At 63.1% G+C, this 54,854-nt stretch carries 62 protein-coding genes, 1 tRNA gene and 1 pseudogene (2 of these 64 only partly in view); 37 read left to right on the top strand and 27 right to left on the bottom strand.

Annotation, left to right across the window (positions count from 1 at the left end; all coding sequences use genetic code 11):
- A protein-coding gene (locus tag HBA99_RS00845) for a DUF6670 family protein (RefSeq protein WP_131822814.1) crosses the window boundary here: on the top strand, nt 1–564 show its 3' portion. The gene continues 471 nt to the left of window position 1, outside the view; only the last 564 of its 1,035 coding nucleotides appear in the window; the start codon falls outside the window, past its left edge; it ends in the stop codon at nt 562–564.
- 120 nt (nt 565–684) lie between these two features.
- Here the strand turns inward: HBA99_RS00845 and HBA99_RS00840 are convergent, their stop codons facing one another.
- Nucleotides 685–1,551, bottom strand: coding sequence for a helix-turn-helix transcriptional regulator (locus HBA99_RS00840; RefSeq protein WP_070951700.1), 867 nt, complete (start codon nt 1,549–1,551; stop codon nt 685–687).
- A gap of 153 nt (nt 1,552–1,704) precedes the next feature.
- Between HBA99_RS00840 and HBA99_RS00835 the strand changes: the two genes are divergently transcribed.
- The 4 genes from HBA99_RS00835 to HBA99_RS00820 all read left to right on the top strand — a co-directional run bounded on the left by HBA99_RS00835 (nt 1,705) and on the right by HBA99_RS00820 (nt 5,707).
- Nucleotides 1,705–2,661, top strand: a complete 957-nt coding sequence (locus HBA99_RS00835) for an oxidoreductase (RefSeq protein WP_081347645.1) — start codon at nt 1,705–1,707, stop codon at nt 2,659–2,661.
- A 96-nt stretch (nt 2,662–2,757) separates the two neighbouring features.
- Complete coding sequence (locus tag HBA99_RS00830; protein ID WP_081347646.1) at nt 2,758–3,555, top strand: class I SAM-dependent methyltransferase; 798 nt, start codon at nt 2,758–2,760, stop codon at nt 3,553–3,555.
- A gap of 9 nt (nt 3,556–3,564) precedes the next feature.
- Nucleotides 3,565–4,221, top strand: a complete 657-nt coding sequence (locus HBA99_RS00825) for a nitroreductase family protein (RefSeq protein ID WP_070951702.1) — start codon at nt 3,565–3,567, stop codon at nt 4,219–4,221.
- 193 nt (nt 4,222–4,414) lie between these two features.
- Nucleotides 4,415–5,707 (top strand): phthiocerol/phthiodiolone dimycocerosyl transferase family protein, encoded by a 1,293-nt coding sequence (locus HBA99_RS00820; RefSeq protein ID WP_070951703.1) that lies wholly within the window; start codon nt 4,415–4,417, stop codon nt 5,705–5,707.
- 137 nt (nt 5,708–5,844) lie between these two features.
- Here the strand turns inward: HBA99_RS00820 and HBA99_RS00815 are convergent, their stop codons facing one another.
- Nucleotides 5,845–6,711, bottom strand: coding sequence for a TIGR03621 family F420-dependent LLM class oxidoreductase (locus HBA99_RS00815; protein ID WP_070951704.1), 867 nt, complete (start codon nt 6,709–6,711; stop codon nt 5,845–5,847).
- A 785-nt stretch (nt 6,712–7,496) separates the two neighbouring features.
- On the opposite strand from HBA99_RS00815, the gene HBA99_RS00810 reads away from it, so the two are divergent.
- Both HBA99_RS00810 and HBA99_RS00805 read left to right on the top strand, forming a co-directional pair.
- Complete coding sequence (locus HBA99_RS00810) at nt 7,497–8,399, top strand: TauD/TfdA dioxygenase family protein (protein WP_070952367.1); 903 nt, start codon at nt 7,497–7,499, stop codon at nt 8,397–8,399.
- 223 nt (nt 8,400–8,622) lie between these two features.
- Entirely contained in the window at nt 8,623–10,578 is a 1,956-nt protein-coding gene (locus HBA99_RS00805; protein ID WP_070951705.1) for a GMC family oxidoreductase N-terminal domain-containing protein, read from the top strand.
- A gap of 334 nt (nt 10,579–10,912) precedes the next feature.
- On the opposite strand, the gene HBA99_RS00800 is transcribed toward HBA99_RS00805, so the two are convergent.
- Complete coding sequence (locus HBA99_RS00800; RefSeq protein WP_070951706.1) at nt 10,913–11,329, bottom strand: nuclear transport factor 2 family protein; 417 nt, start codon at nt 11,327–11,329, stop codon at nt 10,913–10,915.
- Nucleotides 11,330–11,475: 146 nt separating this feature from the next.
- Between HBA99_RS00800 and HBA99_RS00795 the strand changes: the two genes are divergently transcribed.
- The 3 genes from HBA99_RS00795 to HBA99_RS24725 all read left to right on the top strand — a co-directional run bounded on the left by HBA99_RS00795 (nt 11,476) and on the right by HBA99_RS24725 (nt 15,429).
- A complete protein-coding gene (locus tag HBA99_RS00795; RefSeq protein ID WP_070951707.1) occupies nt 11,476–12,351 on the top strand; it encodes a TIGR03620 family F420-dependent LLM class oxidoreductase in 876 nt (291 codons plus the stop codon).
- A gap of 504 nt (nt 12,352–12,855) precedes the next feature.
- Nucleotides 12,856–13,893, top strand: a complete 1,038-nt coding sequence (locus HBA99_RS00790) for an AurF N-oxygenase family protein (RefSeq protein WP_070951708.1) — start codon at nt 12,856–12,858, stop codon at nt 13,891–13,893.
- 810 nt (nt 13,894–14,703) lie between these two features.
- A complete protein-coding gene (locus HBA99_RS24725) occupies nt 14,704–15,429 on the top strand; it encodes a DUF6262 family protein (RefSeq protein WP_234798061.1) in 726 nt (241 codons plus the stop codon).
- 138 nt (nt 15,430–15,567) lie between these two features.
- Here the strand turns inward: HBA99_RS24725 and HBA99_RS00785 are convergent, their stop codons facing one another.
- Nucleotides 15,568–17,103, bottom strand: coding sequence for a PIN domain-containing protein (locus HBA99_RS00785; RefSeq protein ID WP_131822816.1), 1,536 nt, complete (start codon nt 17,101–17,103; stop codon nt 15,568–15,570).
- 309 nt (nt 17,104–17,412) lie between these two features.
- Here HBA99_RS00785 and HBA99_RS00780 point away from each other — a divergent pair, with 309 nt between their 5' ends.
- A complete protein-coding gene (locus HBA99_RS00780) occupies nt 17,413–17,592 on the top strand; it encodes a hypothetical protein (RefSeq protein WP_070951710.1) in 180 nt (59 codons plus the stop codon).
- A gap of 35 nt (nt 17,593–17,627) precedes the next feature.
- On the opposite strand, the gene HBA99_RS00775 is transcribed toward HBA99_RS00780, so the two are convergent.
- Nucleotides 17,628–17,697: transfer RNA gene (locus tag HBA99_RS00775), tRNA-Ala, on the bottom strand.
- A 387-nt stretch (nt 17,698–18,084) separates the two neighbouring features.
- Here HBA99_RS00775 and HBA99_RS00770 point away from each other — a divergent pair.
- Nucleotides 18,085–18,228, top strand: a pseudogene (locus tag HBA99_RS00770) (CHAP domain-containing protein); the annotation flags it as partial.
- Here the strand turns inward: HBA99_RS00770 and HBA99_RS00765 are convergent.
- From HBA99_RS00765 to HBA99_RS00755, 3 genes are read right to left on the bottom strand one after another with little or no spacing between them, the layout of a single operon-like run.
- The gene (locus HBA99_RS00765; RefSeq protein WP_030096125.1) at nt 18,229–19,122 is read right to left on the bottom strand and encodes a LysR family transcriptional regulator; all 894 of its coding nucleotides are present in this window, start codon (nt 19,120–19,122) and stop codon (nt 18,229–18,231) included.
- 12 nt (nt 19,123–19,134) lie between these two features.
- Nucleotides 19,135–19,548 (bottom strand): tautomerase family protein, encoded by a 414-nt coding sequence (locus tag HBA99_RS00760; RefSeq protein ID WP_030096126.1) that lies wholly within the window; start codon nt 19,546–19,548, stop codon nt 19,135–19,137.
- Nucleotides 19,539–20,519, bottom strand: a complete 981-nt coding sequence (locus HBA99_RS00755; RefSeq protein ID WP_070951711.1) for an NAD(P)H-dependent flavin oxidoreductase — start codon at nt 20,517–20,519, stop codon at nt 19,539–19,541. The genes HBA99_RS00760 and HBA99_RS00755 overlap by 10 nt, the downstream gene beginning before the upstream one ends.
- A 130-nt stretch (nt 20,520–20,649) precedes the next feature.
- Here HBA99_RS00755 and HBA99_RS00750 point away from each other — a divergent pair, with 130 nt between their 5' ends.
- Together HBA99_RS00750 and HBA99_RS00745 are read left to right on the top strand one after the other, a co-directional pair.
- Complete coding sequence (locus tag HBA99_RS00750) at nt 20,650–21,363, top strand: AAA family ATPase (protein WP_030096128.1); 714 nt, start codon at nt 20,650–20,652, stop codon at nt 21,361–21,363.
- Between the two features lie 11 nt (nt 21,364–21,374).
- Nucleotides 21,375–21,704: a hypothetical protein gene (locus tag HBA99_RS00745; RefSeq protein ID WP_131822817.1), complete on the top strand. Its 330-nt coding sequence runs from the start codon at nt 21,375–21,377 to the stop codon at nt 21,702–21,704.
- Here HBA99_RS00745 and HBA99_RS00740 read toward each other — a convergent pair.
- Nucleotides 21,669–22,142, bottom strand: coding sequence for a MarR family winged helix-turn-helix transcriptional regulator (locus tag HBA99_RS00740; protein ID WP_057967365.1), 474 nt, complete (start codon nt 22,140–22,142; stop codon nt 21,669–21,671). The genes HBA99_RS00745 and HBA99_RS00740 overlap by 36 nt on opposite strands.
- Before the next feature lie 115 nt (nt 22,143–22,257).
- Here HBA99_RS00740 and HBA99_RS00735 point away from each other — a divergent pair, with 115 nt between their 5' ends.
- Nucleotides 22,258–23,811, top strand: a complete 1,554-nt coding sequence (locus HBA99_RS00735; RefSeq protein ID WP_070951713.1) for an MBL fold metallo-hydrolase — start codon at nt 22,258–22,260, stop codon at nt 23,809–23,811.
- On the opposite strand, the gene HBA99_RS00730 is transcribed toward HBA99_RS00735, so the two are convergent.
- From HBA99_RS00730 to HBA99_RS00710, 5 genes are all read right to left on the bottom strand, one after another.
- Nucleotides 23,808–24,266, bottom strand: a complete 459-nt coding sequence (locus tag HBA99_RS00730) for a nitroreductase family deazaflavin-dependent oxidoreductase (RefSeq protein WP_057967314.1) — start codon at nt 24,264–24,266, stop codon at nt 23,808–23,810. The genes HBA99_RS00735 and HBA99_RS00730 overlap by 4 nt on opposite strands.
- A gap of 47 nt (nt 24,267–24,313) precedes the next feature.
- Nucleotides 24,314–25,123 (bottom strand): DUF5718 family protein, encoded by an 810-nt coding sequence (locus HBA99_RS00725; protein WP_070952369.1) that lies wholly within the window; start codon nt 25,121–25,123, stop codon nt 24,314–24,316.
- Between the two features lie 5 nt (nt 25,124–25,128).
- A complete protein-coding gene (serS, locus tag HBA99_RS00720) occupies nt 25,129–26,385 on the bottom strand; it encodes a serine--tRNA ligase (protein WP_070950329.1) in 1,257 nt (418 codons plus the stop codon).
- Nucleotides 26,386–26,424: 39 nt separating this feature from the next.
- Entirely contained in the window at nt 26,425–26,907 is a 483-nt protein-coding gene (locus HBA99_RS00715; RefSeq protein WP_070952370.1) for a GAF domain-containing protein, read from the bottom strand.
- A 66-nt stretch (nt 26,908–26,973) separates the two neighbouring features.
- A complete protein-coding gene (locus tag HBA99_RS00710) occupies nt 26,974–27,423 on the bottom strand; it encodes an ankyrin repeat domain-containing protein (protein WP_030096136.1) in 450 nt (149 codons plus the stop codon).
- An 85-nt stretch (nt 27,424–27,508) separates the two neighbouring features.
- On the opposite strand from HBA99_RS00710, the gene HBA99_RS00705 reads away from it, so the two are divergent.
- The 5 genes from HBA99_RS00705 (at nt 27,509) to HBA99_RS00685 (ending at nt 31,867) form a co-directional block, all read left to right on the top strand.
- Nucleotides 27,509–29,191, top strand: a complete 1,683-nt coding sequence (locus HBA99_RS00705) for a septum formation family protein (protein ID WP_070951714.1) — start codon at nt 27,509–27,511, stop codon at nt 29,189–29,191.
- A 24-nt stretch (nt 29,192–29,215) separates the two neighbouring features.
- Entirely contained in the window at nt 29,216–29,566 is a 351-nt protein-coding gene (locus HBA99_RS00700; protein ID WP_030096138.1) for a metallopeptidase family protein, read from the top strand.
- Nucleotides 29,567–29,711: 145 nt separating this feature from the next.
- Nucleotides 29,712–30,083 (top strand): PE family protein, encoded by a 372-nt coding sequence (locus tag HBA99_RS00695; RefSeq protein WP_030096139.1) that lies wholly within the window; start codon nt 29,712–29,714, stop codon nt 30,081–30,083.
- Nucleotides 30,084–30,086: 3 nt separating this feature from the next.
- Complete coding sequence (locus HBA99_RS00690; RefSeq protein WP_070951715.1) at nt 30,087–31,127, top strand: PPE domain-containing protein; 1,041 nt, start codon at nt 30,087–30,089, stop codon at nt 31,125–31,127.
- Nucleotides 31,124–31,867 (top strand): ESX secretion-associated protein EspG, encoded by a 744-nt coding sequence (locus HBA99_RS00685; RefSeq protein ID WP_030096141.1) that lies wholly within the window; start codon nt 31,124–31,126, stop codon nt 31,865–31,867. Before HBA99_RS00690 ends, HBA99_RS00685 begins: the two co-directional genes overlap by 4 nt.
- A 13-nt stretch (nt 31,868–31,880) precedes the next feature.
- Here HBA99_RS00685 and HBA99_RS24915 read toward each other — a convergent pair whose 3' ends face one another.
- A complete protein-coding gene (locus HBA99_RS24915) occupies nt 31,881–32,039 on the bottom strand; it encodes an MspA family porin (RefSeq protein ID WP_081347650.1) in 159 nt (52 codons plus the stop codon).
- 19 nt (nt 32,040–32,058) lie between these two features.
- Here HBA99_RS24915 and HBA99_RS00675 point away from each other — a divergent pair, with 19 nt between their 5' ends.
- Nucleotides 32,059–32,286 carry a hypothetical protein gene (locus tag HBA99_RS00675; protein WP_075908321.1) on the top strand — a complete coding sequence of 76 codons (228 nt, stop codon included), beginning with the start codon at nt 32,059–32,061 and terminating at the stop codon, nt 32,284–32,286.
- Here the strand turns inward: HBA99_RS00675 and HBA99_RS00670 are convergent.
- Together HBA99_RS00670 and pheA are read right to left on the bottom strand one after the other, a co-directional pair.
- Nucleotides 32,283–32,969, bottom strand: coding sequence for a histidine phosphatase family protein (locus HBA99_RS00670; protein WP_070951716.1), 687 nt, complete (start codon nt 32,967–32,969; stop codon nt 32,283–32,285). The two genes, HBA99_RS00675 and HBA99_RS00670, sit on opposite strands and share 4 nt — an antisense overlap.
- Nucleotides 32,966–33,892, bottom strand: coding sequence for a prephenate dehydratase (gene pheA / locus HBA99_RS00665; protein ID WP_070951717.1), 927 nt, complete (start codon nt 33,890–33,892; stop codon nt 32,966–32,968). Before pheA ends, HBA99_RS00670 begins: the two co-directional genes overlap by 4 nt.
- Nucleotides 33,893–34,036: 144 nt before the next feature.
- Between pheA and HBA99_RS00660 the strand changes: the two genes are divergently transcribed.
- Complete coding sequence (locus tag HBA99_RS00660; protein ID WP_030096155.1) at nt 34,037–34,822, top strand: DUF2470 domain-containing protein; 786 nt, start codon at nt 34,037–34,039, stop codon at nt 34,820–34,822.
- Here HBA99_RS00660 and HBA99_RS00655 read toward each other — a convergent pair.
- Nucleotides 34,819–35,508, bottom strand: coding sequence for an alpha/beta fold hydrolase (locus HBA99_RS00655; RefSeq protein ID WP_070950923.1), 690 nt, complete (start codon nt 35,506–35,508; stop codon nt 34,819–34,821). The genes HBA99_RS00660 and HBA99_RS00655 overlap by 4 nt on opposite strands.
- A 22-nt stretch (nt 35,509–35,530) precedes the next feature.
- On the opposite strand from HBA99_RS00655, the gene HBA99_RS00650 reads away from it, so the two are divergent.
- The 5 genes from HBA99_RS00650 to HBA99_RS00630 all read left to right on the top strand — a co-directional run bounded on the left by HBA99_RS00650 (nt 35,531) and on the right by HBA99_RS00630 (nt 39,927).
- Nucleotides 35,531–36,292, top strand: coding sequence for a CPBP family intramembrane glutamic endopeptidase (locus HBA99_RS00650; protein WP_044104928.1), 762 nt, complete (start codon nt 35,531–35,533; stop codon nt 36,290–36,292).
- Between the two features lie 326 nt (nt 36,293–36,618).
- Nucleotides 36,619–37,560 carry an LCP family protein gene (locus tag HBA99_RS00645; RefSeq protein WP_030096158.1) on the top strand — a complete coding sequence of 314 codons (942 nt, stop codon included), beginning with the start codon at nt 36,619–36,621 and terminating at the stop codon, nt 37,558–37,560.
- An 18-nt stretch (nt 37,561–37,578) separates the two neighbouring features.
- Nucleotides 37,579–38,136, top strand: a complete 558-nt coding sequence (locus HBA99_RS00640; protein ID WP_030096159.1) for a ferritin — start codon at nt 37,579–37,581, stop codon at nt 38,134–38,136.
- A 172-nt stretch (nt 38,137–38,308) separates the two neighbouring features.
- Complete coding sequence (locus HBA99_RS00635) at nt 38,309–38,854, top strand: ferritin (protein ID WP_030096160.1); 546 nt, start codon at nt 38,309–38,311, stop codon at nt 38,852–38,854.
- A gap of 179 nt (nt 38,855–39,033) precedes the next feature.
- On the top strand, nt 39,034–39,927 hold the full coding sequence (locus tag HBA99_RS00630; RefSeq protein WP_030096161.1) for an SAM-dependent methyltransferase: 894 nt from the start codon (nt 39,034–39,036) through the stop codon (nt 39,925–39,927).
- A gap of 9 nt (nt 39,928–39,936) precedes the next feature.
- On the opposite strand, the gene HBA99_RS00625 is transcribed toward HBA99_RS00630, so the two are convergent.
- The 5 genes from HBA99_RS00625 to msrA form a co-directional block, all read right to left on the bottom strand.
- The gene (locus HBA99_RS00625; protein WP_070952371.1) at nt 39,937–40,992 is read right to left on the bottom strand and encodes a GGDEF domain-containing protein; all 1,056 of its coding nucleotides are present in this window, start codon (nt 40,990–40,992) and stop codon (nt 39,937–39,939) included.
- 75 nt (nt 40,993–41,067) lie between these two features.
- Nucleotides 41,068–41,937, bottom strand: coding sequence for a glycerophosphodiester phosphodiesterase (locus tag HBA99_RS00620; RefSeq protein WP_096498345.1), 870 nt, complete (start codon nt 41,935–41,937; stop codon nt 41,068–41,070).
- Nucleotides 41,912–42,976 (bottom strand): DUF4328 domain-containing protein, encoded by a 1,065-nt coding sequence (locus tag HBA99_RS00615; RefSeq protein ID WP_234798062.1) that lies wholly within the window; start codon nt 42,974–42,976, stop codon nt 41,912–41,914. Before HBA99_RS00615 ends, HBA99_RS00620 begins: the two co-directional genes overlap by 26 nt.
- Before the next feature lie 180 nt (nt 42,977–43,156).
- Nucleotides 43,157–43,483 carry a rhodanese-like domain-containing protein gene (locus HBA99_RS00610; RefSeq protein ID WP_030096165.1) on the bottom strand — a complete coding sequence of 109 codons (327 nt, stop codon included), beginning with the start codon at nt 43,481–43,483 and terminating at the stop codon, nt 43,157–43,159.
- 244 nt (nt 43,484–43,727) lie between these two features.
- Nucleotides 43,728–44,483 (bottom strand): peptide-methionine (S)-S-oxide reductase MsrA, encoded by a 756-nt coding sequence (gene msrA, locus HBA99_RS00605; RefSeq protein ID WP_081343009.1) that lies wholly within the window; start codon nt 44,481–44,483, stop codon nt 43,728–43,730.
- Nucleotides 44,484–44,658: 175 nt separating this feature from the next.
- On the opposite strand from msrA, the gene HBA99_RS00600 reads away from it, so the two are divergent.
- The 3 genes from HBA99_RS00600 to HBA99_RS00590 all read left to right on the top strand — a co-directional run bounded on the left by HBA99_RS00600 (nt 44,659) and on the right by HBA99_RS00590 (nt 46,336).
- Complete coding sequence (locus HBA99_RS00600; protein ID WP_101312434.1) at nt 44,659–44,814, top strand: hypothetical protein; 156 nt, start codon at nt 44,659–44,661, stop codon at nt 44,812–44,814.
- A gap of 197 nt (nt 44,815–45,011) precedes the next feature.
- Nucleotides 45,012–45,635, top strand: coding sequence for a superoxide dismutase (locus HBA99_RS00595; RefSeq protein ID WP_030096167.1), 624 nt, complete (start codon nt 45,012–45,014; stop codon nt 45,633–45,635).
- Nucleotides 45,636–45,802: 167 nt separating this feature from the next.
- Nucleotides 45,803–46,336 (top strand): hypothetical protein, encoded by a 534-nt coding sequence (locus tag HBA99_RS00590; RefSeq protein WP_030096168.1) that lies wholly within the window; start codon nt 45,803–45,805, stop codon nt 46,334–46,336.
- 333 nt (nt 46,337–46,669) lie between these two features.
- Here the strand turns inward: HBA99_RS00590 and HBA99_RS00585 are convergent, their stop codons facing one another.
- Nucleotides 46,670–46,903 (bottom strand): hypothetical protein, encoded by a 234-nt coding sequence (locus HBA99_RS00585; RefSeq protein ID WP_199252993.1) that lies wholly within the window; start codon nt 46,901–46,903, stop codon nt 46,670–46,672.
- A 685-nt stretch (nt 46,904–47,588) separates the two neighbouring features.
- On the opposite strand from HBA99_RS00585, the gene HBA99_RS00580 reads away from it, so the two are divergent.
- Complete coding sequence (locus tag HBA99_RS00580; protein ID WP_030096169.1) at nt 47,589–47,987, top strand: secretion protein EspR; 399 nt, start codon at nt 47,589–47,591, stop codon at nt 47,985–47,987.
- A 105-nt stretch (nt 47,988–48,092) separates the two neighbouring features.
- On the opposite strand, the gene HBA99_RS00575 is transcribed toward HBA99_RS00580, so the two are convergent.
- From HBA99_RS00575 to HBA99_RS00565, 3 genes are all read right to left on the bottom strand, one after another.
- Complete coding sequence (locus HBA99_RS00575; RefSeq protein WP_070951718.1) at nt 48,093–49,208, bottom strand: hypothetical protein; 1,116 nt, start codon at nt 49,206–49,208, stop codon at nt 48,093–48,095.
- On the bottom strand, nt 49,205–49,696 hold the full coding sequence (locus HBA99_RS00570; RefSeq protein ID WP_030096171.1) for a M48 family metalloprotease: 492 nt from the start codon (nt 49,694–49,696) through the stop codon (nt 49,205–49,207). The genes HBA99_RS00575 and HBA99_RS00570 overlap by 4 nt, the downstream gene beginning before the upstream one ends.
- 66 nt (nt 49,697–49,762) lie before the next feature.
- On the bottom strand, nt 49,763–51,238 hold the full coding sequence (locus HBA99_RS00565; protein ID WP_070952372.1) for a hypothetical protein: 1,476 nt from the start codon (nt 51,236–51,238) through the stop codon (nt 49,763–49,765).
- A gap of 316 nt (nt 51,239–51,554) precedes the next feature.
- On the opposite strand from HBA99_RS00565, the gene HBA99_RS00560 reads away from it, so the two are divergent.
- The 6 genes from HBA99_RS00560 to HBA99_RS00535 form a co-directional block, all read left to right on the top strand.
- Nucleotides 51,555–52,211, top strand: coding sequence for a DUF6474 family protein (locus tag HBA99_RS00560; RefSeq protein WP_046252090.1), 657 nt, complete (start codon nt 51,555–51,557; stop codon nt 52,209–52,211).
- 3 nt (nt 52,212–52,214) lie between these two features.
- Nucleotides 52,215–52,880: a YcnI family copper-binding membrane protein gene (locus HBA99_RS00555; RefSeq protein WP_070931818.1), complete on the top strand. Its 666-nt coding sequence runs from the start codon at nt 52,215–52,217 to the stop codon at nt 52,878–52,880.
- Nucleotides 52,880–53,446: a copper resistance CopC family protein gene (locus HBA99_RS00550; protein ID WP_030096175.1), complete on the top strand. Its 567-nt coding sequence runs from the start codon at nt 52,880–52,882 to the stop codon at nt 53,444–53,446. Before HBA99_RS00555 ends, HBA99_RS00550 begins: the two co-directional genes overlap by 1 nt.
- 148 nt (nt 53,447–53,594) lie before the next feature.
- Nucleotides 53,595–54,200, top strand: a complete 606-nt coding sequence (locus HBA99_RS00545; protein WP_070951719.1) for a hypothetical protein — start codon at nt 53,595–53,597, stop codon at nt 54,198–54,200.
- Nucleotides 54,201–54,354: 154 nt separating this feature from the next.
- The gene (gene rraA / locus HBA99_RS00540) at nt 54,355–54,843 is read left to right on the top strand and encodes a ribonuclease E activity regulator RraA (RefSeq protein WP_070951720.1); all 489 of its coding nucleotides are present in this window, start codon (nt 54,355–54,357) and stop codon (nt 54,841–54,843) included.
- Nucleotides 54,843–54,854, top strand: the 5' end (the start) of a protein-coding gene (locus HBA99_RS00535; protein ID WP_070951721.1) for an amino acid deaminase/aldolase. The gene runs 1,176 nt beyond the window's last position; 12 of the gene's 1,188 nt are visible here — the first part of the coding sequence; the start codon lies at nt 54,843–54,845; its stop codon lies off the right edge, out of view. Before rraA ends, HBA99_RS00535 begins: the two co-directional genes overlap by 1 nt.

Below are 54,854 nucleotides of genomic sequence, written 5' to 3'. Positions count from 1 at the left end.
CATCTGTCCGTGATGCTGCAGGTCGAAGGTGTCGTTCGTCAGGGCGGCATCGAGTCGGCGGTGTCGACGCTGGGCGGTTTCGAGCATGCAGCGTGGCCTGCATTTTTGTCCTATGCGCCCGTCCTGCCCGGTTGGCTACGTAACCGGCTGCCTTCGTTCTTCACCTACCACATGCTCAACCTGGACGAGCGCAAGCAGATCTTGCTTTGTGTCCTTGGCGGCATGACCAAACGTAACCCCATTTGCGTGATGGCGTTCACCCGCGAAGCCGGCGGCCCGTTGCGCAGCTTTGTGCACAATAATCGCTTCGAGGTATTGAGTCTTCAGGATGACGAGGTCCTCAACTCAGACGGTATCCCGGTGAGAGTGCCCGATCGTTTTCGATGGACAATCCGCGACGGCGCAAAGGAATTCGCCGTCATCGATGGCACCGTGAGCACGCATATGATCGCCGCGGTCTCGTCAGGACATATCGGCGCATACGACTACCGTGCCGACATTGACGGCACGGTCTATCGGGGTACGGGATACATGGAGTACTTCGACCACGGTCGTTGGCGGTAACTTCAGGCGCCCCTGCGCATTTCCTGGCGGGGCTTTGGTTGGGGCCTCCACAAACACGATGTGATGCCCGCGACGTGTGCACTGCTTCGCGGCGCTGTTGTTCGTTGCAGCCCGCGGCGGCTACACCGTCGGTGGGTGTTCGCTTGGGGTGGTGTAGCGGACGGGGGTGTCGATTGAGCTGGTTAGGGTGGCCAGCAGTGCCAGTTTCTCGGCGCTGCTGCTGGCGGGTTCGGCGTGGTAAATCCCGAGAAGCTGGCCTTCTGTGCCTGCGATGGCGAGTTTTTCGAGGCTCAGCGTGAGATCTCCGACTTGTGGGTGGTGCAGATGGATATCGAAGCTTCGTGGCTGAGCGACGTCGCGGCGGGCCCAGAGTTGGCAGAAGCGTTCACTGGATAGCGATAGTTCGCCAACGAGTTCGACGACACGTGGATCGTCGATGTCTGTTCCTACCGATTGCCGGAACACGGCTACCAGCAGCTCGGTGTTGCGTTCCCAGTCCGCGCTGAGCGCCTTTTCGGCCGGGTCCAGAAACAGGGTGCGCAAGTTGTTCTTGCCGACTTGCAGGTTGGGTGAGAGCGCCTGGGCCAATCTGTTGGAGGCCAGGACGTCGGTGTAGCGGCCAAACACGTAGGCCGGCAGGGGCAGCGTCTCGATCAGTTGCAGGGTTCCTGCTGGGACGATCTCACGACGGCGCCGGCGACGAGGTTGACTCTTAGACGTGACGAGGCTGAGCAGGTAATCAGCACTGGCCTGGTCGAGCTGTAACACACGTGCCAGCGAGTCGAGAACCTGCGATGACGGGTTGCGGTCGCGCCCCTGTTCGAGCCGTAGGTAGTAGTCGGAGCTGATGCCTGCCAGCATGGCTACCTCTTCGCGCCGCAACCCGGTCACCCGCCGCGTCCCGTGAGTGCTTAGACCCACACTGGCCGGCTGCACCAGTTCGCGGCGCGCACGTAGGTACTCCCCGAGTAGGTTGCTCTCGCCCATGGTCTCAACGGTAGCCGCTATATCTGAGCGTGTAACTGGTCCTGCTACTCCCAGGATCGTCAGGGCACTTCCCGCGGACGATCACCTCCCCGACAGTAGACACAGCGCACATCAACTACGACGCGCGCACCGGATCGCGAGGACGAGGGAACAATGACGACGACGAAAGCGCCTGCCGGTGGCACGTTCACCATGGCCCAGGATCTGACGGTTACCCGCATGGGCTACGGCGCGATGCAACTGGCCGGCCCCGGCGTATTTGGCCCTCCCGCCGATCGTGCGGCCGCGATCACCGTGCTGCGCAACGCCATCGAGTGCGGGGTGACCCATATAGATACCGCCGACTACTACGGACCCTACGTCACCAACGAGATCATCAAGGAAGCCCTGCATCCCTACCCCGAGAGCCTGCATATCGCGACCAAGGTCGGGGCATTGCGAGATGCAGCCGGAAACTGGCCTGCCGCACTGGCGCCCGAACAGGTGCGCCAAGCGGTTTACGACAATCTTGACCGGCTCGGACTTGATGTGCTTGATGTCGTCAATCTGCGCATCGGAAGCACCACCGGCACCAACGCCGATTCGATCGCCGAACCCTTCGCGGCCCTGGCAGAACTGCAGCGCAAAGGACTGATCAAACACCTGGGCCTAAGCAATGTGAGTCCGTCGCAGATCCGCGAAGCGCAGTCAATCGCCCCGATCGTGTGCGTGCAGAACCTCTACAACCTGACCCACCGACACGACGACGGCCTAATCGATTCGCTAGCGGCGCACGGCATCGCGTATGTACCGTACTTTCCGCTCGGCGGCTTCACACCGCTGCATTCGCAAATACTGGAATCCGTTGCCGCCCAATGCAAATCAACGCCATTCGCCGTCGCACTGGCTTGGCTGTTGCAACGTTCACCGAACATCCTGCTCATTCCCGGCACCTCGTCAACGGCGCATCTGCAGGAAAACCTCGCTGCCGCCGAACTTGCTCTGCCCGAAAATGCCATCGCCGAACTCGATCGGATCGGCAGTCGAGCGGATGCGGCATCCACACAGCAAGGCCACCCGCCCGCGCGCCGACTTGGCTCACTTACAAGCCGCCTATCCCAAGGCCGCTAGGAGCTTTCAACGTGCTTGTCCGTCGGCGTGCGCCCTGCCAGCGATTATGGCGACTAGTTCTGTGGCACAACCAGTTTCAGGAGGAAGGAACCTTTCATGGGGACAACTGGCAAGATCTCGAAAATTGAGGAGATGGCCCGCGGCGGTCCGGATGCATCGTGGCTGGACACGCGCCTGCAAACAGATCGGCTGGAATTCCTGGACCGAGACGACGTACCGGACCGGATCAAACAGCAGGTAGTTCGCGCCTTAGATGAGTTGGGGCGACGTACGCGACTCAATGAGAAGTTCGCCCACCTGGCACTTCAGCAGGTCGAGGCAGTCAGCAACCCGAAGATCTTGGAGCTGGGCTCTGCACACGGTGGACTTTCCCGGGCGATACTGGCGACCCATCCGACCGCACGCGTGACGGTGACAGACCTGGATCCGGTGTCTGTAGCGAACATCGCTGACAGCGATCTGGGATCTCATCCCCGCGCCACAGTGCGCGTGGAGGACGCTACCGCCATCAGCGCCAACGACAACAGCTACGACCTCGTGGTGTTTGCGCAGGCATTTCACCACTTGCCTCCGGCGATCGCCTCAGCCGCCATCGGTGAGGCGACCAGGGTCGGTGCCAAGTTTTTCATCATCGACCTTCCCCGGCTCTCACCGCTGCAGTTGCTGCTGCATATTCTTACCCTCTCAACAGTTCAGCTGCCGCGTATCGGATATCCCGCCGTTCATGACGGGGTCATCAGCTTTCTGCGCGCCTACAGCCCTGCGGCCTTTAGTGCACTTGCCGACCACGCCGGGTACGAAATTACTGCGCAATTCGGGCGGCGTCGCCTCACTCGCGCGATGCCGCCCTACCAGCTGGTCACGCTGACACGCGCCCCTATTGTCAACAGTTAAGGAAGCGACATGACCTCTACAGAACGACTTGATGTGGCCGCCGTTGATTACGTGTTGTCGACGACACGGAGCGTGCGCCGGCGGCTCGATTTCGACAGGCCTCTGCCTCGAGCGGTAATTGAAGAGGCGATCAAAGTAGCGGTGCAGGCCCCCACTGGCGGTGGCGTCCCGCGATGGCATTGGTATGTCATCGACGATCCTGGGCTCAAGCAGCAGCTTGCCGACCTGCTCCAAGCCCAGTTCTCAAATGGTAAGGGAGACGGGTATTTCGAGATGATCGCATCGGTGTCTGGTGCCGAGCATGCCGAGAAGTTGCGCGTGTCCACGATGCACTTGGTCGACAACTACCACCGCCTGCCCTACATCGTGATTCCGACGATGTGGAACCCAGTACCGCTGGGCGAACTCGACTCATACGCCTCCAACCTGGTCTACGGCTCGATCATGCCGGCGGCCTGGAGCTTCCTACTCGCATTGCGAGCCCGCGGAGTGGGCAGCGCATGGACGGCGGGGTCGCTCCAACAGGAAGACAAGGTCCGCGAGATCGTAGGGATCGACCCCGATCATCGACCGATCGCGGTCTTCCCGGTCGCCTACACCATTGGCACAGACTTCAAACCTGTTGCCCGCGAAACCAGCTCGATCGTGCACTGGAACCGAGCCTGAGCAGCACAGCGCCGGTGTTAGCGAAGATCTCCGAGCGGACCGCAGGACTGTGTCTCTGTGGGCGGGCAACAAACGAGTCCACTCGGCCACCACAAAGATGCGCGGCGACGAACTCACTCGGCACCAGCACCCGCAGGTACTACCTACTCTTCCCACTACGTTTTCGACGTGCCACCCGACTCCAGGAGATGCGATGAAATCAGTTTTCGAGCAGGGCGATTCGCCGCTGACGGTCCTGCGGCCGCTGTCTGCGCATGAAGCGATGTTCTCCACCATGGGCGTATCAGCGACGTTCTGGGCGACGACCCACTTGCGCGGCGAGCTGAACATGAGCTCGTTGCGGCAGGCCTGGCAACTGCTCACAATCGCCCACCCGGTCCTTGCTACGCGGATCGTTGCTGACGGAGTGCAGCTGGTGCTCACGTCGTCGCCTGAGTCTCCCGCTGCAGTGGAGGTGCTCGATAAGCCGCTGAACGATCTGTCTGAGCTGCCTGCGCTGAGGTTTGAGGACGGCACTGCTGTCCTGAAGGTGTTCTCCCAGGATCAATCCCACACCGTGCTGCTCGGAGTTGACCACAGCATCGCCGACGCCCGGCTAGGCGCGTTTTACCTATTCATGCTGTGGCACTTCTACACACAGATCGTGACAGAAGGCACCGTGCCGCAGATCATTGCCGCTCCCATTCCGGATGCGCCCGAAACCGCACTGGAACACCGGGGGATCCTCAAAGGTGCGCTACCGCAGAAAGACTCGTTCACGAGCACCATCTGGGGCGGTAAGCAAGGTGGGGAAATAGACGAACTCGCAGATCCGCCGGTGACCTGGCACCATCGATTCGATCAGAAAACGACTGAAGGTGTACGGATGGCCGCCAAAACATTCGGCGTCACCATGCATGGCCTAATAACCGGCGTCATCGCGATAGCGGAACGGGCCCAGATAGGCGCCGAACTATCCGATGAGGTCAACATGGGATTCATGTCCCCGGTAGATTTCCGCGGCCATCTGTCACCGGCAGCGGCCATCACAGATGTCAGCGTCGGTATCGGCATGGCAATCGGGCAAACCCGAGTGCGAGCAAACGACGACCCCGTACGGATCGGACGGCGCATCGTTGAACAGATCCAGAACGATCTGGCTTCCGGCGTAATCCAACAAAACACGCACCACATGGAATCAATTCTGCTCGCCAATAGCTACGGGCCGCTGATCACTGTTACCAATCCCGGCATAATTCTCACTCCGCCCACCCCGTCGACACTGGCGATAGAAGATTTCCGCGGCCAGCTCACGGTGAGCGCGATTTCAGACGAACGGGCGCCCCACAGCCCAGCGCCCTCCCAGGCATCCGGATATGAAGTCTATACTTTCAACGGGCAACTGAACATTCACGGCAGATATCCGGGTGGATCATTTACGCCTCAACAGATTGCCCAGCTCCGCGAGCACATCCTGACTCAACTCAACAATTTCGCGAAACACTAATCCGCCCGGGTAACGTGGCCGGACTGGTTCAGCAGAGTGCGGATGGAAGCGATCTCCGACGAGCTTGGTGCGGGTAGCGTGAGCGATGGTCTCGCATGTATGCATGGCCTCATCACGGCAACTGCTGCGGATTCGGGCTATCGCCCTTTACGGACCTCTTCAATTACTTCGTTGAGGTCATCGAGATCTGGGTCGTTGAAGGTGACGTACGTTATGCCGAATTCGTCCCTGAGCCGCTGTATGGATTGCGCAACGTGGGCCGGGGAGCCATAGAGCACACCTGGCGAGTTAAGGACTTCTTTCTCGGTGATTCCCGGTGCTTGACGGGCAAAGAGCGCGTGAACGTATGAGAGGTCAGGCTTTTCACGGATACTGAAAGCAAGGGTGCCGAGACTCAGCTCCAAATCGGCGGTCCTATCGCCAGCCTGGCGTCCTATGAAGTCAACTCGATCGCGCAGCCTGTCGAAGGTGGGAATAGCCATCGTGGCCAAGTTCACGATCTCGGCGTGCTTAGCGGCTAACGTCAATATCCGGTCGCCTGCCCCAGCGATCATGATGGGTGGGGGGCTTTGGATCGGCGCGGGCACATGGTGGGGATCGCATAAAAACTTGCGCAGTTCGGTGACGATGTTGGCGAGAGTGTCTACTCGGGCACTTGGGCCTGGAAAAGGCAGACCGACTAGGTCTAGTTCTTCCTTAACGTATCCGGCGCCAAGACCGACTTCTAACCGCCCGCCGCTGAGCAGGTCTACTTCGGCGATGTCGCGGGCCAAAAGCGCAGACCGGTAAAACAGCGCGTCGAGCACGAGCGTCCCCAGACGCACCGTTGAAGTAGACGCAGCCGCCGCAGCAAGAAGCGGGAATGGCGCATGGGCGCCTAGATGATCAGAAACGAGAGCTATGTCGACCCCCGCGGCTTCGACATCTTTGAGCTTGGCGAGAGCGTCGCCGCCGGAATCCTTAGCATTAATGTTGACACCGAATCGAATTTGCTTCTCGACCATATGTTTACCAACCTCCTGAAATAATTAAGGTTCGGTGACTGCGGCGGCAGGCCCGATCTTCTTGTGTTTGCGCACCGTCTTATTTGACGGTGCGGCCGCCATCTGTCACGAGCGTTGAGCCTGTGATGTAACTAGCCCGATCAGAGGCTAGATCCGCAACGAACGGGATGGTGCGGCCAGGGAACTCGCGCCGCGCGGGGCGACGGACCACTTTGCCCGGGCCTTTGTTTTACGGCGACTAGACGATAGAGATGCTCAAGTTTGCGATGTGGCACTCAAGTAAGCCTACGTTGAGAGAGCAGGTTCTATTCCAATGGGACCGCGCTTCTTTGACCTGCCCGCCTACCTGCATTTCCTCATATGGATACTGTTGTGGCCCAAAATATCTTGGCGATCTCGAGCTGGAACTGGCATAAGCCTTTATGGGCTGGGCCCTGCGCGGGCCGATGAAACGCTCGCGCCTGGCGGCCGTCAGTGCAGCGATCGGGGCGAGCTCGTCGGCCGCCGGAACTTAGTCGAGTTCAGGGTCCTGTTGATCCTGGGACTAACAGGACCAGGCATCGTTGGCGCGGAACGGATACCGTGGAGACGAGGGTAAGAAGAAACGACCGTGGCAGCCAGATCGGTCGCCTTTCGATCAACCACAACACGATTCTCTCATTGCGGGCGGCCACGGTTAACGGTAACCAGATGCTTGCCAAGTGTTTCCAAGGTCTGGCGACCACCCGGCGGTATCAAGTGCAGTCAACTGCATGGAAATCCCAGCGGTGAAAGGGGATAGCGCGATGGACGCAATTCACATCACGCAACTGGGCGCAAACATCGGTGCCCGCGTCGACGGGGTGCGCCTTGGTGGCGACCTGGACGCGAGTACGGTGGAATCAATTCACCGTGCCTGGCTGCACCACAAGGTGGTGTTTTTCCGCGGGCAGGATCACCTAAATGAGGAGGGGCACAAGGCGTTCGCGGGTCTGTTGGGTACGCGCACCGCGACACGTGCCGGCGCACCTGACAAGGAAGTGACCCTGCTCGACTCGGGCCGTGGAATCCGAGCCAACAACTGGCACACCGACATGACGTACTGCGATCGACCACCGAAAGCTTCACTACTACGTGCGGTGGTCTTACCCCCATATGGTGGTGCGACCTGCTGGGCCAATACGGTCACCGCCTACGAACAGCTGCCTAGGCCCCTGCGCAGGCTGGCCGATGAGCTATGGGCACGTCACGACAACCAGTACGACTACCTGGATGTTGTGCCGGAACAGCAAGAGTTCAGGCGCGCCGTCGCGGCGAACAAGTTCGTCACAGAGCACCCCTTGGTGCGTGTGCATCCTGAGACTGGGGAACGCGCCCTGCTTTTAGGGAAGTTCGTGAAAAAGATTGTGGGGGTTCCCTCCGCTGACTCAGAGGCCCTGATTCGTATCTTCCAAGATCACATCACCCGGCTAGAAAATACGGTCCGTTGGAACTGGGAGCCAGGGGATCTTGCGATGTGGGACAACCGGGCTACGCAGCACTACGCGATCGATGACTACGACGGGCAGGATCGTCTCATGCACCGTATTACCTTGGCCGGCGATATACCGGTCGATGTTCACGGGAATTCTTCCAGGGCAATTGAGGGCGATGCCTCGGGCTTCTCACCGGCGATAACCCCTGCGCCCCTTGTTGCCGCCGTGCAGTAGTCGGGGCCTGTCGCAGGCTGAGGATTTTTTTGATTCGATCGGCGGCGCCCGGAGTAGCTAGCCGGGGTTCTCCTGACACCAAGGAAGTCGGCACCGACGCTGGCGGCTCTATCTACCCGGGGCATGGGAAGCACTGAAACTTCCACTTACACAGTGTAATCCGGCCACATTCGGCAAACGGACTATTAGTCAATTTCTGAACTTGCGATTAGAGGACGGTCCGATGCATCTTTCTCCGCGGCAGCGTACGGCAGTCGAGTTGATTGCCGATACGTTCGCCCCAGGACGTGGTGTGGTTCCGTCGGCAACGGAGCTGGGTTCAGTCGACTTATCGTTGGAATTCTTGGCCCGTAATCCGCGGGCGTCGGAACTGCGAATACTCAAGGCGCTATTTAGCCTGTGGGACAGTCGTTTCGCGGCCCTCATGCTCACGGGTCGCTTGCGACGGTTCTCGGCTGTCGGACACGAGATGCGTGAATCTATGCTAAAAGCATTGGCGCAGTCCAGATTCGGCCAGAACCGCATGCTGTTCACGATACTGCGAAGTGCGTTCCTTGCGCCCTACTACATGGAGTCGGATGCTGCGGGCCGTTCTCCGGTGTTGGAGGCAGTAGTTGGGTTCCGACCCGTAACCGGGGAGCCCTCGTCCGTCAACGTCGGTGAACCTCTGGCACCTCTGATGATCTGTTCTGACGAGAATCTCGATTGTGATGTGGTGGTCGTGGGCTCAGGTGCTGGCGGGGGTACCGCCGCAAGTGTGTTGAGCGCCGCGGGGCTGGACGTAATCATTGTGGAAGCGGGCGGCTATCACGGGGAGGACAGTTTCGACGGCACCGAAAAAACTGGACTGCGCAACTTGTACGCGCCAGCGCCGTTGCTTAGCCGCGAGGGGCAGGTCTCCCTCTGGGCCGGACACTGTGTGGGCGGCGGCACCGTGGTCAATTACACGACATGCTTTCCCACTCCCGAGAGGGTTCGACAAGAATGGGCCAGCTCCGGCGCACACCAGTTCGCCGGGACCGAGTACACCGAGGCGCTCAATGCGGTGTGGCAGAGGCTGGATGTCAATCGCAACCACGACGTGGCGGCACCACGCGATGCCGTCATGGAGCGCGGCTTGCGTAACCTCGGATGGACGGTCGGTGCGACATTCCGCAACGTAGATGGTTGCGATATGGGCATCCGATGCGGCCGCTGCGGGATGGGCTGCTCTCTCGGCGCTAAACGGTCGACAACGAAAACCTGGCTGGCAGATGCAGTCTCGGCCGGTGCGCGCCTGATCGCTGACACGTCGGTGCGCACTATCGAAACCACCGGGGGCAAGGCATCTGGGGTGACTGCCGTGGCGACCGGCGGTCACCGGGTGATAGTCCGCGCGCGAGCTGTCGTGGTGGCAGCAGGGGCAATCCAGACTCCGGCATTGCTCCAACGGTCCGGTTTGGGCAACCGCAACGTCGGCCGCCATCTACGCTTGCATCCGGCCACAGTCGTTTGGGGTCGAAACCGGGATTCGGCGCCGCCTTGGGAAGGTAGTTTGCAAAGCCGCTATTCCGATCAACATGCCGATCTCGACGGCAACGGTTACGGCGTCATCTACGAAACCGTACCCATCACGCCCGGTATAGGGGCAGTGTTGCTGCCCTGGCATGGTGGGCGCGCGCATCTGACCGACATGAAAGATATTCACGCTCTAACACCGCTGGCGGTAATCACACGCGACAAGGGCGCAGGGGAAGTCACGATTGGTAGAGATGGCGAGCCTATCGTGCGTTACAGGCTCTCGGGCCCGGACACCGCGCATCTGATGGCAGGCATCGAAGGCGCCGCGCAGATCCTTGAAGCCGCGGGCGCCGACAAGATCATTGGTCCCCATCAAAAAGGTATCTCCTACGAACCAGGAAAAGACGGCTCGGTGGAATCCTTTGCGGCTGCGACCCGCGCTGCGGGTGCCGCGCCCGGAGTCTTGCCGGTACTCTCGCTACATCTCATGGGCTCAGCCCGCATGGGAGATGACCCGAGACGTTCGGCAACCAACCCGGACGGCGAAGTATGGGGAGCACCGGGGGTGATCGTCGCCGATGCCTCCTGCTTCCCGACCGCTTCAGGGGTTAACCCGATGATCTCCATCCAGGCCATTGCCTACATGAACGCCACTCGCCTCGCCGCACGACTGAGATGATGTATCCGAAATCCGTTGGTGAAGAATGTGGTTCAACTGCCCGGGCAGTGTACCCGTTTGGATTCAGCTGGCCATTTTGGGAACAAAGATTGCCAACTACGTTTGCGGCCATGGATTTCCTTGTGATAATCCCAATTTCGGGTGCTCGATGGGCGTATGCGGGACCTGCGTTTCGCGGCACCAAGCAAATAAACGGCCGGCGTTTGAGGCGGCAAGTCCGCTGCACCAGGGCGCCACCCTGGTGCAGCGGCAAGAAAGTGGGCTTTGCCGCCGCGCGCGATCTATGTCCGGCACAACGCCTCGCTGAGGGCTCGCGATCAGGAATCAGCGCGCCTCAGCTGGCCCATGGTGCGGTATCGCCGAGAAGGGGTATCAGAACTTCGTGAGCATTGCGTGTGTCAACGTACTCGTGCAGCTCGAATATCTTGTTATCTCGCACAGTGATGAAGAAACAGTACTTGTTGTCGTAGGGGCGTTCACGATCGTGAGATGCGCTTTCCACTTCGAGCACAACACGATCGCCCGCTTCGATCGCATCGCGCAGCGTGAACCTCATCGGAACCTTCTCGTGCACCGTCCGCCAGGGATCTTTGACCAATCGCATAGGCATAGCGGGCCTAGTCTGGGCTTCTGCGACCCACCAGGTTCCCTCCTCGTGGAGCACTTCGAGTGCCTCATCGATGTTCCCCGAGTTGAGGAGCTCGAAGAAAGACCACGCGATGCTCGTCGTTCTATCCGACTGTGGGTTCATACGTTTCGTGTCTCCTGCGAATGTCCACCGGCTCGTTTCGCTCACACTACGCGGGTTGGCCCGGGTGTGGCCTGGGGTCCTGGAGCGCGCTCCGGGACATGCACTGAAGCGGAATAAGCCATAGTGCCATTGTGTTTTATCGCAGTATGAGTACGCCATTGTTTGGATCTGTCGGAGTTTGGGCTGGCGCACGGGATTTCGCGCGCCAGCATGGCTATGAAGGGGCCTCTTTCGAAGACCGGGCCGGCGAGATCGAGCAACTCGGCTACGGGGCGCTTTGGGTAGGGGCCACGTTCGAGTCGCACTTGACCCCGCTCGAAGAGGCGTTGGCGAACTCACAGAACCTGACAGTCGGGTCGAGCATCGTGAACATATGGACAGCGCCGGCCAAAGAGGTCGCCGCGTCTTTCCACCGACTCGAGGCCCGCTTCCCCGGACGGCTCGTGCTCGGGGTCGGCGCCGGCCACAGGGAGGCCCAGGGAGAGGTCTACCAGTCTCCGTACAAGGCGCTGGTCTCGTACCTGGACGAACTCGAGGAGGCGGGCGTGCCGAAGGATCGGATCGCGATTGCCGCGCTGCGAGCACGGGCGTTGCGCCTGTCCGCGCAGCGGACCGTCGCTGCGCTTCCGTTCCTCGTGCCGGTCGAGCACACGAGGAAGGCACGGGAATTACTCGGACCGGGCCCGAAGATCGCCACTGAAGTCAAGGTGGTCTTCGGGGACGACCAAACCGTCGCCCGCCGCATGGTCGGCGAATACCTCAAGATGTCGAACTACGTCAACTCCCTGCGCGAGAACGGCTTCCCGGAGCTGCACGTCGGGGACGAGCCCAGCGACGCGTTGGTCGACGCGCTGGTGTTGCGGGGCGCGATCCCGCACATCGCCGCAGGTGTCAAGGAGCGTTTGGCGGCCGGAGCGGACCATGTCGCGGTCCAAGTGCTGCAGAACGACCACGACCCGGTCGCCGGGCTCGCCGAACTGGCCACCGAACTCCGTCTGGGAGGATCGAAGCCCAGCCGGTAACCGACCAGCGGCACCAATTCCGAACCGGAAGAGCTGCGCCACACGGACTTGAAGCAGAGCTGGCGCGGATCCCACTGTGGCTTGATTGGCAAGGCAGCCTTACTGAGTGAATCCGGGCAGTATCGAGACATGGTGGAAAGAAAGAAGTGTCGTCAGTTCAGCGCTGAGGTGAAGAACATCGCGATGGGTGTGGTCCACTGTCTGGGGCAATCGCAGGTCGCGCAGCATGAGCAGTAAGGCGTTGTTATCTGTGAGGACGTCCGCGGTGAAGCGCGTGATGGCCGTTTCGGAGGGCCAATTCGGCAAGGCGCTTGAGGCTGTCAGCGAGATCGACTGCGGCTGAGGCGGTGACTATCGAATGATCAAGCACGGTCGCCGACACTTTGCGGCACCAAAGCGCCCCGGGCAATGCATCGACTGACCGAATACTCCTTTAGGCAGTATGCTGTAAGGCATACGTACTATCGGGGTCATCTGGCTCCTTACCTAATCAAAGGAGAAGGCATGTCGCTCCGCGAGAAGCTACGCGCGAAGATGGAAGTGCGTGGCGACGCTAAGTACGTCCAGGTGCTGGAGACCCTGTCACACGGATCGACGAACCGGAACTTCGATCCGTTTATCGATATCGACTGGGACTCGCCCGAGTACGCCGTCGTCCCCAACGACCCACGCTGGGTGTTGCCGCACAAGACCGATCCGCTGGGCCGGCACCCCTGGTACCAGGGGCAGCCGCTGGAGAAGCAGATCGAGATCGGCATGTGGCGCCAGGCCAATGTCGCCAGGGTGGGCTTGCAGTTTGAGAGCATCCTGATCCGTGGCCTGATTCAGTACGCCTTCAGCGTGCCCAATGGCTCCCCGGAGTTCCGTTACCTCAACCACGAGTCCATCGAAGAGTGCAACCACACCCTGATGTTCCAGGAGATGGTGAACCGCATTGGCGTCGAGGTGCCCGGCATGCCCCGGATTATCCGTCTGTTGTCGCCCCTCTTGCCGCTGTCGTCGACGATTCTGCCCGTCTTCTTCTTCGTCTTGGTCTTGGGGGGAGAAGAGCCTATTGATCACACCCAGAAGAACGTGCTGCGTGAGGGTGACAATCTGCACCCGATCATGCGCCGCGTCATGGAGATTCACGTGGCCGAGGAGGCCCGGCACATCTCCTTTGCGCATGAGTACCTGCGCAAGCAGGTTCCGACAGCCAACTGGTTCAACCGGCTGGTGTTGTCGATCGCCACACCGATCGTAATGCGGATCATGTTGAGCCTGATCATGACCCCGCCACGGGCCTTCTTCAAGAAGTTCGACATACCGACTGCCGTCCGCAAGGAGATCTTCTGGAAGAGCCCCACGTCGCGGCAGTCGATGAGCGAGGTCTTCTCGGATGTTCGGATGCTATGCCGCGAGACCGGGATGATGAACCCGATTGCGAAGATCGTGTGGCGGGTGTTGCGTATCGACGGCCGCGCCGCACGTTACCGCAGTGAGCCGCAGCGCGGTCCCCTGGTGAACTACACACAGGCTGCACCGGAAACCGTGCCTGCCTAGATCCACCTCAGCCTGGGACTGGACGACGGTTGGCGGCGGGCTGGGTGGTGCCCATGTCCTTAAATTAGGTTCATCGGGGCTTGTGGGACTGGGCGGTGGGTGAACGGTCACCTGGTTGGGCTTTGGTGGTTTTTGGCGACACCGGTGCAGATATTGGGCGAGTAGCGTTGCAGCCCAACGTGAATCCGATCTTTACGGTGTGTTGGCGAGTGGAGCTGTGCGCAGTCATACGGCCGTCTTTCGGAGATATTCCGCGAGCACGAGATCACCTCTTCGACAATTACCGGGCGAACCAATCTACGGCGGAGACGTTCACCGATTCCGGCACACCATCGGGATGACCCGCTCAACAACGGCTGGACCCAGCAGGAATACCGCGATTTCCTGGGCCATGCCAGCGGCACCATGACCTCTACATATGCCCGGATCACCGACGACACCCTCGCCCGTAACGCACGCGAGTTCTGGGCCGCACACGGTACCGCCACCGCAGATACTGACCCCGCCGTTGAGCGCCTCCGTGCGAGGTTCTCCGCAGCGTTGCCCAATGGCTTCTGCACGCTGCCCTCCCAACAGAAGTGCGACTTTCGCCCCAACCCTGCCTGGACTGCTCATTCCACGACCCCGGCGGCTGGGTGTTCCTCGGCACCCACATCGCTTACCGCGATCAGCTCCGCGAAATCATCGCAGCCGCAACAGCTACCGCCGATCGCCAAATCGTGGACCTCAATCAACCGATGCTCGACAAAGTCGAAAACTCATCGGGGAATTACAGGACGAGACCACCACTGACCACGGGGAACCCGATCGGTGACTGCCGCCGATCGGGCTGCACGAATCACGCGCCTAGCCGCGGCTGCCGTAGCGCGGCGCAGCGACGCCGAATCCCGAGCCCGACGCACCATCATCAGACTGCAAAATGCAGACGCACCAATCACATTCGTCGCCGTAGCCCGCGCAGCGTCGGTGTCGACCAGCTTTCTGTACCAACACCCCGAGCTGCGCAGCGCCATCGAAAAACATCGAACCCTTGTGCCTGCACGTCGCCGACCAGATAGAGAAACAGCATCCGCAGCCTCGCTTCGCGCCAAACTGGGGGTGGCCCTGCATCGCAACCGCGAATTGGCCGAAGAAGTCACGGCTCTGCGGGCGGAGAATCAGGCCTGCGCAGCCGTGTGCTTGAGCTCAGCAGCCCAAACTCTTCACGCACGCCCAGCACGTTCTCCTAGCTGGCAGCGCCACCAATCCGCTGTCATGCGTACGCCAGCGCGTGCTCGTGTTGGATCCGCTCGATTTGGCTCAGGGCGTGATGGTGCGGTCCAACGTAACGGAAGCTCTGTGGTGGCACCACGGACGGAAACGCGACGTTCAACGCGGGCGGATCTGACAGGCACCAAACCTGCTGAATTTCGATCGCATATCCGACACTCGAATTCCGGTAGTAGTCATCGAAATCGTGCCGTTCTATGCAACCAACGGAGCCATACCGCGCCCAAAGGACGCTTGGGGCATCGGCGACTATTTGTCGAATGGTGAAGTACCCGACAACTCGTTGAACGGGTGCGGTGGCGTACACCCACGCCAACGAAATATCTTTCGCCAGAGTTCGTTTTCGGAACTCGACGCGCTTCCGCCCATCCAGGATCGCCTGTGCGTACCGGGGTTGAATCGAGATCAGCGCCGCTCTGTCTGCAACTGTGAATGCACCCATTGCGCACCAGCTCCCTTCACTATCGAAATTGACTGCGGAGGCCGCGAAAACACCCTCTGGCTCTCTAGCTCCGGTCGGCTCCAGCCGGGCTCAAGGGTTCTGTCATGACGGAACAGAATTGCGAGAATTCCCGATCGATGCTCCGCGAGTTCTTTTATCGCGGCTGTGCTATATACGGTTCTGCCGGCGGTAGCGCAGATGATTTGCTCCGCGTCCTTCGTACGGAACATGTCCTCTACTACTCCGACAGCCTCGATTCGCTGCCGCCCTCCCGATTGGTAAAAGAGCAACGCTGCCCCTGGCTCAATGAGGTTAGTCGAGGCATTGCACAGATAGGCTTTACGCAGCGCGTTGCCCCATGGTCGCGTAAGCTCAGCCTCGGGGAACAAGCCTGGTTCATTAGACATCTCGATATCGGGAAAGAGCTGACTGTGCCACTGGGGTCGTATAGGCACCACAAATATATCCGCCCTCGGAGACACTGCCGGCGGGCCGTAAAGAACATGAAAATCCAGCGGCTCTAGGTCGGCGTTTGACGGCAAATACTCCTTAAGGAAGATGCTCTCTCCGCGCTTCGTCTTTTCGGAATATTCGTAGAATCCAAATGTCTTAAGAAATCCCGGCAAGTGCTGGACGGACGGTAGAACCTCAACAAAGGTTGAGCCTGTTCCTATCCTCACTTGGTGACGCATCACCGCCTTGAGAAGCAGCTCACCGTATCGGTACCCGGCGTGCGCGGGATCGACCTTGAAAGTTGAGATTTTCGAAATGGGATCGGGTGATTTTGGAGCGTCCTTGCCTTCCTCTACATCTTTTACGATGGCGATCGCCAAGTACCGATCAGTGTGATCCTTTATTACGAAACACTTTCGATTATCGCTGTCGCTCTGAACCCTTCCGAACCAGTCATCGAACTCGTCGTAGTCGGCTCGAATACTCGCGAACAGCTGCTGGCTGGTATCCAGGGCATACGCCTTGACGACTTCCACTCGCGGAGGAAGTTGCGGAGGGTCCGGTTCTAGGTCGCTCAGAATCTCGGCGGCGTCTGCGAGCCTGAGGACCCGTTCATGCAGACCGGCTCGTCTGGCCCGCCGTCGCAAACCAACGTCGTCGCTGACTAGGTAGTGGGCGGCGTTGCTCGCCAACGAGGCGAGAAAGAGCAGATCGATGTAGTCGTTAGTGCCCACAGGACTGTCACCAGCTGAAGCTCGCAACGCATCCGAGATCGGTGATGCCTCCACCATTTCGAACTTTGCGAGTTCGGCGATGCGCTGGCCCGTGCGCGGGCTGTTGCTGCCCTTGACCACTTCGTGACGCGTAGCCGGGTGAACGAGAATTCGGTGTCCCTGCCGTGAGCAGAGCCGCACAAATGCAGCCCCCACAGATAGGTTGGCTTCAAGTTTGCCGTCGAATGGTTCCAGCGAGATGAAGGCATTGGTATCCAACAGGAACCGACGAGTATCGTTGGCCCCGGAAGTCACATCCGTATCATGCGCCACACTTAGCACGTTTCGGCGGCGGCGCTCCGCGTTCGTCGCGGCACAGATTGACAACAGAACATCATTTGAGCATTGCCGCGATAGTCCACCGACGCAGAAACCGCGTCGCCGATCAGTTTTCGGCACCCGGAAGCGGCTAACTTCGCCAACCAACGGTGTCATGATTATATTTTACGGGAAAATGTCCCATTAAATATGGAGGCGCTCAGGATGAGCGATGACCTACCCCCTCGGCGACGCGGCCGACCTCCACGTAGCGAGCCCGCCGAGTCGACCGGATATCGAGCCTCCGAGTCTCTGCGACGGCATATGGACGTTGCGAGTGCGTTCCTGAACATCAAAAGCCAGCAGGAATTCATCGACACTGCGGTGCGACATTTTTTGGCGCATCTCCGGCAGGAAGACCCGCAGTACGCGATCGCCGCCGACGCGCTCGACCACAAGATTGGAGAGGGGAGAGGTAACGTGTCGACCCTAAAAACGCGGTAGCCGAAGCGACGAACACCGGCACCCCGCACTAACTGTGGAGCCGCGGGGAATCGAACCCAGATCTGAGCCTTGCAAAGGCCCGTTCTACCCTTGAACTATGGCCCCATCGTGGACATGACCGCGACAGTCTGCTGGTCATCTCCTCTTTCCTCGCGCTCTCCTACAGATAGGAATCGAACGAGGCTGCTCAGACGGGGCGCTTTGATCGGCGATCAACCCCTGATCGGCCACCATGACATACAGCGCCATCGACGACCACTGGCGCTGCTGCCCCAATCCTGAGCGAGGTTGACCGCACCCACTTGGTAGGTGGTCCAACGCCGGTGCAGCAACAGATGCTGCTTACCGGCGAGCACCGAGCGATACGACGTCTGCCATCAGTCACCAGCCAACCGCTTTGGGAAACACATCCATAACGTAGTGTTCCTGATTAGCCCGCTTCCCGCCGATTCGCGTAAGCGGAAACACACACTCAATTCAAACCCCAGATAAAAGGGCCAGCATGTCAACATCGTGCTGATCAATGACAACGGCACCCTGACAACCGTCGGTGGTGGCGAGGGCCGCGGAGTCGGCTTGTCGACCTACGTGGCCGCCAACGATTCGGGTATCACCGGCTACGGACGCTACGAGTAATCACCGGCCGACCGATCGCAGCACCGCGGGTGAACCAGCGCGCTGCACATGGCGCAGGAACTGCGACATCGCTGGTGAGACAACCGATTCCGCTCGCCGGATGAACAGCGTCTCGACTCGCGCCTGCAGTGGCGGGAGCCGATGCACCCGCAGCGCTGCGGCACGCTGCGAGGCCATGACCACCGCGACCGGAAGCAACGTCACGCCCATATCGGCCGCGACACATCCGAGAATTCCCTCCAGACTTCCGAATTCAAGAACCTGCGGATCCACGTTGCCGTGATCGGCGAAGATCTCCTGCAACCTCTCGCGGTAGGCGCACCCGTTGCGGAAGACCAGCATGCGTGCCGGGGTATCGAAGACATCACGGATGTCGCCGTGGTGTTGAGCGGTGACCAGTACCAGCTCCTCCACGAAGGCCACATTCGCCGAGAGAGCGTCGTGTTCGACGGGTCCACAGACGAAGCCGCCATCGAGCCGGTGATCGTTCACCATATCGATCAGCTCGGCGGTGGTGCCTGTGGTGAGTGTGAAATCCACTCGGGGACAGTCGGCGGCATACGTGGCCAGGATGCCAGGAAGTCGCAGTCCTGCTGTGGTTTCCATGGAGCCGATGGCCAGTGTTCCGGTGGGTTCGGCCTCGTCGCCAACCACCTGGGTCGCCTCACGCAGCAGCGCCGTAATCCGCTCGGCGTAGGGCAGAAAGGCTTCCCCTGCGTTGGTCAGGGTCATGCCCCGGGCGTGTCGTCGGAACAGCTCGACGCCGAGCTCGTCCTCCAGCGCTTTGATGTGGCTGCTGACGTTGGACTGCACGGTATGAAGCTGTTTGGAGGCGCGAGAGATGCCCCCGGCCTCGGCGACCGCCAGGAAGTGCGCGATGTCACTGAACTCCATATCAGGATTCCATCATGCGCTCGCCGCGGCGGGCACAGCCAGCTCACCGGTAACGTACTGCGCGTTACCGAAACCGAAAGACCAATCCTGCGGCCCATTTTCACTGATCGTCACGAAAAGATCCGCGCCCGCCACATCGACGGCAGCCAGCCTGTCGGCCAGCTCGGCGAAGATCCGCTGCTTGGTCTCCACGGTACGGCCGGTCTGCGTAAAGATGTGCACGATCACCACACGGGACGATCGCGCGAAGCCCAGTCCTGCATCCTCTGCGATGATGTCTGCGGCCTCATGCGCCGTGATGATCTGAAATCGGTCTCGTACAGGGATTTTCAATATTTCGACCAGAGCGTCATGCACGGCGTCGGCGATGGCCCGTTGCTGATCGCGTGGCCGGTCAGAGGTTAAGTCGATACGCACTAGTGGCATGTGCTGACTCCTTGATATGCCGGGTTGATGGCGGCGGCTTGAGCCACCATGGAATGGATGATGTCTGCGGCACTCTCGATATGCCGTATCTGCCCGATGCCCTCGCCAACGATCAGATTGGCCACGCGGTGATCCTCGGCGGCCACACCGATCTGGTATTCGGATCGAGCCTGCTCGAGATGTTCAGCGAGCTCCACCTCATGGCCGTGCCATCTGTCGACAAAGCTATTGCGCAGCACCCTGCCGCTGTAGGTAGACGGCCAGTCCTTGCCACGCACAATGTCATAGACGTGTTGGCGGATGGTGCTGTCGCCGTCGACCTGAAGGGCGTATCGCTGGGCAACCCGGGAGATCGCAGCTTCCTGTGATGCCCAGAACCGGGTCCCGACCACCACACCGTCCGCGCCCAGCGCCAGCGCTGCCGCCAGGGCGCGGCCATCGGTTACTCCGCCCGCGGCCAGCACGAGGACCTGAGGCGCGTTCTTCGCGACAAGGTCCACGATCTCTGGAACCAAGGTGAACGTCGATCGTTGTCCGGCCCCATGGCCACCCGCTTCTGCGCCCTGCGCGGTGATGACGTCGGCGCCCACCTCGATGGCCCGGGAAGCCTGCTCGACGTTGTGGACCTGGCAGATCAGTGGCACACCGGCGGCCCGGATACGCGTCGCATAGGGCGCGGGATCTCCGAACGACAGAAAGATCGCCGCGGGATTCTGTTCCAACACGAAATCAAGGACATGCTCGTTACCGTTCAGGGTCCAGGTGATGAAACCGCACCCGACGGCAGCGCCGGGCTGGTCGAACTGCCGGCGAACCCACACCTCGTTCGTATAACCGCCGCCAAGCAGGCCGAGGCCACCCGCCGCGCTGACCGCACCGGCGAGGCGCGCGTCGGCGACATCATCCATCGGCGCCAGGACCACCGGATGCTCGATGCCGAAATTCCTGGTCAGCCGAGTCTTCAATGTCATGCCTCAACCGTAGGTTCGCGAGAAACCGCAGGTCCAGCGGTTTCTAACGATAGGAGCGTTCTGTTTTTCAGAACGAAATCCACATTACATACCGCGATAGGAGAATGATGGGTGCCGATACCATCAAGACGTGATCCTGCGCCAGATCGCGATCGATCGTGAAAAGCAGCCCGACGCTTGGTATTTGGAGATCCCCGCGATCGCACAGATCGCTCGAGAACCCCTGCGATTGACCACCGGCGTCACCGTCATCGTGGGCGAGAACGGCTCGGGCAAGTCCACGTTCCTCGAGGCGGTGGCTTCCTCGTGGCGCTCACGGCTGCCCTATGCGGTCAACCACTGGGGCGCGCCCGGCGGAAGCGAGGACACCGACTTGTACTGGGCCATCACCTTCGATGCCGAGCACCCGCGCCCCGGCGGAGGGTGCTTCCTGCGGGCCGAGGCAATGCACCAGCTATTCACGACGGTCGACCAGCGCACCCCGGAACAGATCTTCGAAGGCAGACTCAACGAACGCTCACATGGCGAGTCGTTTCTGGCGTTCCTCGCCGAGCGAGACATGGAGCGCGGACTGTTCATCCTCGACGAACCCGAGGCCGCGCTGTCCTTCACCTCATCCCTGCAACTGATGGCGATGCTGGACGCCGTGGTCGCCGCCGGATCTCAGGTCATCATGGCCACCCACTCCCCCGTACTCGCGGCCTTCCCGGGCGCCACCATTCTGGAATTCGGCGAAGACGGTGTGCAGCAAAGCGATTGGAACGACCTGGAGATGGTGGGGCACTGGCAGCGCTTCCTCACCGACCCACGCGCGTATCTACGCCACTTGTTCCAGGCCGAATGATGGAGCGAGACATGCGGTGTGCCATCGTCGGCTCGGTGGCCGCGATCGGCTTCTGCCCCATCGCCGCTGCGCTGACCGCCGTGGTCTATCGGTTTCCGGCATTCATGGTCGGTTACGTCAGCGGTCTCAGCGCGGTCTGGCCCGCGATGTTCAGTGCCATCTTCTACCTGGTGTTCGGGGGGTTCGCCGTCATGGGCGGTCTGGGTGCTGCCGCAGGAATCGCAGTAGAAAGACTGCGCCGCGAACGAGCCATCATGTACACAATCGGCGCTTCGTTCGTCATCGCCCTACTGGGGGCGCTCTCGCTAGCCCTGCTGGAGTACGTCGTCGGGCCCTGGTGAGCGGCCGGCCTGCGCCGCCATCCGGCGCGTGAGCCCTTCGAGAATCCTGGCGGCCTCGGCGAGGGTGCGCTGCTCATCTGGCGGCAACGTGCTCAACCACGGATCCAGCACACTCTGCCGCTCGGCGCGCATGGCGACCAAGGCATTGCGCCCGGCCGTGGTCAGCTTGATCCGCTGCGCCCGCTTGTCCGTGGGGTCGACGCGCCGCTCGACGTACCCAACGTCCTGCAACCGCTTCAACTGCACGGTCATCGTCGGCTGGCTGCAGTGGTCGGCCTGCGCCAAATCGGAGATCCGTGCGTCCTCCATCTCGCCGACGAGTGCCAGCAGCCGTGCCTGGCCGGTGGGTACGGGCAACTCTGCCTGGCTGGACACCCAGCGGTTGAGCCGCGCGATCACGGTAAGGACGTCGGCGGTGAGGCCATCGGTGGTGGACACCAGATCAATTTTACGTAGCATCTCTATGCAAGGGGATTTCGATGGACAAATAGCGGACCTACGCTCCCGTCCGCGGCTTTGGCTCCCGTAATCGCAGCTCGATAGGCTGGGGCTCATGCGAGTCACCAGTGTCGGCCACGCCGGATTCTTTATCGAGACGGCTGCGGGCAGCATCCTCTGCGACCCCTGGGTTAACCCTGCGTACTTCGCCTCCTGGTTTCCCTACCCCGACAACAGCACCCTGGACTGGGACCGGCTGGGGAACTGCGACTACCTCTACGTCTCGCATCTGCACAAGGACCACTACGACCCGCAAAACCTGACCGACCATGTCAACAAGGACGCGGTGGTGCTGCTGCCCGACTATCCGGTGCCGGATCTGAGGCGCGAACTGGAGGGGCTGGGGTTCCACACCTTCGTGGAGACCGAGGACTCCGTCAAGCATCGGGTCAGCGGCCCCAAGGGTGACTTGGACGTCATGATCATCGCGCTGCGCGCTCCGGCCGACGGACCCATCGGCGACTCCGGCCTCGTGGTATCCGACGGCACCACAACGGCTTTCAATATGAACGACGCCCGCCCCGTCGATCTTGATGTGTTGGCCGAAGAGTTCGGGCACATCGACGTGCACATGCTGCAGTACTCGGGCGCCATCTGGTACCCAATGGTCTACGACATGCCTGCCCGCGCCAAGGAAGCCTTCGGCACCCAGAAACGGCAGCGCGGAATGGACCGCTGCCGTCAGTACATCGCGCAGGTGGGCGCCACCTGGGTCATCCCGTCCGCTGGGCCACCGTGTTTCCTGGACGCCGAACTGCGTGACCTCAACGACGATCACGGCGACCCGGCGAACATCTTCCCGGACCAGCTGGTGTTCTTGGACCAGATGCGCCAGCACGGCCACGACAAGGGCCTACTGATGATTCCCGGCACCGTTGCGGATTTCACCGGCTCCGAATTGAATTCTTTGACGCATCCGGTGTCCGACGAGGAGGCCGAACACATCTTCGGCGCTGGCAAGGCCGCCTACATCGAGGAGTACGCACAGCGGATGGCTCCCGTGTTGGCCGCGGAGAAGGCTGCCTGGGCACCCGCCGAGGGCGAACCGCTGCTCGGGCCGCTACGTGCCAAGTTCGAGCCGATCATGGCGCAAACCGATCAGATCTGCGATGGCATCGGCTATCCGGTGGAGCTGCGCATGGGAGACGAGATTGTGGCGCTCGACTTTCCGAAACGCATTGTCCGTGAACCCATTCCCAATGAGAAGTTCCGCTACGGGTTCGGGATCGCACCGGAGCTGGTGCGCACGGTGCTGCGCGATGACGAGCCGGACTGGGTGAACACCATCTTCTTGTCGACCCGCTTCACCGCGTGGCGCGTGGGTGGCTACAACGAGTACCTATACACGTTCTTCAAATGCCTCACCAACGAGCGCATTGCGTACGCGGACGGCTGGTTCGCCGAGGCCCATGACGACAGCGCCTCGATAACACTGGACGGCTGGGAGATCCAGCGGCGCTGCCCGCACCTCAAGGCCGATCTCTCGAAGTTCGGTGTGGTAGAAGGAAACAAGCTCACCTGCAACCTGCACGGATGGGACTGGAACCTGGAGACCGGCCGCTGCCTGACCTCCAAGGGGCACGAGCTGCGCTCCAGAAAGCTCGGCTAGAGCGGCATCAACTCGAACATCGGGATCACTCGCTCGATGCGCGCCTGATAGTCACCGAAGAATGCGTATCTGGCCACCAGCACCGGGAAGAGTTGATCGCGTTCACTCGAGTCCAGCTCGCGCACAACGGCGTCGTAACTGTTCGGAACCACCTCGACGGTCACGGTGGGATGGGTGCGCACATTGAAGATCCACGATGGCGGCTTCTGCTGTCCGCCGTTGGATCCCACAATGAACCTGCGACCCTCGTGCTCGAAGTAGCCCAGCGGTGTCAACCGTTCGATTCCCGTTTTCGCGCCGAGGATCTTCAGGATGAGCACCGGCATCTCGTCATCGGGCACGCCGGGCAGCTTGCCGCCGTTCTCGCGGAGCAGCCTGATCATCCGGCTGTTGTGCTTCTGCACGCCGTTCTCAGAAAGCTCCCGGTAAGTATCCGAGGTCACGCCTTCGGTCATGTCTCGACGCTAGCGCGAACTCGTGGCCGCGAACCCGTCCGTCCCGCCTAGCGGACGCTACGAACCCGCTGCCGTAGCTCGGACGCCTCGTCGGACGCGGTGCTGTACACGCGGACCACGGCCTCATCCCCCGCCTGTAGATACGTGGATTCACCCAGCGGCGTGTACTTAGTCGCCCCGATACCGATCAGCACATGTGCGGGATGCCCGGCGGCCACCATGAGCGCGCCCACATCCTCCAGCGGCGTATCGGCGGAACCCTTTTGGTTATCCAGGCGCTCGGTGATCCAGTCCAGCAGCACCTCGCCGTAGTAGGAGTACCCAAGCAGCGGGCTGTCCACGCCATACTCGTGCTCCTGCCCGTCCGAGGTGTGCAGGTGACAGTTCAGTCGCAGGGTGGCCGTTGGGCCGTCGGGGGTGAGGTCACTGACCTCAAAGAACTGTTGCGCAACGCCTTTGGACGCTGAACCCCAGTTCTTCTTGTAACTGATTTTGGGAGCGTTGGGACGCCGGATCGAGCAGTCGTTGAAGGCACCCAGCGCGAACGGCTCCAACGACGCGACAACGTCGCCGAGCCAATGCACGCGGCAGGCCAGGCCCACTTCGGGTTCGATCTGCAGGTTCAGTGGAGTGTCGCTGTCGGGCAGCACCGTCTCATCGTGCGAGAGGGGGAACTGGCCCAGGAACCCGTCGTCACCGGGTACGTACCACGGAAATATTCCCTTGGGTGCCACACCGTTTGAGGCGACATTCACGAAATCAGCTGATTCCCCGGCCTGTTCGAGGTGTCCCGCGAAGTTCCCGGCGACTCCGAAACCGAACCAGCTACGCAGCTCGTCCAGCTCGATGTCGAACATCTTGCTCATTTAGGCTCCAGCACTTCGGTTCCGACGAAGGGCACCAAGGCCGCCGGTACCCGAACGCTGCCGTCGGGTAGCTGGTGGTTCTCCAGGATTGCCACCAACCACCGGGTGGTGGCCAATGTGCCGTTGAGCGTCGCGGCGGTCTGGGGCTTACCGTTCTCGTCGCGGTAACGTACCGCCAGCCGACGCGCCTGGAAGGTGGTGCAGTTGGAGGTGGAGGTCAGCTCTCGGTAGGCCTGCTGCGTCGGCACCCACGCCTCGCAGTCGAACTTGCGGGCGGCCGATGAACCCAAATCACCTGCGGCAACATCGATAACGCGGTACGGCACGTCGATGTGGGCCAGCATCTGCCGTTCCCAGCCCAGGATCTTGCCATGCTCCGCCTCGGCGTCCTCGGGTTTGCAGTAGACGAAGGCCTCCACCTTGTCGAACTGGTGCACCCGGATGATGCCGCGAGTGTCCTTGCCATAGCTACCGGCCTCACGCCGGAAACAGCTGGACCATCCGGCGTACCGCAGCGGCCCCTCATTCAGGTCGAGTATCTCGCCGGAGTGATACCCGGCGATCGGCACCTCCGAGGTGCCCACCAGATACAGGTCGTCCTCCTCGAGGTGATACACCTCGTCGGCGTGGGCGCCTAAAAAGCCTGTACCGCCCATGATTTCGGGCTTCACCAGTACGGGCGGAATCAGCAGGGTGAAGCCGTTGGCCACCGCGGTCTGCACGGCCAGCTGCAGCAGACCGAGTTGCAACAGCGCTCCGTAGCCGGTGAGAAAGTAGAACCGGGCGCCGGAGACCTTTGCGCCGCGTTCCATATCGAACAGGCCCAGCGATTCACCCAATTCCACGTGGTCCCTGGGGTTTTCGATGGCATTCGGCTCCCCCACCAGCTCGCGCACCACGAAGTCCTGCTCACCCCCGGCCGGTACGCCGTCGATCACTACATTGCTGATCGCCTTGTGCGCCTCGGTGAACGCGGCCTCGGCGACTACCTGCTCGGCCTCGGCGGCCTTGACTTGTGTGGCAAGTTCAGACGCCGCTGCCAACAGCGCGGGGCGCTCCTCGGGCGTCGCCTGGCCCACCTTCTTGCTTGCCGTCTTCTGCTCGGCACGCAGGGTGTCACCGGTCGACACCGCTGCCCGCCGTGCCGTATCGGCGTCGAGCAGCACGTCAACGAGCGCCGGGTCCTCGCCTCGCAGACGCTGCGAGGCACGCACCGCGTCGGGGTTTTCGCGCAGAAATTTGAGGTCGATCACCCGTTGAACACTACTGGGGCTAGTTTCCGCACCTGCGCTTCAGCCCAGCGCTGAACCATCGGCTCGGACAATCGTCTCGACCTGGGCACGCAACCCCACCAGCTCGTCGCGCTCCGCGGGCGAGTACTCGCGCGCTACCTCGTCGAGCACACACACCGTTCCGACGACCTGACCGGCCGAGTTGTGAACGGGAAGCCCCAAATAGTTGGTGAGGCCGAACTCGATTTCGTCCTCGTTGCCCGCGAAAAGCTCGTCGACACGCGAGTCACGCACAAAAACCTCGTCACCGGAGTCCACTACCCGCTCGCAGTACAGAGGGACCCTGTTCTGGTCGTCGCCCGCTTTCTTGCCAACGGATCCCACCGTGTAATGCTCGGCCGCCTCGCCGGCCGTGGCGGCGACAGCCATCGCACCAGGTTCAGAACGCATGACCAGCACCGATCGAACACCTAATAGGCGCGCGATCTCATCGAGCCGCGGTGCCAGGGCAGCGAGTTGGGGGGTGGTCTCGGCAGATGCCACGCAGCAACGCTCGCCTACAGCCGCGACCACGGCGAGGGTTGCGTTCACCGTGAATCGACATGCGGCCTACACGCCGAACAGGCTCAGATACTCGTCCTTGCCGAACATCCGCGCCGCATCGAGCGCGGACGGGGTCCCGGCGGTGGGATCTGCACCCGCCTTGACCAGGATCTCGACGATGTCGTCGGAGCCCTTGAAGACTGCGCCGGCCAGCGGCGTCTGGCCCTTGTCATTGGCACGATTGACGTCCGCACCGCGCGCGATCAGCGACCGAACCGTGGACGCATTCCCGTGATAGGCAGCCAGCATGACCAGAGTGTCACCTGCCTGGTTCGTCAGGTCCACCGGCGCCCCGGAGTCCAGGTAGGCGGCCAGGGTGGACGCGTTGCCCTCCCGGGCCATATCGAACAGTTCGTGGGCCAGCGCGGCGACCTGCTCGGCAACGCGGGCCTGATGCTCGGCTTCCTCCGCGGGAGAGTCCCCGGTCTCGCCGGCGTCATCACGGTCAGGTTCCATCGTTGTCACAGAGTTCAATCTAGCTGCGCATGCGGACAGCATCGCTGGGCTAACCCGCACCGCCACCTGTAACAATGGCTGCAGTATGAGCGACGAAGCCGAACCCACGAAGGTCGAGCGGGACGAGTCCGCCCCGGACGAATCCCCTGACGACGAGGTGGGCACCGAGACATCCGCAGACTCCGAAGCCGAGTCCGCGGCTGCTGCCGTGCCACCCGCGGAGGCCGAGCAGGCCCCAGAGACCCCGGCCACCTCGAACTCCGACGACACCGAATCGGTGGCCCCCGACGAAGCTCCGCAGACGGAAGTCCTGGACTACCCCGAGAACGCGCCTGGGGACGACGTCGCAGACGAGCCCGCGGCCGTCGACGAGGGCGACTCCCCATCGGACAAACCGCACTGGTGGGAGGGCTTGAAAGAGGGACTCAAGGAACGGTCCACACATCGTGCCCTGCTGCTCGTCACCTTCGGCGGATTGTTCATCGCCGGCCTCACCCAGGCACTGCCGGACGGTTGGACCTCGGCAGACCGCTTGGTCAACAGGATCGACTCCAACCCGGTGCCGAGCACCGGCGCCCCGGGCAACAGCACCTTCAACTCGGCGAAGGCCGGCGACTGCCTCAGCTGGTCGGCGCCCACCTCGATGGCCGATGTCCGCACCGTTGACTGCGGGAGCGATCACCGCTTCGAGGTCGCTGAGTCCATTGACCTGCGCACCTTCCCCGGCACCGAGTACGGGCCGGATTCACAGCCACCCAGCATGGTGCGCATCCAGGAGATCAGTCAGGAACAGTGCCAGGTCGCCATCAACCGTTACCTGGGAGATCGCTACGACCCGAACAGCCGATTCACCATGGGCATGCTGTATCCCGACAAGAAGGGCTGGTCCGAAGCGGGTGAACGGCGCGTGCTCTGTGGTCTGCAGCTCCCCGGCTCCGACAACCAGCAACAGCTGTTCCGCGGCAAGGTGGCCGAGCAGGACCAGTCCAAGGTCTGGCCGGTAGGGACCTGCGTCGGTATCGACTCCACGACGAACCTGCCCACCGAGCTGCCGGTCGACTGCGACAGAGCTCATGCCATGGAGATCACCGGAACGGTGAGCCTGGCAGAGCAGTTCCCGGGTGCGGTGCCGCCCGAGCCTGACCAGGACGCGTTCATCAAGGACAACTGCAACCGTCTGACCAATGAGTACATGGGCAATCCCGACGGATTCCGCGCCACCACGCTGACGCTGTCGTACAACACCATCACCTTGCCGAGCTGGACGGCCGGCAGCCGTCAGGTCAGCTGCAACATCGGGTCCACCCTCGGTAACGGTGCCTGGTCGACTCTGGTCAACAGCGCCAAGAGTGGGCAGCTGCTCATCAACGGGCAGCCGCCGGTGCCGCCGCCGGACATCCCGGCGGACCGGCTGAACTTGCCGCCGATCCCGCTGTCCACCACTCCTGCGCCTACCCAGCAGCCGACTCAGCAACCCACCTACACGCAGCAGCCGACGTATACGCAGCAGCCAACCCGCACCCAACAACCGACTCAGCAGACGACACAGCAGCCGACTCGGACCTCCGCGCCGCCGACGTCTTCGGTAGCGCCGAATCCCAGCAACCCTCCGGGCAACACGATCGTGACCACGCTGCCTCCGGGTGCGGGTCCGCCTCCGCCGCCCGCGGGCCCGCCGATGGACGGACCGCCCATGGAGGGGCCGCCGATGGAGGGGCAGCCACCGGGCCAGGCGCCTCCGGGCGCGCCGCCACCCGGACCGGCCTAGCTCTATGCGAGCCCTCAACGCCTGATGGCCGTCCAGATGAGCGAACAACGGTTCGAGGAACTTGTTTCCGACGCCTTGGACGCTGTGCCACCGAAGCTCGCCGCCGCCATCGACAACGTGGTGGTGTTGGTCCAGGACCGCAATCCGGAGGACCCCGAGCTACTCGGGCTGTACGAGGGAATCGCACTGACCGAGCGCGACAGCTTCTACGCCGGCGCGCTGCCGGACACCATCACGATCTACCGCGAGCCGCTGCTCGAGATGTGTTCCAGCGAACATGAGGTAGTGGACGAGGTGACGATCACCGTGATCCACGAGATCGCCCATCATTTTGGTATCGACGATGAGCGATTACACCAGCTGGGCTGGGGCTAACGAGGCGTCTGAGGTTTGCTGGAAAAAAATCCAAAAATCTTGGAGAATGATGGAACCGAATAGAGGGATCCGCCGTCCATCTTTAGTGAAAGGGCAAAACTGCCCTTAGGACGACGCGAGACGAGTGGGGGAAAGGGGACAGAAGATGGCTGACGTACCAGCGCCCGCCCAGCGTGAGGAGATCCGTTGGGACCTGGCTAACCAGCCGGGAACTGTTCTGCAGGTCGATCCGGATGTCATGAAGGATGCCGCTGTCGAGTACGACGCGATGGCGCAGCGACTGCAGGAAGCTCTCGACAAGCAGCTTGAGGCCACGAAGTTCGGTTCGGCCGGTCGCGATGAGGTGTCCACCGCGGTGGCCAATGCCTCCGCGAAGACCAACGAGAACTTCGAGAAGGTCGCCAAGGACGGCATCGAGCAGCTCAAGCGCATTGCCGAGGCGTTCCGGCGCAACTCGCAGGCGTTCGTCGATCTCGAACGACACAACGCCGCCCGTATCAATGGTGTGGGGGAATAGATCATGACCGGATTCACTGGCGTCAACTGGGTGGCCCGCAAGGCTAAGAAGCTGGCACTGGACCTGACTACGGGTGCCGGACCGACGCATGTCGTCGACAGTGCCCTGGCCTGGCAGGAGATCAGCGCCGCGTTCGCCGAGGTGCACGAGAACAGCCTGGGTGTCGGCGAGAAGCTGATGGAGGGGTATCGCGGTCCCCGCGCCGAGGAGGCGCTGACCAAGCTCACCCCGTTCACCGAGTGGCTGGACAAGATGGCCGGACTGACCCAGGAGGTCAGCGACACCGCCAACACGTACGCCGAGTCGTACGGCACGGCGGTTCTGGACATGCCGCACATCAACGACTTGGCTCAGCTTGAGAAGGCCAAGGCCGAGGCGTTGTCCGCGGGTGGGGCACTCTTCGGGCTGCACGCCACCACCGAGGGCATGGAGCAGGGCCTGGATCTGCAGGCGGCCAAGGCGATGGAGACCTACGAGTCGGCCAGCGAGCCCGCAGCCAAGGTCGTGGAGTTCCCGCCGGCCCCCGAGGTCATCAAGTACCCCGAAGAGAAGTCGCAAGCCAACAGCGGCAACACCGGCGTCAGCGCTGCCGGTTTCGGTATGTCCGAGATGGGACCGAGCCCGCTGAGCCCCGACTCGGTGCCGGGTGTGCAGAGCGCCCGCGCGGCAGCCATCTCGATGACCGCCAATGCGGCCTCCGCCGGCGGCTCCGGTATGGGTATGGGCGGAATGGGTGCGCCGATGGCCGGCATGATGGCCGGCGGTGCGCTGGCCGCGAGTGCAGGCAAGGGCATCAAGGTGGGGAACGCCGGCACCAAAAAGGATGAGGACGAGGACGACAAGGACCTCACCGCCATTGGTGCCACCGGCGTCTTCATGGGCGACGAGAGCAAGCCTGTCGAGTTGCCGGACATCCTGACCACCAAGCCGGCCAGCGACAAGGTCGCCGACTTCGAAAACGTCGACGCCTCAGCGCTGTTCGAGCGCGGTGGCTCCAAGGGCGCGGTCGCGCCGCCGGTCCTCGGTGCGAGCGCGGAGCTGTGACCGTCCGCCTGGACTTCGACGAACTGGAACTGACCCGCGAGATCACCGGCAACGACCTCTTGCCGGTCGTGCTGGCCGCTGGTCCGCGCCACGAAGACGAAGCCGAACATCGAGACGCTCTGGAGGGCGCGCGCGCCCGGCTGAAGGAACGCAACCTGCTCAAGGGCGAGGACCTTCACCCGACTCTGCGGGACATGCTGACTTCGGCCAGCAAGGCCACCGGTCAGGTAGCGGTACGCCGCTGGGCCGGATCGCAGATGCTGCGCCTGTGCCTGGTGGAGCACGGCGAGGCGTACGTGCTGCTGGTCAACGATGGCGAGGGTGTGGCCATGCGTTCGGTCACCGGGTCGCTCGGCGCCGAACTGTGGCGGTACCTGGGTGACGCCACACCACTGAAGTTCGGGTCGATCAACGCGCCCGCCGAGCAGCTGGCGCTGGCCCTTAACGCCGAACCCGCCGAAATGGCCCGGCGCCTCATCGCGCTCGGCGCCACCAAAGCCGACGCGGTAGCCGTGGCCAAGGCAATGGCTCGTCGCGGCGCGATGACCGAGATCACCGCGATTCGTCGCGTAGACGGTGTCACCGATCGCGCGCCCGGCGGAGTTGCCGTGTACGACACAGCATTTGGCCGGATCATGGCCACGCCGAGCACCTCCGCTGACGGCGCGCTGTGGGCAACTCTTACGCCTGCCACCCCGCAGCGGATGTCCCACGCGCTCAAGAGCCTTGGGCTCGAATAAACTGCGGTACCGCTCAGACCGTCTTAGTGACGCCGTAGTAGGCGATGATGTCTTCAGTTCCTGAGGTAGTGCTGGTGAGCACCGCATAGGACCGCAGGAACGACTGCCCGATACATCGATAAATATGGAAAAGGGCTCCTCCATCCGCTCGGTTACGACGACTTGTCGGCATACGGTGCTACAACACCGGTATGAAGAAATCACCGGAGTGGCGCCACGCCATCAGCTGCGGTGTGGCATGCCGTGACTGCGTCCAGGACATCGATCACTGTCACGGCACTCTCATCGTGCATTCCACTCGCCACGCCGAGTGCACAGATCGCGATTGCGACGGACTCTATCTACTTCGACACAGCCTTGTTATCGATTGCATTGCCGCACAATGTGATTGCGAAGGCGAGATACAACTAGCCGGTTAGCCCATCGGGTCGGCCGACTGCGCCAGTTCCTCTGCGCTGGCAGCCTCCTGATGCGGGAATGGCGCCACCGCATCACCCCAGTGCACGCAGCTCCATCGCCCATCGGTAATCGGCGCCAGCACAACCGCTTCCGCATTACGCAGGTGATGGTTCACCGCAAAACCCGGATCCACTCCGGCGAGTGTGGCCGCCACCAGGCGAATCGCCGCGCCGTGGCTCACCACCACCACATCGCCGGTTGATGCGTCGTTTTCCAAGTGCCTCAACCGGAGTTCGGCGACAACGGGCAGGTACCTGTCGAACACGTCCTGCGCGGATTCGCCACCAGGCAAACGGGTCCCGAAGTCACCAAAATGCCAACGCTCATACGTGCGGTCGAAAACCTCGAACGATTCCACGCCGGTGTGGTCCTCCAACTCCCCGGCCTGTACCTCGTGCAAACCGTCGAGCTGAAGAGCTTCCACACCAAGATGTCCCGCGATCTCGGAGGCGGTCTGGACCGCGCGCAGCGCCACAGAATGCACCAGGACCGCCGGCGCCAGCGCTTCATACTGCTTGGCGAAAAGGCGCGCCTGTTGCAGTCCGAGTTCGGTCAGCGCCGCACCGGGCGGTTTGGTGTCCAATCGGCGCTCGACGTTTCCATAAGACTGTCCGTGCCGGACCAGGACAAGGCGCCCACTCATCGCAGCTTCCCTTCCCGCGTTTCGGCCAGCCATCCCGACGCCTCGTCCAACACCGGTGGGTTGGCGCCGTCGGGTGCCGTCGTCTCTCGTGGCCACGATCCCAAATACCGCACATCCTCACAACGACGATGCAGTCCCTTGAGTGCCTCCCCGACCGCGACATCGTCGATATGCCCCACGCAGTCCAGAAAAAAGCGATACGTGCCCAGACCGGTCCGGGTGGGGCGGGACTCGATACGGGTGAGATCGATGTCCCGGATCGCGAACTCGTTCATGGCGGCAGCGAGCGCACCGGGTACGTTCCCCAGTCCGAGCACCACGGAAGTGCGATCGGAGCCCGTGGCCGGCGGTGGTGGCCCGGGTTGACCCACCAGCACGAAACGGGTGTGCGCATGCGCTTCGTCCACGACACCGCTGGCCAGGGCATTCAGCCCCAGGCGCTGCGCGGCCCATTCTGTACACACTCCCGCATCGGCCCGCTGCGCCTTCACATCCTCGGCCGCCGCAGCGTTCGAGTTGGCGGCGACCAGCTCCGCGTTCGGCAGCTTATCCGCCAGCCACTCACGTACCTGAGCGACGGCGATCGGGAAACCGGCGACGGTCTTCACGTCCTGCGCAGAAGTGCCCGGCCGCACCGCGATGGTGAAGGACACCGGCAACACCGCCTCGGCGAAGATCTGCAGCGGAGCACCCACCGCCAGGGTGTCCAGCGTCGGTACCACCGGGCCTTCGAGCGAGCTCTCGATCGGAACGCACGCGTACGTCGCGTCACCCTTCTGGACCTGCACCAACGCGTCGCGCGCGCTGGCCACCGACACCGGCTCCACCTCGGGTAGACCCGGTATCCGCCCCGTCGTCCGCAGCTTGATCAGTGCGGCCTCGGAAAACGTCCCCTCCGGCCCCAAATACGTGATGCGCTGCACACTCCAAACCTTAAGCGTTCCACCGCCCGGCGAACCCCCGACACAGTCGACAGCACAGGTGTCCCTTGCACTCTCCACGGTCCGTTGTTAACTTAGGCTTACCTCAGTTGGTTGACACGACAGGGTTCCAAGGAAAGGGTCGCCATGACCGCAGCACCGCCCACCACCGCAGAGCGCGTGCGCTCGGCATGTGCCCGCGCCGCAAGCTCCACTCTCGCCATTGCCGGAGCCGATGTGGTCGGAACCTCGCTGCACCACCTGTTCGACGACGGAACCTTCGCCGTTGCGGTCCCCGCCGACAGCGCGACCGCTGCGACCGTGGTTTCCGCGGGGCCGAACGGCATGCCGGCACTCCTGGAACTAACAGACCAGGCCCCGCTACCGCTGCGCGAGCCGGTCAGATCCCTGGTCTGGGTGCGTGGCAACGTCGTGGCCGCTACCGATCGGGAGGCCCGCGGCATCGTCGACGTCATCGCCAGCCGCACGCCCGATCCGGCACTCCTGGACATCCGCACCGATATGCGACTACGCACGGAACCTGGCTCGATCCTGCTGTGCCTGACCGTGGAGTCCGTCGTTGTCGCCGATTCGACCGGCGCCGAATCGGTTGATGTCTCCGCGCTGCTCGGCGCGCGCCCCGATCCTTTCTGCGCACTCGAGGCCGGGTGGCTCTCACATATCGACAACGACCACCGCGATCTGGTCGAGCGGCTGGCGCGGCGGCTTCCGCTGAGCCTGCAGCACGGTGAGGTGCGGCTGCTCGGCATCGACCGCTACGGCATCCAGCTGCGCGTGGAGGGCGAGGCCGGTGACCACGACGTCAGGCTGCCGTTCAACGAACCCGTCAACGACACCGCCGGACTGAGCCAAGCGCTGCGCATCCTGGCCGGCTGCCCCTTCCTCAACGGACTGCGCGCCCGAAAGATCTAACCCAGCAACAGCTCGCGCAACACCCCGGCGAACATTGCCGGAGCAGTTCGGTGCGCGAAATGGTCCTGTCCGACAAGCTCTTTGACTCGCACGCCGGGTACCCGCCGCGCCAGGTAGCCCACTGGCTCACGGAACTGTATCGGCGAGTTGGCCCCCTCCAGCAGCATCATGGGGATCACCGCCCGGGTGTACTCATCGAGCACCTCCGCGCACTTTTCGAGCGCCTGAAACTCCCGCGACACCGTCACCGAACGCGCTCGGACAGCCTCGCTGCCTTCCCGATTCGCCACCGCCACGCTCTCCGACACCGGAAGCGGCGGCTCGTAAAGGACAACAGCCGCCACATCGAGCCCGCGACGTAACGCCTCCAAGACGACGACGGCGCCGAACGAATGGCCGACTATCACCGCATCGGGCCCGGCCTCCGCGGCCACCGCGATGACGTCATCGGCCTCACGCGCCAAGCTGTGCTCTGCCGCGTCGGTACTCGCGCCGTGCCCACGCCGGTCGATGAGAAAACAGGTGAAGTCCCGCTGCAGCTCCGCGGCGACATCAGACCACGTCGCCCCCGAATCCATGGCTCCGTGCACCATGACGAGCGGTGGCCCCTCGCCGGACACAGTCAGGCTCAGCCGCACTCCATCGGGCGATGCCACATAGCGCAACGCGCTCACCACATCGGACACTCTTCTACCAATACCAGCCACAATGAGCGCCGTGGCCGAATCGGACATGTCAGCGCGCACAATCCGCATCGAGATGGGGATTGTGCTCGCCATCAGCTTTGGGATGAGCGCGGTGAGCGCCCTTCTGCAGTTCACATCTGCCGTCATCGCGGGACTTTCCGGCCAGACCGTCGCCCTGAATCCCCGTCGCGCCGAGCTGAGCCTGATCGACCTCGGATTGAATCTCGTATCGATCACCCGGTTGATCGCGTGGGGCGCACTCGCGGTGTATCTGCTGTGGCGCAGCGGATTCGGTCCGTCATCGATCGGCCTCGCTCGCTGGCGCTCGCGTACCGATGGCCTGGGGGCGCTCGGCTTGGCGGCGCTCATCGGACTTCCGGGCCTGGCGTTGTACGTCGGCGCGCGCTGGATGAGCTTGAGCGTTCAGGTCATTCCCGCCTCGCTCGACGACACCTGGTGGCGCATACCGGTGCTGGTGCTGTCCGCCTTCGCAAATGGCTGGGCCGAGGAAGTGGTGGTCGTGGCCTATCTGCAGACCCGATTGCGGCAGCTGGGCTACCGAACAGCGACCGCCATCGCGTTCTCGGCACTGCTGCGAGGTTGCTACCACCTGTATCAAGGCGTCTCGGCCGGTATCGGAAATCTGGTGATGGGTCTGGTCTTCGGATACGTCTGGCAGCGGACCGGACGACTATGGCCGCTGGTTGTCGCCCACGGCGTGATCGACACCGTGGCCTTCGTCGGGTTCGCGTTGCTCCGGGATCACCTGAGCTGGCTCCATTAGCCTCATCTCATGGGATGCGCACGATGACCGAGCCCACCATCCCCTTCCGTGGGCGGCGCCCCCATCGACGGGACGGGCGGGAGGACAGCGAGGTCATCCGGCGGTATCCGCAACAGCCGCCGCCTCCACCGGCCCGCACCCCACCGCGTCGACAGGGACCACCGCCGCCGCGCCGGGAACACTCTCCACCGCCGCGTCCGACCTCACGTGATGTGCGACCCCGGCGGCCGGCACCGCCTGCCAAACCGCCGCCGCCCCCACCGCCGTCCCGGCCGCGCCGCACCAGACGGTGGGGCACCTGGATACGGCGCACTCTCCTTCTCGCAGTGACTCTTGTTCTCGTCGGGTTCTGCACCATCGTCGGCACGGCGTTCTGGATCGACGGGCGGTTGCACCGCGTGGACGCGCTCACCGACTATCCGGAACGCCCGCTGCCCGGCAGCGGGACAAATTGGCTTCTAGTCGGCTCCGACAGCCGTCAAGCCCTCAGCCCCGAACAGGAGGCGGAGCTCTCTACCGGCGGCGACACCGGTGATGGCCGCACCGACACCATCCTCGTGGTGCACATACCGGCCTTTTACGACGGTGGGCCCGCCACCATGGTGTCCCTCCCCCGGGATTCGTACGTTCCCATTCCCGGATACGGAAGCGACAAGATCAACGCCGCCTTCACGCTGGGCGGAGCGGCCCTGCTCACCCAAACCGTCGAACAGGCCACCGGCCTGCGCATGGACCACTACGCGGAAATCGGATTCGGTGGATTCGCCTCGGTGGTCGATGCCGTCGGCGGCGTCTCGATGTGTCTCGACGAGCCGATCGACGACGCCCTAGCGGGAGTCAACCTGGCCGCCGAGTGTCAGATACTCAACGGGCCCAACGCACTTGGATATGTGCGCAGTAGAGCCACCCCTCGTGCAGACCTGGACCGCATGACGCATCAGCGAATTTTCATGGCCGCGCTTTTTCACCGCGTGAGCAGTCCGGCGGTGTGGGCCAACCCATTCCGGTGGTATCCACTCGCCACGTCCACCGCCGATGCCATCACCGTCGCTCAGGGCGATCACAGCTGGAATCTGGCTCAACTGGGCCTGGCCCTAACCGGCTCTACCCAAAACCTGACCATGCCCATCGGCTCGTTCTCCTCAAACTGGGCGGGGGACGTCGTCACCTGGGATGAGGATGCCTCAGCACGGCTCTTCGAGGCCTTGCGCACCGGTCAGCCGGTACCCGCAGACCTCTTGCCCGACCCGGCCACACCGACCCCTTGACGCACTAGGCTTTTCGGTGTGGCTACCACCGACCTCCATGCGCGCGCATCTTCACCGTTCCTCGAACTGTTGCGGGACCAAATCGGCAACGAGTTCACGGCCTCCCAGCAGTACATCGCGATCGCGGTCTACTACGACGATGCCGATCTGCCGCAGCTTGCCAAGCGCTTCTATGCGCAAGCGGTCGAAGAGCGCAATCACGCGATGATGATCATCCGCTATCTGATCGACAAGAACGTGGACGTCTCGATCCCCGGTGTTGATGGCGTCGTGAACGAATTCGCCGATGCGCGCGCACCCATCGCCTTGGCCCTCGAACAGGAGAAGCGCGTCACCGACCAGATCACCGCGCTCGCCCGCGCGGCCCGTACGTCGGGCGACTATTACGGCGAGCAGTTCATGCAGTGGTTCCTCAAGGAACAGGTAGAGGAGGTCGCCGCCATGGACACGCTGTTGACGGTTGTCGATCGTGCCGACCACGACCTGTTCGATCTGGAGAATTTCGTGGCGCGCGAGCTCAACCGGCCCATCGGGCAGGACCCCACCGCTCCCCCTGCCGCCGGGGGCGCACTCTAAATCAATTTTGTGCACGACGATTTCCAATTGTTGTTGCACAGAAATTAACTTTGGCTAAGTTAAGAATCCGCCAATTACCTTGCGTAAAATTCGAAAATTACTTAGGTGAAGGTAACCTCATTAAGGCTGACCTTGGCTGACAAGGCCTCTGACCTGGTCTATTGTCGATTTCATGTCCGCGAACGACACCCCCAAGACTAAATTCAACGCGCTTCTCCACGACCAGATTGGCCACGAGTTCACCGCGTCGCAGCAATACATCGCTATTGCCGCGTATTTCGATGACGCCGATCTTCCGCAGCTCGCCGCACATTTCTACAAGCAGGCGGTAGAAGAGCGCAATCACGCCATGATGATCGTGCGGTACCTGATCGACCGGCGCGTTTCCGTGGAGATCCCGCCCGTGGGCGCGGTCACGAACGGATTCACCGCGCCGCGTGAACCGCTGGCGCTGGCGTTGGCTCAGGAGCAGACCGTCACCGAGCAGGTCACCGAGCTGGCCCGCACCGCCCGGGACGAAGGCGACTACATCGGCGAGCAGTTCATGCAGTGGTTCCTCAAGGAACAGGTCGAAGAGGTCGCCCTCATGGACACGCTGCTCACCGTGGCCGAGCGTGCGGGAGACAACTACTTCGACCTGGAGGAGTTCGTCGCACGCGAGATCTCGGTCGAATCAAGCGATCCCACCGCACCCCCGGCCGCGGGTGGCTCGCTGTAGTCAACCTGACGCGCCGCTGACTGCTCTCCCTCGCGCTCGACCACGGTCGAGAACGGGGGAGAGTTTGTTTTCGCACCCATCACGCCCGTTCTCTCACTCCACGTCGGCTAATCTTGATTGGCAGATCCTGATTTGCCACCTCAAAGGACGACGCTACGGAAAGGGGGGCGGCGTACCGGATGTCCCGCGGCAGACAGATTCAATTGACGCTCACTGCTTCTCGCGCCATAGAGTCACTTCGAGCCAACCCATTGTTTGTCGACACATTGGCCCAACACCTGGTACTGGCATCGGGTGACCCCTACGCGTTAGCACTCCTCGACCATCAACCAGCGGATTCTCCCGTTGCTGCCGATCCGACTAGCGACCACAAATCGTTCATCGCACATTGCCGGTCACTGATGACGCGGCACTACGACGACTCCCTGCTGGCTGCAACACATTCCGGCGCCCGCCAGGTGGTGCTGCTAGCGGGTGGCCTAGACACCCGCGCCTATCGGCTGGACTGGCCTGATGGCACCACGGTTTTCGAGGTCGACTATCCGGAGCTACTCGGCTTCAAACAAGAGGTGCTCGCCGAGATTGGTGCGCAACCGCGCGCCGAACGCCGACAGGTCGGAACGTTCCTCAGCGGGCCGTGGCAGCCCGACCTGACCGCAGCCGGGTTTGACCCCGATCTGCCCACCGCGTGGCTGGCCGAGGCACTCGTCTCACATCTGCCAGGCCCCAGCCATGACGCACTCTTTGAGCGCGTCATCGAGATGTCGGCCCTCGGGAGCACCATCGCCACCGACACCGACGGCGCAGCACCCTCCGGCCAGCCGTGGGCCGACGTTCGCGATGCGTTGACTCCCGACACATTCCAGGTGCAGGAACTCACGCTGGCGAACGACGGGCGGACCCGTTCCGGTGAGTGGCTGTCGGGGCATGGCTGGCTTGCAGCCACGACCACCGGGCACGAACTCGCGCAGCGCTACGCCAAGGCCTTGAGCGCTGAGCCGGCACCGTATGCCCAGGAATTCGCGGAACGCCGGTTTCTCACCGCGACGCTGCCATCGACATACCTGTCGTAGCGCCGAGAACTAAGACGCCGCACTGAGATTCGAATCTCGAGCGCGCTTGACGCGATAAAGCATGTCATCTGCGGTTCTGCGCAGAGACTCGAAATCAAAGCCAGCATCGCCCGTCGATCGCCAGGCTGATCCAACGCTGACGGTGGCACCGTGCGGTCCGATACCGGCTCGCAGTGTGCTGACCCGCTCGATAAACGCGACTGCTTCCTCGGCCCGATCATGAAGGGCCACGATCATGAACTCATCGCCGCCCACCCGGGCCGTGATATCGCTGGCCCGGGCCGTAGTGGTGAGCACCTGAGCGACAGCCTTGATGGCTTCATCGCCGGCCTCGTGCCCCAGCGTGTCGTTTATTTCCTTGAGACGATCCACGTCCACCAGGACGACAGCGACGATTCGCGGGGCGCGCTGCCCGAACAACAGTGAGTTCAACGCCAGTTGCACGCCGCGACGGTTCAACAATCCGGTAAGCGGATCCTGGTGTGCCGCAATGGAGACAGCCGTCAGCGATCTCCTTCCGCCCTCGATCACCGCCTGGATGATGAGGGGCAACAACACCACGGAGGAGATGACGGGTGCGTGGTAGACGTACTGCTCGAAAAGTGTGGCCTCGCCGAGATGGACATTCCACACCGTGATGACACAAATCGCCGCAGTCGCAAAGACACAGTGGGCGGCCAGCACCCGCCAACCAAGCAAGAACGCTGCGAAGACACCTACCAGGCCCATGTGTGAAATCGCGCCCAGGCGGGACGCGGGCGCCGAGAGCATGCACGCACCGATGACCAGTGAGATATCCGCCCAACACACGAAGGCGATCGCCGTGCGGCGTTTAGGCCAGGGCAGCACGATCCAGCACATCCCGACGACCAGAGAAGAAGCCACCAATACGCCGTGAATGACCCTGGGCAACACACCGTGCGGCCCCATCGGATGGAGCTGAATGAGTACCCCAAAGACCACGATCGACATGCACAGCAATCCGATGGCGATCTTGAGAGGAACCAGGTTACGGCTGACTCGCAACGCGCGCGTAGCGAGTCTGTACTCCTCCCCGTATGTCAGCGACGTGTCACCAGCCACAAACGTGATTATGGGCCTGACCCGTGTAGCAAATGGGGGTTAATGACAGAAATTCAACTACAGCGCGGTACCGGTGAGCCCTCGCTGCAACCATGCTTTGGTGCGGCCGGGATGGTTGGTGGCTATCCAGGCGACACCTATGCTCCGGCAGAATTCGACGTCTTCGTAATGGTCGACGGTCCAGCAGTAGGTGGCTCGCCCCTGCGCCGCAGCCCGGTCGACCAGTTCCGGGTGCTCGCGCAAGGTGGCGATGGATGGCCCCACCGCGGTGGCTCCCACGGTGGTCGCGGCACTGCCTCCCAGATATCGCGACGTCTCGCCCAGGAGCACGGTCGGCAGCATGGGCGCCGCGCGACGGATACGCCATACCGCCGCGGCAGAGAACGACATAACGACTGCCCGCGACATATCCGCTGACGCCGGTGCGGCGATGCCGAACCGGTGCAACAACGCCAGCACCTTGTTTTCCACCAACGATCCATAGCGGACCGGATGTTTGGTTTCGATGAATAGTTTCACCGGGCGGTTCCAGTCGAGCACCAGCGAGACCAGCTCCTCGAGGGTCAGCAGCCCGGTGCTCGGTCCGGCCTCCGCTCCGCCGGGGTGCCATCCTCCGAAGTCCAACGCGCGCAGCTGGCTCAGTGTCATCTCACTGACCAATCCGGTCCCGTTGGACGTGCGATCCACCCTGCGGTCGTGGACGCAGACCAGTTGTCCGTCGCGAGTGAGGCGAACATCGCATTCCACACCGTCAGCGCCCTCTTCGAGGGCGAGCTCGTATGCGGCAAGAGTGTGCTCGGGCCGATCCGCCGACGCACCCCGGTGCGCGACGACGAACGGGTGACGCTCGGCCCTGCCGTCTATCTCGTCGGCTCCTTGCACGAGCTGAGGGTCCTCCCCATCACCAGGCTCCGGCGACTCGGTCACGCTCCAATGCTGCCGGTTCCTGCCCCGTCCGTTCAACCGCAGCGCCGGAATTGTCCTCGCGTGTCGCCGGCACATCGGGTTGATCGGCGTCGATCGGCACTGGCCCTTGCGGCGACTCCACCGCCAGCCAGCGCACCGCCCGGTGATGCCCTTCTGGCGCGGTGAAGCCGTCGTACACACGCCGAAGGGACCAGACCGCTACCGCTGCGATCGCGTAGTCGATCGCGGTGAACAGCGCGTTGTCCGCCACTCCCTGCACAGTGACCGAGTCACGGGCCACCCAGGTCACCAGCACCAGCAGCCAGGTCAGGCCCCACAGAACCGACCACCACACGATGTTTCGGTATTGCCGGTACCAGCGGTTCTCTATCTTGGCGAGCTCCAGCAGCAGCAGGGGTACGCCGACGATGTTCACGATCGGCAGCAGACACCCCACGCGGATCTCCCAGCGCGCCCGCGGATCCTCAAATCCCAGGTCACGGTAGGTTTCGGCCCGACGCGCGATCATCCACTCGGTGAGGAACCACGCGGTCGCCACCATCACCGCGAAGGCGAGCGCCACGCTGAAGAGCACTAGCCCGTTCGACGTGCTGGCGACGAACCTGGGAATCAGTGCTCCGCGGTTGTAAACCATCAACGCATATCGAAGAAAATGTGCACACGAAACGATTGCCAGGGTGATGATTGTGGCCAGCAGGAGCCTTTCGAGCACCCGGCTGGGGACACGACCCCCGGCTATCCCTTGGCGTGAGGATCCCGCCGGTTCGATGTGGTCGACCAGACCCCAGCGCGGGATGTACGCGTAGCGCGGCGTCGGCCCGAGCGGACGGCGGCGACGGGTGGCGGTCGGGGGCGAGCCAGGGCGCACGGCAATCCATCGATATCCCGCGGGCAGCCGTGTCGGACGCGCCGGCGGACGGCCGGCGGGTGTTGCCACGGGCCCCTGCGCGGCGGGCGGAACCCAGTACTTGCCACCCGATGGCTGCGCAACAGCGGGCGGACGCGAAACCGGCGCGGCATGGCGCGCCGGTGCGGTCATGCCCGGCTCAAGTAGCGTGCCCCGACACCGCGGGCACCAGTATCGACGCTGCTCACGCACGTTCCACTGGGTACCGCAGCGGGAGCACACCTGGATCATTCGTCCAGCGTAACGGCCTGAGAGGGCAATCGGCAGCGAGTAGTACACAGACACCAACCCACGAGGTTGGTCGCCAGGCGCTCAGCTGATTGTGGGTTTACCTGCCTGTACCCAGGCCAACATTCCGCCAGAGACGTTGCTGACATCGAATCCGTTGCGGTTCAGATAGGCGGCTGCGCGCTGAGAGCGCCCACCCGCATGGCAGATCACCCACAGCGGAGCGTCCGGATCCAGCTCGTCCATCCGAGAGGGCACATCGCCGAGCGGTATATGTTGCGCGCCGTCGATATGCCCCGCCGCCCACTCGTCGTCCTCACGGACGTCAAGCAACTTGACACCAAGATCCAGCGCGGCCGAGATCTCGTCGATTCCGACCTGTGGAACCTCATCACCCGAGGGGAAGCTCATCGTCCATTCCTGTCGCTCGATCGGTATGACACCTGCCGCGCCTGCAACTTTTCGCAGTGTGACGCACGCCACAGCAATGTCGGCTTATCCACAGTATCCACAGGTTGATCCACAAACCACATGCTGCTCATTTGCATTTGCGCTGGCCAGGACTTTGTAGCGGCGCTCAGCAGGGCTGGTGACGGGGAACCGTAGCACCGCCTGTGCATAGTTAGCGAATTCATGGTCGCTGCCGTGGGATAGCTCACGCCTGCGCGGGACCGCCGGGCGGTACGTCCAGTCCGATGGGGCAGGACACCGATGTCCCACCTAGGCCGCAGTATCCGTTCGGGTTCTTCGCCAGGTACTGCTGGTGGTACTCCTCGGCATAGAAGAAGGTCCGGGAAGCGGCCCCCGAATCCCCCAGCGGGCCGTCCAACGGAGCAATCTCCGTGGTGACAGCGCCATACCCGGCCTCGGCAAGGGCGGCGCCGTACCGTGCGGCACTCGCGGCGGCCTGTGCCGCCTGGCTCTCACTGGTCGTGTAGACGACCGAGCGGTACTGCGTGCCGCGATCATTGCCTTGCCGCATGCCCTGGGTCGGGTCGTGACTCTCCCAGAACTGCACCAACAGCTGTTCGTAGGTCACCTGGCGGGGGTCGAACACCACCAGCACGACCTCGGAGTGACCGGTCTGTCCCGAGCACACCTCTTCGTAGGTCGGATTGGGCGTGTAACCCCCGGCGTAGCCGACGGCCGTCGAATAGACACCGGGCAGGCTCCAGAACCCACGCTCGGCACCCCAGAAACAGCCCTCCCCGAACACAGCGGTCTCCAGCCCCTCGGGAAAGGGCGGCACGATCGTGTGCCCGTTGACGAAATGGACACCGGACACCCGAATCGGGGTGGCACGCCCCGGCAGGGCCGCACCCTCTTCAACGATTGCCGCCTTCCCCGGTTTAAGCCCTTCCTCGAGCCGTCCCAGGATCTGATCGCGAACGTTATCTACCCAAGAAGCCATGGGTTCCATGCTACGCCGTGGCACCCAGCCAATTTGCTGGTCTAGCTGGGGTTTCCAGGTACACGCAGGGTGAATTTTCGCGCATCGCGATTTGGAGCTATGATGACCGTCACACGCGAGGTGATGTGACTCATCTCACCGCGAGGGTAGTTGCAATGTGAGCAGGAGGGCAGCGATGACGGCACAGTCGGCAGGACATGAGTCGATGTCCACTTCCGGCTGGCAGCTGACACCTCGCTGCTACAACACGTCCTATCGTGTCGCGGCATTCCGCGCGCTAGTCATCGCCGTCATCCTCGCGGCCGGCCTCGCGATTCTCATCCTGATCTAGCCGGGATATTCGACACCCGGTTTCATCCGACCAACATTGGGTAACCAATTGAGGATGCGTGCGTCCTTGCGACGCGTTGCGCAATAGAGCAGGGTTGAATCGGTAGGCCGGCGCATCCGGTGAAACCGGTTTGGCCGTGTCTTCTCATTGAATGGATCTGCACACACGCGGATACGAAGCAAGCCGAAAGGAATCTCGTGGCTGAGTACACACTGCCCGATTTGGACTACGACTACGGAGCGCTGGAGCCCCACATCTCGGGACAGATCAACGAGCTGCACCACAGTAAGCACCACGCGGCCTACGTCGCGGGTGTCAATTCCGCTGTCGCCAAGTTGGAAGAGGCTCGCGAGAAGGGCGACCACGCCGCGATCTTCCTCAACGAGAAGAACCTGGCCTTCCACCTCGGTGGCCACGTGAACCACTCCATCTGGTGGAAGAACCTGTCGCCCAACGGCGGCGATAAGCCCACCGGCGATCTGGCCGCCGCCATCGACGACCAGTTCGGCTCGTTCGACAAGTTCCAGGCACAGTTCACCGCCGCGGCCAACGGCCTGCAGGGCTCGGGCTGGGCCGTACTCGGTTACGACAGCCTGGGGCAGAAGCTGCTGACCTTCCAGCTGTACGACCAGCAGGCCAATGTCCCGCTGGGCATCATCCCGCTGCTTCAGGTCGACATGTGGGAGCACGCCTTCTACCTGCAGTACAAGAACGTCAAGGCGGACTACGTCAAGGCGTTCTGGAACGTGGTCAACTGGGCCGACGTGCAGGACCGCTACACCGCGGCAACTACGAAGACATCAGGTCTGATCTTCGGCTGATCTTGCTGTTTCGCTTGGGCCCCGGGTTTGTTACAGATCCGGGGCCCAAGTGTGTTTCCGGCGTGTCCGCTAGCGATTGCGGGCCGACTCCGCGCATGGTAACTCTGGAAAGAGCAGCGTCGCGCGATGTGGATTGTGATGTCAGAGTGATTGCGAGCGTGGCAGATATGGCAACCAGTTCCGATCAGCCGATCGAGATCGCGCCCTTCCATGCGGGCGGATCACTCAGAGGATTTGTGGTGTGCGGCCGCTGGCCGGATTCCACCAAGGAATGGATGCAGCTACTGATCGTGACCGTGCGCATCGCCACGCTGCCTGGATTACTTTCCACCACAACGATTTTTGGCGCTCGCGAAGACTTGCCCGACGATCCCGCGCCCGGCATGGTCGGACTGGTCATCGCCGAAGGAACGGTTCTCGGAGAGTCCGCCGTGACACCCGGGCGTTTTGCGGAACACCAGCCACCCGCGTTGCTGATGCTCCACCCACCGTCGGAAACCAACCCGACACTGCCCGAATGCCTTGGCGCGGCATCCGGTTGCCTTCTCCTCCCGGGATTGCCGCACCTGGGCCTGGAGCACCGCGCCGCCTGGGTCGAGGCCGAGTCGGATGGCACGGTGACATCGGTGGTGAGCCGAGTGGGCATCGACCCCATCAGCGACCCGGATACGGCCGTTTTGGCAATGCTGCTTGCGGCATAAGGGAATTGAGGAAATTCGGCTTCCTGGCAAGAGGTCACGAAACGGCCTTATACAACCGAAAGGCACGCGCCTGGTGGAGTTTTCCAAATCGGGCTGCGCCAGACGCCAGCGGATCGCCGAAGAACTGACGGCGTTTGACGGCATGCCCACGGCAGTCCCGAAGTGGTGTCCGGCCTTGAGTTGTGCGCCCCGCTGCTCGTGTTCAGCGGTGTCGTGACAGGGGGAGATATCCGACAGGAGTTCATGGCCTCTGCGTGGCCGCCAGCCGCGTTCACGGGGCCACGAGCTCTGAGCGCCCCGCCTTCCACACGTGTTCGGCGCTTACCGGCGCCGTTAATCGGCCGGGGTACGCGAGAACGGCGCAAACGACCATGCCGAACCAGCGACCACCCATGCGAGTTCTTTCCTCTTCCTGGCGACCATTTCCGTATTCCTTACAGACAGGCCCGGTGCCTCGACAGCGCGGGCCGCGGTCACCCCTACCAGCGACCATCGGTCCACCGGCGCGTGGTGCGGGTCTTCGGCGGGCAGGGTGTGCGCTAGCGCGGTCTTGATTACGCCGGGCACTTCGCCACGCCGGGCCGTTCCGCCAGGTCTGCTCGCGACGAACGGTGACGACAGCCGCCGAGAGTCCGATCCTGAGGGATCCGCGACAGCACCGAAGGGTTTCATCGCGGGGCAGTGACCGCCCCCCGGCACCCTAGGTTGCTGTGATCTTGCTCACAGTTCGCAGTCGCGGATTTACCGCTGGTCAGAGGGGACGCCCTGTTGACGACCACACTTGCGGTCGATGTTCCAGTATTTAAACGTTACGACTGCGCGGCGATTCACACCATAATCGCAAGCTGCCGTTATCGTCACGGGCATGACATCGGGCCAGGTCAGCGAGGCATGCGCCGAGAAAGCGCGGCGTCGGTGTCAGTAGCAACGAAGCAGGTTATACCGCCGGGCCCTGTGTCCGGCCGACTTAGGAAACGAATGCCGCTTCTCCACACAGCCCGCGGTGGAGTCCCCGAGTCGTCGCCCTGGGGATTTATCAATCCTTTGCCTGAGAACGAAGATTCCCAGATCGTCCCGAATATTGGACGCTGCACAGATGTGCCTGAGCTAGCAGGTTTGGATAACCGAACACTATGTCCACCGTGGGCGAACTTGATGGTTGCGCTTGGCTCCAGGCAAAATTAAGGTTACGATGGGCAGCAAATACGTCCCCCGAATTAGCAACTTTATCTGTTTGTGGAGGTAAGGCTCGATGAGCACCACGTTCACCGCACGTCTGAATCGGTTGTTCGACACCGTGTATCCGCCCGGACGCGGCCCCCACACCTCTGCCGAGGTGATCGCGGCCCTGCGTTCCGAGGGCATCACGATGTCCGCGCCGTACCTGTCGCAGCTGCGATCGGGTAACCGCACCAACCCTTCGTCGGCGACCATGAAGGCACTCGCGAACTTCTTCCGGATCAAGCCGGCGTACTTCACCGACGACGAGTACTACGAGAAGCTGGATCAGGAACTGACCTGGCTCGCCAACATGCGCGACGAGGGCGTCCGCCGGATTGCGGCCCGCACCGTGGGTCTGTCCGTCGAGGCGCAGGACCGCATCACGCAGGCCGTCGACGAATACCGTCGCAAAGAGGGTCTCGACAGCTAGTCCGCCGCTCGCCTGGCCGGTCCACTCGGGGAAGGACCGGTCAGTTTGGCGTTCACCGCTCATTCGAGCCGGCGGAGTACGCACAGGGGGACGGCGATGTACAACTTAAGAACGACGTTCGGCATGCACCAGTCTGCGGTACTCAGTGGCGATCGCGAGAATCCATTCGCGATCGGAGTATCCGTCAGGCTGGTGTAGCCATTCCGTGCCCGGGAAGTTTTCCTCCGGATCACCTTCGGTAAGAACCCATTTCACTACCGCATGTGCCTGCACTTCGGGCGGTACGTCGAGCTTGGCCGGGTCCACACCGAGCTCGATATCGCCGTCACTCTCCGCCTCTGGGTCAAGCCCCTGGGCGTGCATCGCTTCCAGGAAGAGTGCGTCGGAGATGTACGCCATGCGATCTGCGACCTGGAAGGCGAGCGGGCCACGGGGCCGCACTCCGATCGCCGCATCCGGCTGCCGCTTCTTCAGGTCCTTGTATAGCGGTGCCAGTACGAACATTTCGCGGCGAGCAACCAGCCAGGTCTCGAAGGTCGGCAACAGCGATCCCACCGCCACCATCGCCATCGCACATCCGATCAAAGTGGCCGCGGTCCCGATCGTCACGTACTCCGACTGGGCCACAGCCACGCCCGCGACCACCAAGACGGCCAATACCAGCAGGCTGATCCCGACGGTGAAAAGGAACAAGGCACGACCACGGCGGCTGCGATTCGAGTAGGCCATACCCGCCCACAAGACCACCGAGAGCGCCACGGCGATGTACAGCATCGGGATGAGCCAGGCTGTGCCAGAGGCGAATCCGCCAAGATCGTGCTTCAGAAACTCGCGCGGTGTCATCTCGGGCTGTGGCCCACGAGAGAAGAACACGGCGAGGCTGGCGCCGGCGATCACGGTTGCGGCCAGGTATTGCCAGCGCGCCCATCGCCTGTTGTCTGCCGCGGTGCGGTTCGCGGACATACTGGTGATCATCACGCAGCTGCCCGCCGCGCAGGCCGTCAGCGCGGCTTGGCTCACAGCCACCGAAATGTTTGGCCAGCCCACCGAGCTGTCCACAAGAATCGTCAGCGGCTCCCAGTTCAGTGCCGATACAAGTGCCAGGCTCCCCAACGCAACAATCATGCCGGTGCTCACCGGGGATTGTTTGTGGACGAGCACCCACCCGATGCGCAAACCCGTCGCCATCCCCAGCAGCCCGGCAATCACCCAGGCGATCACCCAAAGGCCTCCCCGAGCCTCACCTGAACAATGGATGCGCGATCAGATGGCAGTCGGCCAAGCCGGTACAGCAGCAGCGCCGCGAAGTCCTCGGCCTCTTGTTCGGCCTCCATCCCGGCCGCCCCCATGCAGCCGGTGCGCTGAGAAAGCATGTACGCGATGAGGTCATCGCTGGCGAATTCGGCTTCGTCCCTGGCCATTTCAACCACCGAGATGCCCTCGTGCCGCAACACCACATGTCCGAGTTCATGGGCCAGGGTCCGGTCCCAGGTGGGTAGGCCACGCTGGATGATGAAGATGTCTTCGTTCTCGTACTGGCGCCATTGACCGCATACCCCGGGCGGCAGATCAGCCGAGATGATCTCGATGGACCGGTCCCGATCACGACCAACGGCCTCGACGAGGGCCGTCAGTGTCACCTCACCCTTACGCGGGGCGAGGTCGAGCACAGCACTGACGGCATCGGTCACACGACGGCCTGCGCCCATGTGTGTCTCCCCTCACCGTGTGCCTTCCCGGACAGACCCCTCACGGGGTGCTGTATCGATTCTCCCCTATTCCAGGAAGCGGGCGGCAGCGGAGGCACGCACGGTATGCCCGGCCTTGGCTTGCCGGTATCCGATGGCGCCTCCCACGAAGGTCATCATCGCGATGCCCACGGCACCCGGAATGGCCACCGCGGCGATCTCGGAAGTCTTCGTCAGTCGAAGGTAGTCGCCGTAACCGGTACGCGGCGCGATGGTCTCGGCCGCGACGAACTGCTCGATCGGCTTGGTGACCGCCTCGGGTTGCTTGGTCCCGCCGGCGGTCACGATGGCGTCGCCACCGCGGCCCCCTTCGGCCTGCTTGATGGTGACAACCGGAGGCGCAGGAGGTACGACAGGCGCCAGCGGGGCGATAACCGGTGGCGCGGGCGGCGCAGCGATGGCGACCGCAGGAGCCTTGGGCGTGGGCACGGTGGGCGGAGCGATGGGTCCGGTGTGGATACCTGGGTTTCCGCCCGGTGTCCGGGTTCCGGCCGCGCCACCGAACGACGGGGTGGCGGGGTTCGGGGTGCCACCTATGTTGGGGAGCCCCGGCAGGGTGATCACGTGATCGTGGTCGTCGGTTTCGTGCTCGTGATTCGATCCGCCGCCGGCGCCGGGCGTGTGCGTCGAGGTGCTCGGCTTCTTCTTCCAGATGATGATGGTGCGCCCACCCACGTTGAGGGTGACGCCGGGAACCTTGGGCTCCTCAGCCGATGTCTCGTGCTCGGTGTGTGTGACGCCGGGAGCCGGTGTGTCGGCAGTCGCGCCCGGTGCCGTCGCGTTGTGCGGCGAGGTCGCGGTGTCGGCCTTGGGTGTCGTGGCGGTCTGCGTCTTGGGGGCCATCGCGCCCGCGACAGAGCCCAAAGCGCCCTTTAAGGTCGGCGACTCTTCGGTGTGAGTTGTTGTGCCACTAGGGTTTTCAGTCGAAGGGGCCTCTGCGTTCGGGGTATGGACACCCGCAGCACCACCGGAATGCGGCAGCGTTATCCCGGTGCCCCCACCGATTCCCACACCCGAGGTACTACCAGAAGTGCTGGTGCTCGAACCGGAACCGTTGGTGCTGGAAGCGGCGCCACCGACGGTGCTCGAGCCGGAGTTACCGGAGGCATGGTCGGAGGAGTTACCGCTCGAGCCCGCAGATCCCGGCTTCGGAACATTGGCTCCGGGACCCTTGTCCTTGCTCTTGTCGCCCTTGGACGCGTCGCTGCTACCGCTATTGCTGCTGCCCGCCGCGCTTTCCGATCCGGAGCCACCATGCAGGCTTTTACCGAAGCTCGGAGACGAGGGCGCGCTGCGCGTGCCACCGCTGCCCGGCCCACCGCCGCCACCGGATCCGCCGCCGAGCAGGCCACCGGTGATCTTGTGGATCGCACCACCCAAGCCGTGGTCGTGGTCGTTGTCGCCACCTGATCCGCCGCCGGGTTTTGCGTCCGCGGCCGGCGTCGAGATGGCGAATACTCCGAAGCCCCCCATGAGCGTCCCCGAGCTGAGCACCGTCACCACAGCAGCACGCGCCGAGGCACGCTTCAGCTGCTGGCTCCGCCCGCTCGGTTTTGCACGATGTCGCCCCACGGCGAACAGCATGCCGGTGATTTGCTCGCAGGTCAAATATCTGTGACGCATTGTGGGCTCTTTCACCTCATGTTGCCCATGAGCCCCCTAAATGATTGCTGCCTGGAATTCGCTGGGGGCCGCGGGGAACCTTTGCAGCACGCGGCGCGACCACCTAAATACGCCGCCCTATCCGCAGGGGGCCAGCGCAGGTCGGCGCGCTAGGGTTAGCGCCACACTCGCAACGCGATGAACGGAGGCCGCTGGGATGGGTTTTCTCACCAGCCGCAAGAGCCGCTCGACCAAACGCGCCGAGGCTCGGGCGCTGAAGGCGAAAGCCAAGCTCGAAGCCCGCTTGGCGGCGCGTAACGACCGGCGACGGATGCACATGCAAGCGCGCTCTGAATCCGCCGCCCGGCGTGACTCACGCAAGACAGAGCTGGCGACGTTGAAGGCCCAGCGGCAGATCGCCCAGGATCAGCTCCGGGCGGTGCGTGAGGGCAAGCTGCTCTCACCCACCCGGATCAGGCGCACGCTCACGGTGGTGCGGCTGCTGGCCCCGGTGCTGCTACCGGTGTTGTACAAGGGCGCGATCGCGGTCCGTGGCGTGTTGGATCAACGCCGCGCCGACCGCCTCGGGATACCGCTGGCGGAGCTTGGCCAGTACTCGGGGTTCGGGGCGGAGTTGTCAGCTCGTATCGCCGGCGCCGAGCAGTCGCTGCAGGCCGTGCTCGACCGGGCGCCCAAGGACGCGGAGACCAAGAAGTTCACCTCGGCCGTCCGTGCCCGGCTGGAGGAGCTCGGTACTGCGGTGGGGGCTTCCGAGCACATGCCGCCGACCCGCCGCCGCGCAGCCCATGCCGCGATCGCCCGTGAGCTCGACGGCATCGACGCCGACCTACTTGCCCGACTCGGGGTGAGGTAACCGATGCGCGTGCTCCCCCGCTTGGCGACAGCGTCAGCCGCGGCAGCCGCCGCGCTATTGGCGCTTGCCGTTCCGGCCTCCGCCCATGTGCGCGTGACGGCAGACAACACCGCTCGCGGTGGCTACGCAACGCTGGAGTTCTCGGTTCCCAACGAGTCCCAGAACAAGGCGCTGACCACCGAACTGACCGTCCAGCTGCCGGACGTGGGCTCGGCGAGCACCGAGCTGCTGCCCGGCTGGACCAGTTCCGTGGATCGGGACGCCGCCAAGGGCACAGTCAGGGCGGTGACCTGGAAGGCCGTCCCGGGCAACGGGATCGGGCCCGACCAGTTCGCCTTGTTCCGGGTGCGCGTCAAACTCCCCGAGACCGAGTCGGTCGCCTTCCCGGCGACGCAGACCTATGCCGACGGTCAGGTCGTCAGGTGGGATGAGCAAGCTCAGCCCGGCGGTGCCGAGCCGGAGCACCCTGCGCCCACCCTCGACCTGACGCAGAGCAAGGCCGACCACGACGGACACTCGGCCCACGCACCGCAGGTGTCCGCAACCCATGATTCCGCGCAGAACGCGGGGCATCCGGACAAGACGGCCCGCTGGTTCGGCGGGATCGGTCTGATCCTTGGTGCGGTCGCGCTCGTGCTTGCGGTGACAAATCGACGGAGGCAACAGTGATGTCTGTTCTACGTAAGTCCGTGTCCGTGTTCTTGTCGGCCTTCATCGCGTTGGCGCTGGGCCTGGCGTTGCCGGGTGTGGCTGCGGCGCACGCCGTCAAGGTGTCTTCCGATCCCGCCGAGAATGCCGTGCTATCCGGGCCTCCCGCCCAGGTCAGCGCCACCTTCAACGAGCCGTTGCAGAAGCGCTTCTCCGCGATGACGATCATCGGGCCGGACGCCAAGACCGATCAGTGGCAGGCAGGCGATCCAGTGGTGGCCGGTGCGACGATCTCGGTCGGGGTGAAGCCGGGCGCGCCTGCCGGAAAGTACGCAGTGAACTTTCGGGTGATCTCCGAGGACGGCCACCCGGTCGACGGATCCTGGCAGTTCACCGTCACCGGCTCGGGTGCACCGGCCTCCGCTGGCGCGCCGGCGGTGTCGCAGCAGCCGTCGGGCACAAGTTCCTCGGCTCCCGTGCCTTCGGCGAATCCGACCGACGGCGACCTTCCTATGTGGCCGTTTGTGGTGGCTGTGGTGGTCTCTGTGGGTGCGGCACTCATCTGGACTCAGCGTCGTCAGTCGTAGACCGGCAGGGGGACGACTGGCCTTTTTCCGGTGTGACGGCATGATGGACAACGGCGGGGCGGCAGAGATTCGGGTGTGAGCCGCCCATCGTGGCCGCGAGCGCGCCACGAACACCCAGGACGACCGAAACTTGCGAAGGAGCAGGCGCATGGCGGACCAGGACAATTCGGCTAACGAGCCCAACCAGACACCGGAGACGCCCGCTAGCGGCGAGGCACCTAAGCCCGCGGCCCCGGCCCGTCCCGCGAAGGCCGCGAAGCGACCGGCGGCCAAACGCGCACCTGCCAAACGACCCGCCGGCTCGACGGCGCCGCCGAAGTCGGGCCCCAAGGCCGAACCCGAGTCCGGTGCTGCCCCGGCCCCGAAGCCGCCGGCCGCGTCGAAGCCCGTCAAGCAGGCCAAGCCCGCCGAGGCACCGGCACCCAAGCCTGCCGCGCCACCGGTGCCGAAGCCCGCACCCGCGCCTGAACCGGAACTCAAGCCTGAGCCCACTCCCGAGCCGGTCGTCGAAGCTCCCAAGCCTGCACCCGCACCCGAACCGGCTCAGCCCGATCTCGCGGCGGCGGCCCGGGAGACTGCCGCCCAGGCGAAGTCGACCGTCGATTCCGCCCCACCACCGATTCCCGGCCCCGCACCCGAAGCAGGCCGGCAAGCGCCGAACCTCAAGATCGCGGTCGGGGCCGCATTCGCGATTTTTGTCCTGTTGTTACTGCGGCGGAGGCGTCGCCGCGAGGACTCCGTCGAATCGGACTGATCCGCGTGGCCCGACCGTGTCGAAAATGGGCTTGAGGGCGTCCAGCCCGTGCCTACTACGAAGGTGCCGAGCCGGGTCTGGCGCAGTGGCTGCGCGATGTCGTAATCGCCTATGCGGAGACCCAGCTGTGGGGACTGACGAATAGGCTTGGGGTATGACGACCGCACCAATCACCCCCCAACCGACCGCCGACCTGGGAGACGAGCTGGGCATCGATATGGCCAGTTGCGATCTTCAGCTCAGCCAGTTCGGTGGGCGTCCGGTATTCGCCGGAGTCATCACCACAGTGCGCTGCCACCATGACAACGCGCTGCTGAAATCGATTCTGTCGGAACCGGGTTCAGGTGGTGTACTGGTCATCGACGGTGGCGGCTCGCTGCACTGCGCGCTCGTGGGCGACATCATCGCGGGGATCGCCGTCGACAGCGGCTGGTCGGGTCTGGTGATCAACGGGGTGGTGCGCGACAGTGCCGCCCTGGCCACCATGGACATCGGCATCAAGGCTCTCGGCACCAACCCCCGCAAGGGCACCAAAACCGGTGCCGGAGAACGCGATATCGTCGTCAACTTCGGCGGTATCGACTTCACGCCGGGTGCGATCTGTTACGCCGACCATGACGGCGTTGTCGTGGTTCCTGCCTGATGTCGGTACGG

Source organism: Mycobacteroides chelonae (assembly GCF_016767715.1).
In the GTDB taxonomy this organism is placed as follows: Bacteria; Actinomycetota; Actinomycetes; order Mycobacteriales; family Mycobacteriaceae; genus Mycobacterium; species Mycobacterium gwanakae.
This window is presented reverse-complemented; position numbering and strand designations above follow the sequence as displayed.

Excerpts from the sequence above, each read along its gene's own strand:
- HBA99_RS00615 (WP_234798062.1), bottom strand. The coding sequence starts at position 42,976 with ATGACCGCACCGGCGCGCCATGCCGCGCCGGTTTCGCGTCCGCCCGCT.
- HBA99_RS00670 (WP_070951716.1), bottom strand. The coding sequence starts at position 32,969 with ATGAGTGGGCGCCTTGTCCTGGTCCGGCACGGACAGTCTTATGGAAAC.
- HBA99_RS00795 (WP_070951707.1), top strand. The coding sequence starts at position 11,476 with ATGAGTACGCCATTGTTTGGATCTGTCGGAGTTTGGGCTGGCGCACGG.
- HBA99_RS00725 (WP_070952369.1), bottom strand. The coding sequence starts at position 25,123 with ATGTTCGACATCGAGCTGGACGAGCTGCGTAGCTGGTTCGGTTTCGGA.
- HBA99_RS00830 (WP_081347646.1), top strand. The coding sequence starts at position 2,758 with ATGGGGACAACTGGCAAGATCTCGAAAATTGAGGAGATGGCCCGCGGC.
- msrA (WP_081343009.1), bottom strand. The coding sequence starts at position 44,483 with ATGGCTTCTTGGGTAGATAACGTTCGCGATCAGATCCTGGGACGGCTC.
- HBA99_RS00660 (WP_030096155.1), top strand. The coding sequence starts at position 34,037 with ATGACCGCAGCACCGCCCACCACCGCAGAGCGCGTGCGCTCGGCATGT.
- HBA99_RS00550 (WP_030096175.1), top strand. The coding sequence starts at position 52,880 with ATGTCTGTTCTACGTAAGTCCGTGTCCGTGTTCTTGTCGGCCTTCATC.
- HBA99_RS00705 (WP_070951714.1), top strand. The coding sequence starts at position 27,509 with ATGAGCGACGAAGCCGAACCCACGAAGGTCGAGCGGGACGAGTCCGCC.
- HBA99_RS00765 (WP_030096125.1), bottom strand. The coding sequence starts at position 19,122 with ATGGAGTTCAGTGACATCGCGCACTTCCTGGCGGTCGCCGAGGCCGGG.
- HBA99_RS00630 (WP_030096161.1), top strand. The coding sequence starts at position 39,034 with ATGTCCCGCGGCAGACAGATTCAATTGACGCTCACTGCTTCTCGCGCC.
- HBA99_RS00790 (WP_070951708.1), top strand. The coding sequence starts at position 12,856 with ATGTCGCTCCGCGAGAAGCTACGCGCGAAGATGGAAGTGCGTGGCGAC.
- HBA99_RS00840 (WP_070951700.1), bottom strand. The coding sequence starts at position 1,551 with ATGGGCGAGAGCAACCTACTCGGGGAGTACCTACGTGCGCGCCGCGAA.
- HBA99_RS00780 (WP_070951710.1), top strand. The coding sequence starts at position 17,413 with ATGGACGTTGCGAGTGCGTTCCTGAACATCAAAAGCCAGCAGGAATTC.
- HBA99_RS00700 (WP_030096138.1), top strand. The coding sequence starts at position 29,216 with ATGGCCGTCCAGATGAGCGAACAACGGTTCGAGGAACTTGTTTCCGAC.
- HBA99_RS00560 (WP_046252090.1), top strand. The coding sequence starts at position 51,555 with ATGGGTTTTCTCACCAGCCGCAAGAGCCGCTCGACCAAACGCGCCGAG.
- HBA99_RS00590 (WP_030096168.1), top strand. The coding sequence starts at position 45,803 with ATGGCAACCAGTTCCGATCAGCCGATCGAGATCGCGCCCTTCCATGCG.
- HBA99_RS00820 (WP_070951703.1), top strand. The coding sequence starts at position 4,415 with ATGAAATCAGTTTTCGAGCAGGGCGATTCGCCGCTGACGGTCCTGCGG.
- HBA99_RS00800 (WP_070951706.1), bottom strand. The coding sequence starts at position 11,329 with ATGAACCCACAGTCGGATAGAACGACGAGCATCGCGTGGTCTTTCTTC.
- HBA99_RS00835 (WP_081347645.1), top strand. The coding sequence starts at position 1,705 with ATGACGACGACGAAAGCGCCTGCCGGTGGCACGTTCACCATGGCCCAG.
- HBA99_RS00710 (WP_030096136.1), bottom strand. The coding sequence starts at position 27,423 with ATGGAACCTGACCGTGATGACGCCGGCGAGACCGGGGACTCTCCCGCG.
- HBA99_RS24915 (WP_081347650.1), bottom strand. The coding sequence starts at position 32,039 with ATGCCGACAAGTCGTCGTAACCGAGCGGATGGAGGAGCCCTTTTCCAT.
- HBA99_RS00815 (WP_070951704.1), bottom strand. The coding sequence starts at position 6,711 with ATGGTCGAGAAGCAAATTCGATTCGGTGTCAACATTAATGCTAAGGAT.
- HBA99_RS00580 (WP_030096169.1), top strand. The coding sequence starts at position 47,589 with ATGAGCACCACGTTCACCGCACGTCTGAATCGGTTGTTCGACACCGTG.
- HBA99_RS00690 (WP_070951715.1), top strand. The coding sequence starts at position 30,087 with ATGACCGGATTCACTGGCGTCAACTGGGTGGCCCGCAAGGCTAAGAAG.
- HBA99_RS00825 (WP_070951702.1), top strand. The coding sequence starts at position 3,565 with ATGACCTCTACAGAACGACTTGATGTGGCCGCCGTTGATTACGTGTTG.
- HBA99_RS00555 (WP_070931818.1), top strand. The coding sequence starts at position 52,215 with ATGCGCGTGCTCCCCCGCTTGGCGACAGCGTCAGCCGCGGCAGCCGCC.
- rraA (WP_070951720.1), top strand. The coding sequence starts at position 54,355 with ATGACGACCGCACCAATCACCCCCCAACCGACCGCCGACCTGGGAGAC.
- HBA99_RS00730 (WP_057967314.1), bottom strand. The coding sequence starts at position 24,266 with ATGACCGAAGGCGTGACCTCGGATACTTACCGGGAGCTTTCTGAGAAC.
- HBA99_RS00610 (WP_030096165.1), bottom strand. The coding sequence starts at position 43,483 with ATGAGCTTCCCCTCGGGTGATGAGGTTCCACAGGTCGGAATCGACGAG.
- HBA99_RS00635 (WP_030096160.1), top strand. The coding sequence starts at position 38,309 with ATGTCCGCGAACGACACCCCCAAGACTAAATTCAACGCGCTTCTCCAC.
- HBA99_RS00755 (WP_070951711.1), bottom strand. The coding sequence starts at position 20,519 with ATGACATTGAAGACTCGGCTGACCAGGAATTTCGGCATCGAGCATCCG.
- HBA99_RS00600 (WP_101312434.1), top strand. The coding sequence starts at position 44,659 with ATGACGGCACAGTCGGCAGGACATGAGTCGATGTCCACTTCCGGCTGG.
- HBA99_RS00810 (WP_070952367.1), top strand. The coding sequence starts at position 7,497 with ATGGACGCAATTCACATCACGCAACTGGGCGCAAACATCGGTGCCCGC.
- HBA99_RS00735 (WP_070951713.1), top strand. The coding sequence starts at position 22,258 with ATGCGAGTCACCAGTGTCGGCCACGCCGGATTCTTTATCGAGACGGCT.
- HBA99_RS00650 (WP_044104928.1), top strand. The coding sequence starts at position 35,531 with ATGAGCGCCGTGGCCGAATCGGACATGTCAGCGCGCACAATCCGCATC.
- HBA99_RS00545 (WP_070951719.1), top strand. The coding sequence starts at position 53,595 with ATGGCGGACCAGGACAATTCGGCTAACGAGCCCAACCAGACACCGGAG.
- HBA99_RS00760 (WP_030096126.1), bottom strand. The coding sequence starts at position 19,548 with ATGCCACTAGTGCGTATCGACTTAACCTCTGACCGGCCACGCGATCAG.
- HBA99_RS00805 (WP_070951705.1), top strand. The coding sequence starts at position 8,623 with ATGCATCTTTCTCCGCGGCAGCGTACGGCAGTCGAGTTGATTGCCGAT.
- HBA99_RS00570 (WP_030096171.1), bottom strand. The coding sequence starts at position 49,696 with ATGGGCGCAGGCCGTCGTGTGACCGATGCCGTCAGTGCTGTGCTCGAC.
- HBA99_RS00695 (WP_030096139.1), top strand. The coding sequence starts at position 29,712 with ATGGCTGACGTACCAGCGCCCGCCCAGCGTGAGGAGATCCGTTGGGAC.
- HBA99_RS00745 (WP_131822817.1), top strand. The coding sequence starts at position 21,375 with ATGCGGTGTGCCATCGTCGGCTCGGTGGCCGCGATCGGCTTCTGCCCC.
- HBA99_RS00675 (WP_075908321.1), top strand. The coding sequence starts at position 32,059 with ATGAAGAAATCACCGGAGTGGCGCCACGCCATCAGCTGCGGTGTGGCA.